This window comes from Silvimonas sp. JCM 19000 (assembly GCF_054652575.1).
In genome coordinates this window covers 57,543-111,670 of sequence record NZ_BAAIHC010000012.1, presented here as the reverse complement: position 1 = coordinate 111,670, position 54,128 = coordinate 57,543, and the positions used below count along the sequence as shown (strand labels likewise).

57 protein-coding genes, 3 pseudogenes and 1 riboswitch (1 of these 61 only partly in view) are annotated in these 54,128 nt (G+C 60.5%); of the genes and pseudogenes, 35 read left to right on the top strand and 25 right to left on the bottom strand.

Features of this window, described 5'->3' with window-relative positions:
• Nucleotides 1–17 precede the first annotated feature (17 nt).
• Nucleotides 18–734 carry an SPOR domain-containing protein gene (locus ACYQ1A_RS12615; protein ID WP_499362478.1) on the bottom strand — a complete coding sequence of 239 codons (717 nt, stop codon included), beginning with the start codon at nucleotides 732–734 and terminating at the stop codon, nucleotides 18–20.
• 236 nt (nucleotides 735–970) lie between these two features.
• On the opposite strand from ACYQ1A_RS12615, the gene argH reads away from it, so the two are divergent.
• The 4 genes from argH (at nucleotide 971) to ACYQ1A_RS12595 (ending at nucleotide 4,939) form a co-directional block, all read left to right on the top strand.
• Nucleotides 971–2,356 (top strand): argininosuccinate lyase, encoded by a 1,386-nt coding sequence (gene argH / locus ACYQ1A_RS12610; protein WP_499362476.1) that lies wholly within the window; start codon nucleotides 971–973, stop codon nucleotides 2,354–2,356.
• Nucleotides 2,357–2,454: 98 nt separating this feature from the next.
• The gene (locus ACYQ1A_RS12605) at nucleotides 2,455–2,913 is read left to right on the top strand and encodes a GNAT family N-acetyltransferase (RefSeq protein ID WP_499362474.1); all 459 of its coding nucleotides are present in this window, start codon (nucleotides 2,455–2,457) and stop codon (nucleotides 2,911–2,913) included.
• Nucleotides 2,914–3,729: 816 nt separating this feature from the next.
• The gene (locus ACYQ1A_RS12600) at nucleotides 3,730–4,464 is read left to right on the top strand and encodes a pyridoxine 5'-phosphate synthase (RefSeq protein WP_499362472.1); all 735 of its coding nucleotides are present in this window, start codon (nucleotides 3,730–3,732) and stop codon (nucleotides 4,462–4,464) included.
• Between the two features lie 10 nt (nucleotides 4,465–4,474).
• Nucleotides 4,475–4,939: a CreA family protein gene (locus ACYQ1A_RS12595; RefSeq protein ID WP_062225738.1), complete on the top strand. Its 465-nt coding sequence runs from the start codon at nucleotides 4,475–4,477 to the stop codon at nucleotides 4,937–4,939.
• A gap of 211 nt (nucleotides 4,940–5,150) precedes the next feature.
• On the opposite strand, the gene ACYQ1A_RS12590 is transcribed toward ACYQ1A_RS12595, so the two are convergent.
• The gene (locus ACYQ1A_RS12590; protein ID WP_499362470.1) at nucleotides 5,151–6,209 is read right to left on the bottom strand and encodes a patatin-like phospholipase family protein; all 1,059 of its coding nucleotides are present in this window, start codon (nucleotides 6,207–6,209) and stop codon (nucleotides 5,151–5,153) included.
• On the bottom strand, nucleotides 6,209–6,937 hold the full coding sequence (locus tag ACYQ1A_RS12585) for a pseudouridine synthase (RefSeq protein WP_499362468.1): 729 nt from the start codon (nucleotides 6,935–6,937) through the stop codon (nucleotides 6,209–6,211). Before ACYQ1A_RS12585 ends, ACYQ1A_RS12590 begins: the two co-directional genes overlap by 1 nt.
• Nucleotides 6,938–7,090: 153 nt before the next feature.
• Between ACYQ1A_RS12585 and ACYQ1A_RS12580 the strand changes: the two genes are divergently transcribed.
• The 7 genes from ACYQ1A_RS12580 to ACYQ1A_RS12550 all read left to right on the top strand — a co-directional run bounded on the left by ACYQ1A_RS12580 (nucleotide 7,091) and on the right by ACYQ1A_RS12550 (nucleotide 14,286).
• The gene (locus ACYQ1A_RS12580; protein ID WP_053938369.1) at nucleotides 7,091–7,612 is read left to right on the top strand and encodes a MarR family winged helix-turn-helix transcriptional regulator; all 522 of its coding nucleotides are present in this window, start codon (nucleotides 7,091–7,093) and stop codon (nucleotides 7,610–7,612) included.
• A gap of 35 nt (nucleotides 7,613–7,647) precedes the next feature.
• Complete coding sequence (locus ACYQ1A_RS12575) at nucleotides 7,648–9,078, top strand: efflux transporter outer membrane subunit (RefSeq protein WP_499362466.1); 1,431 nt, start codon at nucleotides 7,648–7,650, stop codon at nucleotides 9,076–9,078.
• A 67-nt stretch (nucleotides 9,079–9,145) separates the two neighbouring features.
• A complete protein-coding gene (locus ACYQ1A_RS12570) occupies nucleotides 9,146–10,315 on the top strand; it encodes an HlyD family secretion protein (protein WP_499362464.1) in 1,170 nt (389 codons plus the stop codon).
• A gap of 51 nt (nucleotides 10,316–10,366) precedes the next feature.
• Nucleotides 10,367–11,926 carry a DHA2 family efflux MFS transporter permease subunit gene (locus tag ACYQ1A_RS12565; protein ID WP_499362462.1) on the top strand — a complete coding sequence of 520 codons (1,560 nt, stop codon included), beginning with the start codon at nucleotides 10,367–10,369 and terminating at the stop codon, nucleotides 11,924–11,926.
• 165 nt (nucleotides 11,927–12,091) lie between these two features.
• Nucleotides 12,092–12,469, top strand: coding sequence for an antitoxin Xre/MbcA/ParS toxin-binding domain-containing protein (locus ACYQ1A_RS12560; protein ID WP_062225004.1), 378 nt, complete (start codon nucleotides 12,092–12,094; stop codon nucleotides 12,467–12,469).
• Nucleotides 12,444–13,142 (top strand): RES family NAD+ phosphorylase, encoded by a 699-nt coding sequence (locus ACYQ1A_RS12555; protein ID WP_499362459.1) that lies wholly within the window; start codon nucleotides 12,444–12,446, stop codon nucleotides 13,140–13,142. The genes ACYQ1A_RS12560 and ACYQ1A_RS12555 overlap by 26 nt, the downstream gene beginning before the upstream one ends.
• Nucleotides 13,143–13,269: 127 nt before the next feature.
• Nucleotides 13,270–14,286, top strand: coding sequence for a substrate-binding domain-containing protein (locus tag ACYQ1A_RS12550; RefSeq protein ID WP_499362457.1), 1,017 nt, complete (start codon nucleotides 13,270–13,272; stop codon nucleotides 14,284–14,286).
• A gap of 221 nt (nucleotides 14,287–14,507) precedes the next feature.
• Here ACYQ1A_RS12550 and proB read toward each other — a convergent pair whose 3' ends face one another.
• The gene (gene proB, locus ACYQ1A_RS12545) at nucleotides 14,508–15,632 is read right to left on the bottom strand and encodes a glutamate 5-kinase (RefSeq protein WP_062225002.1); all 1,125 of its coding nucleotides are present in this window, start codon (nucleotides 15,630–15,632) and stop codon (nucleotides 14,508–14,510) included.
• Between the two features lie 144 nt (nucleotides 15,633–15,776).
• Here proB and msrQ point away from each other — a divergent pair, with 144 nt between their 5' ends.
• From msrQ to ACYQ1A_RS12530, 3 genes are read left to right on the top strand one after another with little or no spacing between them, the layout of a single operon-like run.
• The gene (gene msrQ, locus ACYQ1A_RS12540; protein ID WP_499362455.1) at nucleotides 15,777–16,397 is read left to right on the top strand and encodes a protein-methionine-sulfoxide reductase heme-binding subunit MsrQ; all 621 of its coding nucleotides are present in this window, start codon (nucleotides 15,777–15,779) and stop codon (nucleotides 16,395–16,397) included.
• Nucleotides 16,394–17,155 carry a threonine/serine exporter family protein gene (locus ACYQ1A_RS12535; protein WP_499362453.1) on the top strand — a complete coding sequence of 254 codons (762 nt, stop codon included), beginning with the start codon at nucleotides 16,394–16,396 and terminating at the stop codon, nucleotides 17,153–17,155. The genes msrQ and ACYQ1A_RS12535 overlap by 4 nt, the downstream gene beginning before the upstream one ends.
• Nucleotides 17,155–17,610: a threonine/serine exporter family protein gene (locus ACYQ1A_RS12530; RefSeq protein ID WP_499362451.1), complete on the top strand. Its 456-nt coding sequence runs from the start codon at nucleotides 17,155–17,157 to the stop codon at nucleotides 17,608–17,610. Before ACYQ1A_RS12535 ends, ACYQ1A_RS12530 begins: the two co-directional genes overlap by 1 nt.
• Nucleotides 17,611–17,775: 165 nt before the next feature.
• Here ACYQ1A_RS12530 and queC read toward each other — a convergent pair whose 3' ends face one another.
• The 10 genes from queC to ruvB all read right to left on the bottom strand — a co-directional run bounded on the left by queC (nucleotide 17,776) and on the right by ruvB (nucleotide 26,719).
• Nucleotides 17,776–18,477 (bottom strand): 7-cyano-7-deazaguanine synthase QueC, encoded by a 702-nt coding sequence (gene queC, locus ACYQ1A_RS12525; RefSeq protein WP_053938378.1) that lies wholly within the window; start codon nucleotides 18,475–18,477, stop codon nucleotides 17,776–17,778.
• Nucleotides 18,461–19,828, bottom strand: coding sequence for a chloride channel protein (locus ACYQ1A_RS12520; protein WP_499362448.1), 1,368 nt, complete (start codon nucleotides 19,826–19,828; stop codon nucleotides 18,461–18,463). The genes queC and ACYQ1A_RS12520 overlap by 17 nt, the downstream gene beginning before the upstream one ends.
• A gap of 45 nt (nucleotides 19,829–19,873) precedes the next feature.
• Nucleotides 19,874–20,545 carry a 7-carboxy-7-deazaguanine synthase QueE gene (gene queE / locus ACYQ1A_RS12515; RefSeq protein ID WP_499362446.1) on the bottom strand — a complete coding sequence of 224 codons (672 nt, stop codon included), beginning with the start codon at nucleotides 20,543–20,545 and terminating at the stop codon, nucleotides 19,874–19,876.
• Nucleotides 20,546–20,693: 148 nt separating this feature from the next.
• The gene (locus tag ACYQ1A_RS12510; protein WP_499362444.1) at nucleotides 20,694–21,416 is read right to left on the bottom strand and encodes a YbgF trimerization domain-containing protein; all 723 of its coding nucleotides are present in this window, start codon (nucleotides 21,414–21,416) and stop codon (nucleotides 20,694–20,696) included.
• A 156-nt stretch (nucleotides 21,417–21,572) separates the two neighbouring features.
• Nucleotides 21,573–22,091: a peptidoglycan-associated lipoprotein Pal gene (pal, locus tag ACYQ1A_RS12505; protein ID WP_499362442.1), complete on the bottom strand. Its 519-nt coding sequence runs from the start codon at nucleotides 22,089–22,091 to the stop codon at nucleotides 21,573–21,575.
• A 125-nt stretch (nucleotides 22,092–22,216) separates the two neighbouring features.
• Nucleotides 22,217–23,488, bottom strand: a complete 1,272-nt coding sequence (gene tolB / locus ACYQ1A_RS12500) for a Tol-Pal system beta propeller repeat protein TolB (RefSeq protein WP_062224240.1) — start codon at nucleotides 23,486–23,488, stop codon at nucleotides 22,217–22,219.
• 100 nt (nucleotides 23,489–23,588) lie between these two features.
• Nucleotides 23,589–24,467 carry a cell envelope integrity protein TolA gene (tolA, locus tag ACYQ1A_RS12495; RefSeq protein WP_499362439.1) on the bottom strand — a complete coding sequence of 293 codons (879 nt, stop codon included), beginning with the start codon at nucleotides 24,465–24,467 and terminating at the stop codon, nucleotides 23,589–23,591.
• Entirely contained in the window at nucleotides 24,467–24,880 is a 414-nt protein-coding gene (gene tolR, locus ACYQ1A_RS12490) for a protein TolR (RefSeq protein ID WP_499362437.1), read from the bottom strand. Before tolR ends, tolA begins: the two co-directional genes overlap by 1 nt.
• 12 nt (nucleotides 24,881–24,892) lie before the next feature.
• A complete protein-coding gene (tolQ, locus tag ACYQ1A_RS12485; protein WP_499362435.1) occupies nucleotides 24,893–25,570 on the bottom strand; it encodes a protein TolQ in 678 nt (225 codons plus the stop codon).
• Nucleotides 25,571–25,672: 102 nt separating this feature from the next.
• Entirely contained in the window at nucleotides 25,673–26,719 is a 1,047-nt protein-coding gene (ruvB, locus tag ACYQ1A_RS12480) for a Holliday junction branch migration DNA helicase RuvB (RefSeq protein WP_499362434.1), read from the bottom strand.
• Between the two features lie 64 nt (nucleotides 26,720–26,783).
• A riboswitch (FMN riboswitch) is annotated at nucleotides 26,784–26,975 on the top strand.
• A gap of 127 nt (nucleotides 26,976–27,102) precedes the next feature.
• On the opposite strand from ruvB, the gene ribB reads away from it, so the two are divergent.
• On the top strand, nucleotides 27,103–27,756 hold the full coding sequence (gene ribB / locus ACYQ1A_RS12475; protein ID WP_499362432.1) for a 3,4-dihydroxy-2-butanone-4-phosphate synthase: 654 nt from the start codon (nucleotides 27,103–27,105) through the stop codon (nucleotides 27,754–27,756).
• A 55-nt stretch (nucleotides 27,757–27,811) separates the two neighbouring features.
• Here ribB and ruvA read toward each other — a convergent pair whose 3' ends face one another.
• The 3 genes from ruvA to ACYQ1A_RS12460 all read right to left on the bottom strand — a co-directional run bounded on the left by ruvA (nucleotide 27,812) and on the right by ACYQ1A_RS12460 (nucleotide 29,864).
• On the bottom strand, nucleotides 27,812–28,405 hold the full coding sequence (gene ruvA / locus ACYQ1A_RS12470) for a Holliday junction branch migration protein RuvA (RefSeq protein ID WP_499362430.1): 594 nt from the start codon (nucleotides 28,403–28,405) through the stop codon (nucleotides 27,812–27,814).
• A 74-nt stretch (nucleotides 28,406–28,479) separates the two neighbouring features.
• A complete protein-coding gene (gene ruvC, locus ACYQ1A_RS12465; protein WP_062221238.1) occupies nucleotides 28,480–29,001 on the bottom strand; it encodes a crossover junction endodeoxyribonuclease RuvC in 522 nt (173 codons plus the stop codon).
• Nucleotides 29,001–29,864 carry an energy transducer TonB gene (locus ACYQ1A_RS12460; protein ID WP_499362428.1) on the bottom strand — a complete coding sequence of 288 codons (864 nt, stop codon included), beginning with the start codon at nucleotides 29,862–29,864 and terminating at the stop codon, nucleotides 29,001–29,003. Before ACYQ1A_RS12460 ends, ruvC begins: the two co-directional genes overlap by 1 nt.
• Nucleotides 29,865–30,043: 179 nt before the next feature.
• Between ACYQ1A_RS12460 and ACYQ1A_RS12455 the strand changes: the two genes are divergently transcribed.
• The 4 genes from ACYQ1A_RS12455 (at nucleotide 30,044) to ACYQ1A_RS12440 (ending at nucleotide 33,533) form a co-directional block, all read left to right on the top strand.
• Nucleotides 30,044–30,346, top strand: a complete 303-nt coding sequence (locus ACYQ1A_RS12455) for a c-type cytochrome (RefSeq protein ID WP_499362426.1) — start codon at nucleotides 30,044–30,046, stop codon at nucleotides 30,344–30,346.
• Between the two features lie 183 nt (nucleotides 30,347–30,529).
• The gene (dksA, locus tag ACYQ1A_RS12450) at nucleotides 30,530–30,946 is read left to right on the top strand and encodes an RNA polymerase-binding protein DksA (RefSeq protein ID WP_053938391.1); all 417 of its coding nucleotides are present in this window, start codon (nucleotides 30,530–30,532) and stop codon (nucleotides 30,944–30,946) included.
• A gap of 262 nt (nucleotides 30,947–31,208) precedes the next feature.
• On the top strand, nucleotides 31,209–32,279 hold the full coding sequence (gene aroG / locus ACYQ1A_RS12445) for a 3-deoxy-7-phosphoheptulonate synthase AroG (RefSeq protein ID WP_499362423.1): 1,071 nt from the start codon (nucleotides 31,209–31,211) through the stop codon (nucleotides 32,277–32,279).
• Nucleotides 32,280–32,441: 162 nt separating this feature from the next.
• Nucleotides 32,442–33,533, top strand: a complete 1,092-nt coding sequence (locus ACYQ1A_RS12440) for an FUSC family protein (protein WP_499362421.1) — start codon at nucleotides 32,442–32,444, stop codon at nucleotides 33,531–33,533.
• Here the strand turns inward: ACYQ1A_RS12440 and ACYQ1A_RS12435 are convergent.
• Entirely contained in the window at nucleotides 33,530–34,018 is a 489-nt protein-coding gene (locus tag ACYQ1A_RS12435) for an E3 binding domain-containing protein (protein WP_062221223.1), read from the bottom strand. The two genes, ACYQ1A_RS12440 and ACYQ1A_RS12435, sit on opposite strands and share 4 nt — an antisense overlap.
• 305 nt (nucleotides 34,019–34,323) lie before the next feature.
• Here ACYQ1A_RS12435 and ACYQ1A_RS12430 point away from each other — a divergent pair, with 305 nt between their 5' ends.
• From ACYQ1A_RS12430 to ACYQ1A_RS12410, 5 genes and pseudogenes are all read left to right on the top strand, one after another.
• Nucleotides 34,324–35,517, top strand: a complete 1,194-nt coding sequence (locus tag ACYQ1A_RS12430) for an acetate/propionate family kinase (protein ID WP_062221219.1) — start codon at nucleotides 34,324–34,326, stop codon at nucleotides 35,515–35,517.
• A 177-nt stretch (nucleotides 35,518–35,694) separates the two neighbouring features.
• Nucleotides 35,695–36,396 carry a hypothetical protein gene (locus tag ACYQ1A_RS12425; protein WP_499362418.1) on the top strand — a complete coding sequence of 234 codons (702 nt, stop codon included), beginning with the start codon at nucleotides 35,695–35,697 and terminating at the stop codon, nucleotides 36,394–36,396.
• Between the two features lie 90 nt (nucleotides 36,397–36,486).
• Nucleotides 36,487–37,305: a BPSS1780 family membrane protein gene (locus tag ACYQ1A_RS12420; protein WP_499362503.1), complete on the top strand. Its 819-nt coding sequence runs from the start codon at nucleotides 36,487–36,489 to the stop codon at nucleotides 37,303–37,305.
• Nucleotides 37,302–37,434 (top strand): annotated as a pseudogene (locus ACYQ1A_RS12415) (diacylglycerol kinase); the annotation flags it as partial. The gene ACYQ1A_RS12420 and the pseudogene ACYQ1A_RS12415, both read left to right, overlap by 4 nt.
• A pseudogene (locus ACYQ1A_RS12410) lies at nucleotides 37,425–37,688 on the top strand (diacylglycerol kinase); the annotation flags it as partial. The pseudogenes ACYQ1A_RS12415 and ACYQ1A_RS12410, both read left to right, overlap by 10 nt.
• Before the next feature lie 100 nt (nucleotides 37,689–37,788).
• Here the strand turns inward: ACYQ1A_RS12410 and ACYQ1A_RS12405 are convergent.
• Together ACYQ1A_RS12405 and ACYQ1A_RS12400 are read right to left on the bottom strand one after the other, a co-directional pair.
• Nucleotides 37,789–38,544 (bottom strand): LytR/AlgR family response regulator transcription factor, encoded by a 756-nt coding sequence (locus ACYQ1A_RS12405; protein ID WP_053938399.1) that lies wholly within the window; start codon nucleotides 38,542–38,544, stop codon nucleotides 37,789–37,791.
• A complete protein-coding gene (locus ACYQ1A_RS12400; RefSeq protein WP_499362415.1) occupies nucleotides 38,510–39,550 on the bottom strand; it encodes a sensor histidine kinase in 1,041 nt (346 codons plus the stop codon). The genes ACYQ1A_RS12405 and ACYQ1A_RS12400 overlap by 35 nt, the downstream gene beginning before the upstream one ends.
• Before the next feature lie 74 nt (nucleotides 39,551–39,624).
• Here ACYQ1A_RS12400 and ACYQ1A_RS12395 point away from each other — a divergent pair, with 74 nt between their 5' ends.
• Entirely contained in the window at nucleotides 39,625–41,118 is a 1,494-nt protein-coding gene (locus tag ACYQ1A_RS12395) for a YifB family Mg chelatase-like AAA ATPase (RefSeq protein ID WP_499362413.1), read from the top strand.
• Between the two features lie 10 nt (nucleotides 41,119–41,128).
• Here the strand turns inward: ACYQ1A_RS12395 and ACYQ1A_RS12390 are convergent, their stop codons facing one another.
• Nucleotides 41,129–41,536, bottom strand: a complete 408-nt coding sequence (locus tag ACYQ1A_RS12390; RefSeq protein WP_062221196.1) for a globin family protein — start codon at nucleotides 41,534–41,536, stop codon at nucleotides 41,129–41,131.
• Between the two features lie 175 nt (nucleotides 41,537–41,711).
• Between ACYQ1A_RS12390 and parE the strand changes: the two genes are divergently transcribed.
• Nucleotides 41,712–43,685 carry a DNA topoisomerase IV subunit B gene (gene parE / locus ACYQ1A_RS12385; RefSeq protein ID WP_499362411.1) on the top strand — a complete coding sequence of 658 codons (1,974 nt, stop codon included), beginning with the start codon at nucleotides 41,712–41,714 and terminating at the stop codon, nucleotides 43,683–43,685.
• A 286-nt stretch (nucleotides 43,686–43,971) separates the two neighbouring features.
• Here parE and ACYQ1A_RS12380 read toward each other — a convergent pair.
• Nucleotides 43,972–44,143: pseudogene (locus ACYQ1A_RS12380) on the bottom strand (methyl-accepting chemotaxis protein); the annotation flags it as partial.
• Between the two features lie 474 nt (nucleotides 44,144–44,617).
• Here ACYQ1A_RS12380 and ACYQ1A_RS12375 point away from each other — a divergent pair.
• Complete coding sequence (locus ACYQ1A_RS12375; protein ID WP_062221189.1) at nucleotides 44,618–45,148, top strand: nucleoside 2-deoxyribosyltransferase; 531 nt, start codon at nucleotides 44,618–44,620, stop codon at nucleotides 45,146–45,148.
• A gap of 112 nt (nucleotides 45,149–45,260) precedes the next feature.
• A complete protein-coding gene (gene parC / locus ACYQ1A_RS12370) occupies nucleotides 45,261–47,627 on the top strand; it encodes a DNA topoisomerase IV subunit A (protein WP_499362409.1) in 2,367 nt (788 codons plus the stop codon).
• 69 nt (nucleotides 47,628–47,696) lie between these two features.
• Here parC and ACYQ1A_RS12365 read toward each other — a convergent pair whose 3' ends face one another.
• The 3 genes from ACYQ1A_RS12365 to thiD form a co-directional block, all read right to left on the bottom strand.
• Nucleotides 47,697–48,275, bottom strand: coding sequence for a chloramphenicol phosphotransferase CPT family protein (locus tag ACYQ1A_RS12365; protein ID WP_499362407.1), 579 nt, complete (start codon nucleotides 48,273–48,275; stop codon nucleotides 47,697–47,699).
• An 11-nt stretch (nucleotides 48,276–48,286) separates the two neighbouring features.
• Entirely contained in the window at nucleotides 48,287–49,168 is an 882-nt protein-coding gene (locus ACYQ1A_RS12360) for an AraC family transcriptional regulator (RefSeq protein WP_499362405.1), read from the bottom strand.
• A gap of 96 nt (nucleotides 49,169–49,264) precedes the next feature.
• Complete coding sequence (thiD, locus tag ACYQ1A_RS12355; RefSeq protein WP_499362403.1) at nucleotides 49,265–50,119, bottom strand: bifunctional hydroxymethylpyrimidine kinase/phosphomethylpyrimidine kinase; 855 nt, start codon at nucleotides 50,117–50,119, stop codon at nucleotides 49,265–49,267.
• Nucleotides 50,120–50,182: 63 nt separating this feature from the next.
• Here thiD and ACYQ1A_RS12350 point away from each other — a divergent pair, with 63 nt between their 5' ends.
• The 7 genes from ACYQ1A_RS12350 to ACYQ1A_RS12320 all read left to right on the top strand — a co-directional run.
• Complete coding sequence (locus tag ACYQ1A_RS12350; RefSeq protein ID WP_062221180.1) at nucleotides 50,183–50,347, top strand: rubredoxin; 165 nt, start codon at nucleotides 50,183–50,185, stop codon at nucleotides 50,345–50,347.
• Between the two features lie 61 nt (nucleotides 50,348–50,408).
• Nucleotides 50,409–50,831, top strand: coding sequence for a CopD family protein (locus ACYQ1A_RS12345; protein ID WP_499362400.1), 423 nt, complete (start codon nucleotides 50,409–50,411; stop codon nucleotides 50,829–50,831).
• A gap of 11 nt (nucleotides 50,832–50,842) precedes the next feature.
• Nucleotides 50,843–51,313: a CYTH domain-containing protein gene (locus ACYQ1A_RS12340; protein WP_499362398.1), complete on the top strand. Its 471-nt coding sequence runs from the start codon at nucleotides 50,843–50,845 to the stop codon at nucleotides 51,311–51,313.
• A gap of 3 nt (nucleotides 51,314–51,316) precedes the next feature.
• A complete protein-coding gene (gene hemL / locus ACYQ1A_RS12335) occupies nucleotides 51,317–52,594 on the top strand; it encodes a glutamate-1-semialdehyde 2,1-aminomutase (protein ID WP_499362396.1) in 1,278 nt (425 codons plus the stop codon).
• A gap of 420 nt (nucleotides 52,595–53,014) precedes the next feature.
• A complete protein-coding gene (locus tag ACYQ1A_RS12330; RefSeq protein WP_499362393.1) occupies nucleotides 53,015–53,488 on the top strand; it encodes a type IV pilin protein in 474 nt (157 codons plus the stop codon).
• Nucleotides 53,482–54,084, top strand: a complete 603-nt coding sequence (locus tag ACYQ1A_RS12325; protein WP_499362391.1) for a pilus assembly FimT family protein — start codon at nucleotides 53,482–53,484, stop codon at nucleotides 54,082–54,084. The genes ACYQ1A_RS12330 and ACYQ1A_RS12325 overlap by 7 nt, the downstream gene beginning before the upstream one ends.
• Nucleotides 54,085–54,086: 2 nt before the next feature.
• Nucleotides 54,087–54,128, top strand: the 5' portion of a protein-coding gene (locus ACYQ1A_RS12320) for a type IV pilus modification PilV family protein (RefSeq protein WP_499362390.1). Its footprint extends 393 nt past the window's final position; the window shows 42 of its 435 coding nt (coding positions 1–42); the start codon lies at nucleotides 54,087–54,089; the stop codon falls past the right edge of the window.

The window sequence follows — 54,128 nt, the reverse complement described above, 5'->3', positions numbered from 1 at the left end:
GATTAAATTCCCGCCGCTTATTGTGCCTTGACGTTGGCGCTCTGCACGCCATTGGCCTGCAGTTCGCTGCGCACTTTGTCCATATCTGACACGCTGGTAAACGGGCCGATGCGTACGCGATGCCAGATGCCTTTGTCTTGCGTTTCGACGGTCTGGATGCGGGCCTCGATGCCTAATAACGCCAGTTTGGCTTTCAGGTTGTCCGCATCCTGCTCATTCTGGAAAGCGCCCGCTTGCAGATACGCCCCCTTGGGCGCTTCCACCGTCGTGGGCGGCGTGGCATCGCCGCTGTCTTTGGCTTTGTTGGCAGCGGCCGCTTTGGCTTCGGCCTTGTCCGACATGGCCGGCAGCATCTTGTAAAAGTCGAAGCGTTCGCCCGCGCTGGCGGTGGCCTTGGGCGGCGTTTGCGCCGCGCTGGCCGTTGCGCTCTGGTTGCTGGACGAACCGGACTGCGGCAAAGGCTGCGCGACATCACGGCCCTGGCCTTCCGGGCGCAGTACTTCAGGCTGGTTGGGAGCAACCACCGGCGCGCTGGTCACCGCATCAGGCGGCGGGGCCGAGGTTTTGTTCATAAAGGGATTGGTGCCGCGATTGATATAAAACGCCACACCCACTGCCACGGCAACCCCGACCAGCGCACCCAGCACCAGCCCGGTCAGCAAGGAACCACCGCCACCGCCGCCGCTACGCGCCGCCGGTCTGCTCGACGCGGAGCGCTTCATATCTCTACTCATAGACCTTTTCTCCGGCGCGGCGAGTACCGCGCCTGGTGCGTTCTGTATATATGGCCTTGCCCCGCAACAGGGCACTGCGGCCAAATGTGGCGAATTCTAGCACCCGCCGTTGCTTTGGCTACACATCGTGCTGACATAAAAGGGAGTTTTGTCACTGAACGGATTTAGCGTGCAGTGCAACAAAGCACAAACGCGGCATATAATCGGCGTTCGTTTGTTTAAGGGTTACCCCCAACATGCAGGATTCCAGGAAAGCCTGGTCTGGTCGGTTCAACGAGCCGGTGTCAGATCTGGTCAAGCGCTACACCGCGTCGGTCGGCTTCGACAAACGCATGGCCGAAGTCGACATTCAGGGTTCCTTAGCCCACGCCACCATGCTGCAACGCGCGGGCGTGCTGACTGAAGAGGACCTGCGTGCCATCCAGAGCGGCATGGCCGATATCCTGGATGAGATCCGCCATGGCACGTTCGAGTGGTCGCTCGATCTTGAAGACGTGCACATGAATATCGAGCGGCGTCTGACGCAAAAAATCGGCGATGCCGGCAAGCGTCTGCATACCGGGCGCAGCCGCAATGACCAGGTCGCCACCGATATCCGTCTGTATCTGCGTGGCGCCATCGATGTGTTGATCGGGCTGGTGCACGAGTTGCAGATTTCGCTGCTCGAACTCGCCGAAAAACACGCCGCCACCGTCATGCCCGGGTTTACCCATCTGCAAGTGGCGCAGCCGGTCACCTTCGGCCACCACATGCTGGCGTATGTAGAAATGCTGGGCCGCGATGCCGAGCGTTTCGCTGATGCGCGCCGCCGGGTTAACCGTCTGCCGCTGGGCTCCGCCGCACTGGCCGGTACCACTTTTCCGGTGGACCGCGCTTATACCGCCGAGCTGCTGAATTTTGAAGGCGTGTGTGAGAACTCGCTGGATGCGGTCTCCGATCGCGACTTTGCGATTGAATTTACCGCTGCCGCCGCGCTGACCATGACGCATCTGTCGCGCCTGTCCGAAGAACTGGTGCTGTGGATGAGCCCGCGCTTCGGCTTTATCGATATTGCCGATCGCTTCTGTACCGGCTCGTCGATCATGCCGCAGAAAAAGAACCCCGACGTGCCGGAACTGGTGCGCGGCAAGACCGGCCGCGTCAACGGCCATCTGGTGGCACTGCTGACGCTGATGAAGGGCCAGCCGCTGGCCTACAACAAAGACAATCAAGAAGACAAAGAGCCGCTGTTCGATACGGTCGATACCCTGACCGACACGTTGCGGATCTATGCCGACATGATGCGTGGCGTTACCGTCAAACCCGACGCCATGGCGCAAGCGGTCAAGCAAGGCTATGCCACCGCCACCGATCTGGCCGATTACCTGGTCAAGAAAGGCCTGCCTTTCCGCGATGCGCATGAAGCCGTGGCACTGGCAGTGCGTTATGCCGAAGAAAAACGCCGTGATCTGTCCGAGCTGCAACTGGTTGAACTGCAGAGCTTTTCACCGCTGATTGAAGCCGATATCGCCGAAGTGCTGACCGCCGAAGGCAGTATTGCCGCACGCGATCACGTTGGCGGCACCGCGCCCGACCAGGTACGGTTGCAGATTTCGCGCTGGCGCCAACGTCTGGGCGTGTAAGCGCTGCAGCGGGCTTAGCCACAACGGGTCGGAGGCATTCCGGCCCGTTGGCTTTTGTACCTTCTCCTTCACCCCCTTTGCTTGCTGAGCCCCGCACCATGCCGTTGACCTGGACCTGGTATCGCTTCTCCGACTTTGATTCCGCTGCCCTCTACGCCTATCTCAAACTGCGCCAGGACGTGTTTGTGGTGGAGCAGAACTGCGTTTATGGCGATCTGGATGATCTGGACCAGCCGTCGTGGCATTTGCTCGGGCGCGACGCGGCCGGGCAGGTCCAAGCGGCACTGCGGCTGGTGCCGCCCGGACTCAAGTACGACACGCCATCGCTCGGCCGAGTGGTGGTGGCTGCGGCGGCGCGTAAAGGGGGCACCGGCTCAGCATTGGTGGCCGAAGGCCTGGCGCAATCGGGGCGTCTGTATCCCGGCCTGGGCAATCGCATCGGCGCGCAAGCGCACCTGCAACGCTTTTATGGCGCACTTGGCTTTGTCACGGTGAGTGCGCAATACGATGAAGACGGCATTCCGCATGTCGATATGGACTGGCTCCCCGCCCCCTGAGTACACCGCACGTCTGCCCTGCGCCCGATCACGGCGCACCAGCATGTTGCTGCGCCGCCGCAATTCGCCCCGTTTGCACGCGCCTGCCTGACAAGAAAATTGCAGATAAATAAAGCAGTTTTACGCCGTTCGTCAGCAGAGGCGCGCTTCTTTGTCGTTGGCATCAGGCTTGGCCATAAACTGGCATGTCGTTGATTTACCAAGATATTTTGCAAAAACGGCGCGCGGTTTCCACGCCCCTTTGGCACGCCTGGCGCGCGGTCATCGCGCCGTCATGCCGCTTTCACACAAATCGGGAACGATGTTTGCTCACAAGTAGATACGTCACAGCAAATACCAGCCGTGCACTGCACACTGTCGCTTGCTGATGCTGACGAAATGCTTTTGCAATACTGACTGTGGCATAATTGGTGCAATGCATCAAAGAGTTGGCTTACTAGCCAGCAGGCAACCAGGCAGCCACGCCACCGAATCTTGATCCGACGCTCCACGCGCGGCGGATCGTGCCCCCAGCAGGGTGGGCACCGCAGCTTTTGTTTTTAACTCGTAAAGGAAATGTGCCATGAGTAGCTTTGCTCGTTCTGTTGTACTGCTCGCCATTTGCGGCGCCATGATCGCGTTTACCACGCCGGTCCACACGATGTTCTAAGCCGGCCCAAGGCTTAACCCCACCCATGCCCGGTACGCCGGGCATTTTTTATGCGTGGACGGCATCGGATGCGTGTTATGGCCGTGTCCATGGCCTTCTGTAGGTGGACATGCGTGCAGCATGCGGCAACAATCCTTGTTTTCTGCCACACCCAGGGCACCCAGCGCATGGCTACCCAACTTAGCGTCAACCTGAACAAGATTGCCCTGATCCGCAATTCGCGCGGCCGGGATTATCCGTCCGTCACTCACTTTGCCCGCCTGGCCCTGCAACACGGCGCCGCAGGGGTCACCATCCACCCGCGGCCCGATCAACGCCATGCGCGCAACGCCGACGCCCTGGCGCTGGCGGCGCTGGTGCAGGAATATCCGGGGACTGAACTGAATATCGAAGGCTATCCGTCGCGTGAATTCCTGGACGTGGTGCTGCAAGCACGCCCCGCGCAATGCACGCTGGTGCCGGACGAACCGGGCCAGCTCACTTCGGACCACGGCTGGAATATTGCCGCGCGCATGGATTTGCTCAAAGCCGTGGTGGCCGAACTCAATGCGGCGGGCATCCGCGTGAGTTTGTTTGTTGACCCCGACCCGGCGCAGATCGCCCTCGCCCCGCAAACGGGTGCCGCGCGCGTTGAGCTATACACCGAAGAATACGCGTTGCATTACGGCCAGCCCGACAGCGCCGCCATCCTTGCGCGTTATGCGGTGGCGGCGCAGTGCGCGCTGGAACATGGCCTGGGGCTGAATGCCGGGCATGATCTGAACCTGCACAACCTCGGCGGTTTTCTCAAGGCGGTGCCGGGTGTCGATGAAGTCTCGATCGGCCACGCGTTAACAGTCGAAGCACTGGAAACCGGTTTTGCTGAAGTCATCCGCCGCTACGTGGCGATCTGTACTCAATAAGGAAGCCGTCATGCTCAAGCACATCGCAATATCCGGACTGGTCGCGATGTGCGGCCTGGCCCACGCGGAAGAAGTCGGCTCGGTGGATACCGCGTTTCAGCTGATCGGGCCGGATCACAAGATTGTGGTCGAGGCGTTTGATGATCCAGCCGTCAGCGGCGTTAGTTGTTATATCTCGCGCGCCAAAACCGGGGGCATTAGCGGCGCGGTCGGCCTGGCCAAAGACCCGTCGCGCTTTTCGGTGGCGTGTCGCCAGGTGGGCGCGATCAAGTTTCTGCACCCCATCCCCAAGCAGGAAGAAGTATTCAAGCAAAGCGCGTCGTTTATCTTCAAACACGTGCGCGTGGTGCGCATCGCCGACGCCAAACGCAGCACGCTGGTGTATCTGACGTACTCGGACAAGGTCATCGACGGCAGCCCGGATAACTCGCTGACGGCGGTACCGGTGACCGGACAAGCCATCCCGGTCAAATAAAAGGCGCGGCATAGGGTGGGTCAAGACCCACCACTCAAAGCCATATGCAGATGCTGCGGCGTGCTGCTCTGCCACTTTGATCGCAGTGCCGCTTGATTCCATGCCGGACGATATCCGATTTACTTTCGAATAACGTACGCCGCAGGGCGCGATGCGCACTCAGGTATCTAAGTTCATCTCTACGACTTTGAATGGTGGGTCTTGACCCACCCTATGGCAGCGGTTCGATCCTGGCAACGGGGTTGGGCTGGTTGATCCAGTCGACAAATTCATCGGCCAGCTGCTGCCCGGCGTTCAAAGCGGTTTTCCACGCGGCGATACGTTCACTGTCGCGGCCGTTAAACCGGGCAAAGTCTTTGCGGCTGGGAATACGCTGGCCCGGCAGTTGCGCCACAAACTCAGCCGTCGGCGCCAGCACCAGCGTGCGCTCCAGCCAGGCGGCTTTGCGCCACGGCAGAAACTGGTCCAGCCAGCCCGTGGTGATGCGCTGGGTAAAGTGCGGCAGCAACATCAAACCTTGCGGCTCGGCCAGTGCCAGATCCATGTGGTAATCGATCAGCCCGCCATCCAGATAAGTGCCGCGCGGCGCACCGGGGATGTCGCGTACGGCTTCCAGCACGCCGGGAATGGCCCCGCTGGCCAGCAAAGCAGCCGGCAAATTAGCGGGCTGCAGCGGCACTGCGGTATTGCCGAAACCATCATCGATAAACTGTGCGGGCTGCGGCCCGGCATGGAAGGTGACGCGCTGCAGCCAGCCGCCCAGATGCCGCCGCGCGCGCGCGTTGGCCAACACCGCCCGCGCCAGCGCCAGCTTGTCGCCGCGGCTACCGCTGCCATCGATGCCACGCACGGCGCGCGCGGTCAGGATGTTCAGATGCAGCCACGGATGCGCCACGATCTGCTGCGCACCCGTCTCGCCCAGCATGCCGTGCATGATCTGCAGCGCCACCTGGCTGACTTCACGCGGGGACGGCCGCTCGGAATAGGCTTGCGCCAGGTAATGCGCTTCAAAGCGGTCCAGCGCCGCCAGCGGATCGTCTTGCGCCAGTGCCGCCAGCCGCCACGCCCCAATCGACGCTCCCACCGCCAGCATGGGCTTGCTGCGGTCTGCCAGCCACTGGCCCATCAGCGCTTTATCCAGCCGCGCCAATACCTGCCATTTGGGGCCGCCAGCGGCCGCGCCCATATGCGAAAACAGATCGGGCTTGAGCCCGTGTTCGCGTAATTGCCGCAGCGCTTCGGGCCCGGCCAGCATGCGCAGCGCGGCCATCAGGCGGCGTCGCCGGTACGGTTGAGCGCAGCCAGTTGCTCGGCATCCAGTTCAATATATTCGCCTTCAGCCAGCTCAAGCGAGGCCAGTGTCAGCCCGCCGATGGCCACGCGCGACAAGGCGGCGCAATGGTTACCCGCCGCCGCCAGCATGCGTTTGACCTGATGGTATTTGCCCTGCTCCAGCACCATCTCGATATGCAGCTCATCCACCAGCACGGCCGACAGCGCGTGCAGCGGCGCTGGTTCGTCGTGCAGTTTGACCCCGTTCAGTAATTGCTCGGCCAGGCTGGAGTCGGCCGCTTGCGCCAGCGTGGCCAGATATTTTTTGGGCTGATGATGTTTGGGGTGTGACTGCGCATGAATAAACGCGCCGTCATCCGACAGCAGCAGCAAACCGGTGGTGTCATGATCCAGCCGTCCCACCGGTTGCACATCGCGCCAGCGATAGGGCTCGGGCAGCAGCGTCAGAATGCCGGGATGGTGGCTCGGCTTGCGCGAGCATTCGTAATTGGTGGGTTTATTCAAGGCGAGATAGAGCTGGGCGCGATAGGGCCAGTCTTCCTCGCCAAACAGGGTAATCATCAGGCCTTCGGTTTCAACATCGGTGCGCCAGTCGGTGACGATCTGGCCGTTGACGGCCACTTCGCCATCGGCGATCAGCTCGCGCACGCCTTTACGCGTGCCGAAACCCTGAGAAGTGAGAATGCGATCAAGTGATTGTTTCATGACCGAACTTTAACCGATGCCCGGTCAAAAACCCAAGATGCCTTGATCTGGCGCAGTTCAAACAGCGGGCTACGGGAAAATCACAACGTCGCGGCAGAGATACAGCCCTAAATTATTCTTGTCAAAAATAATTCAGAAATTTACTATCCCGGCATGAATGATCATGTCCACCCCACCCCAGACGCTTTTCCCACCTTTGCGGATATCGAAAACCGCATCGAGCGGGTTTGTGCGCGCGTGCCCGGCAGCGACCGCCAGCCCGTGCTGCTTAAAATGCTGTTGCAACACATCGCCGGCGGCCTTAACAGCCGCATGAACGAAGTGCTGCGCGAATATAACCTCAACCGCATCAGTTTTCTGGCGCTGGTGATGCTGGTCAGCTCGGGCGGCAAACCGCTCAACCCGTCTGACCTGGCCGAAGCGACCGGCGAGTCGCGCGCCAATGTCACGCGGATTTGCGACGAGCTGGTGGCCAAAAGCCTGCTGCGCCGCGAGCCCAACCCGGAAGACCGGCGTCGCATTGACCTGTATCTGGCCCCGCAAGGCGAAGAGCTGGTGCAACGTACGCTACCCAAAATCCAGAACCATGCCTTCTCACCGTTTAACGATCTGACGGCGGAAGAACGCGACCTGCTCGAAGCCATCCTCAAGAAGCTGCTCGGCGCCTTTGCCTGAGCGCAGGGTCCACTGAACTACTACATAGAAAAGCCATGAAACCTTATCTCGCCTTGGGCTTGCTGGCGCTGGCCGGCTGCGCCCGGATTCCGGAAGACCATCAGTCCGTACAACTGCGCGACGCCGCAGGCGCGCAGCTTTCCAGCCAGATCAAACTGGCCAGCGAAGGCTGGCCCGATGCCCGCTGGTGGTCGCGTTATCACGACAGCCAGCTCGATCAACTGATGGATGCTGCGCTTAAAGGCTCGCCCAACCTGGTGGTGGCGCAAACGCGTGTGCTGGCGGCGCAGGCTGGCGTGCAACAGGCGCATGCCAACGAAGGCGTGAATGTGCGCGCCAGTGTGTCGGTGACGCGCGAGCTGACGTCCGAATACGGTCTGATTCCACCGCCGCTGGCCGGTGAATGGGTGACCGATACCGAGCCGCAAATTTCCGCGTCGTATGAATTTGACTGGTGGGGCAAGCACAAGGCCGAGATCGCTGCGGCCCTGGGCGAAACCGCCGCCAGCCGCGCCGATCTGGCCGCTGCCGAGCAATCGCTGACCACCGCCGTGGCGCAAGCCTACTTTACCTGGCAGACCGACAACGCCCGCATTGCGCTGATCAAGCAGCAACGCGACGTGCAGCAAAATCTGCACCAGATTGCCGCCCGCCGTGTGCAAAGCGGCCTGGAAAACGATACCAGCCAGCGCAGCGCGCGCGGTGATGTCGCCAACCAGGACGCCGTGCTGGCGCAACTGGCCGCAACCGAGCGCCAGGATCGCGAATCCTTGCGCGCGTTGCTGGGCATTACCGGTGACAGCAAAGTGGTGGACCAACTGCAGCCGCAGCCCTTGCCGCAAGCCGTCGGCGCACTGCCCGCTGATCTGGGTCTGAACCTGGTGGCACGTCGCCCCGATCTGCAAGCCGCCCGTTGGCGCGCCGAAGCCGCAACGCAACGCACCGAGTACAACAAGGCGCTGTTCTATCCGGATATCAGCCTGAGCGCGTTTGTCGGCGCTTCCAGCCTGAGCCTGGACGATGTGCTGAAGCAAGGCACGCGCACGCTGGGCATTACCCCAGCGCTGAGCCTGCCGATCTTTGATAGCGGCCGTCTGGCTGCCGGGCTGACTGCCAGCCGGGCGCAACGCGATGTGGCCATTGCCCAGTACAACCAGGCGCTGGTGAATGCGGTGCAGGACGTGGCCAACCAGGGTGTGGCGCTGCAAGGCTTGTCGGCGCAAGAGGCCGCCACTCGCAACTATCTGGTCGCGACCGAGGGCGTGCTGAAAAACCAGCAAACCCGCATGCAGCGTGGCCTGACCGATCAAGGCGTGGTACTGCGGGCGCAACTGCCGGTGCTGATGATTCAGGACCAGTTGCTGCTGCTGCGTAACCGCCAGATCAATACCGAAATTGCGCTGACCCGTGCGCTAGGCGGTGGCTATCAAGCCCCGACCGCCGACGCCGTAGCCGAAACCAAATAACAAACCCGCTACCGCGCCGCTGCTGCGCGCGGTGAGCCAGTCATGCTAAAGAATTCTGGAGAACACCATGAGTACCGATAACAACCAAGCCGTTGCCGCGAATCAGAAAAAGCGCAAACCGGTCATGGCCATCATCACCACCGTGTTTGTGCTGGCCGGCATCGGCTACGCGTTTTATTACGCCACCGTACTGACGCAACGCGAAGAAACCGATAACGCCTATGTGGGCGGCAACCTGGTCACGCTGACCTCGCAAGTGAGCGGCACCGTCACCCAGATCAGCGCGGACGAAACGCAGTTTGTGAAGGCCGGTGACGATGTCGTCAAACTGGACCCGGTCGATGCCAAGGTAGCGCTGGCGCAAGCCGAAGCCGCGCTGGGTGATTCGGTGCGCCAACTGCGCCAGTCCTACGCCAACGCCTCGCAATACGACGCCGCACTGGCGCAAAAACGGATCGATCTGGCCAAGGCGCAGGATGATCTGGCGCGCCGTGCGCCGCTGGCCGCTGACCACACCGTGTCGGCCGAAGAAGTTGCCCACGCCAAAGACGATGTCGCCGTCGCCAAAGCGGCGCTGGATGTAGCCGAAAAGCAAGCCGAAGCCGCCCATGCCAGCATCGATGGCGTCAACATCGCAAATCACCCCAGCGTGCTGCGTGCTCGCGCCAATTACACGCAAGCGTGGCTGACCGTGCAACGCAATGCCATCCCGGCGCCGGTGTCGGGCTATGTGGCCAAGCGTGGCGTGCAAGTGGGCGCGCGCATCACCCCGGGCCAATCCTTGCTGTCGATTGTGCCGCTGGACCAGTTGTGGGTGGACGCCAACTTCAAGGAATCCGAACTGCGCAATATCCGTATCAATCAGCCCGCGAAGATTACGGCCGATGTATACGGTAGCAAGGTGGAATACCACGGCAAAGTGGTTGGCCTGGGCGCCGGTACGGGTAGCGCCTTCAGCCTGTTGCCGGCGCAAAACGCCACCGGTAACTGGATCAAGGTGGTGCAACGTGTGCCGGTGCGTATCCAGCTGGATCAGCAAGAGCTGCGCCAGCATCCGCTGCGCGTAGGCCTGTCGACCACGGTGGAAGTGGACACTCATCAGCGTGACGGTAGCGTGCTGTCGGCCGCCACCGAGAACAAGCCGCTGTTTACCACCACCGTGCTGGACCAGCCGCTGCAACAGGCCGAGACGCAAGCCGACGCCATCGTGGCGCGCAATATGGCCAAGAGCAAGTAATTGACATGCCCTGGCGTTTGACCGCCGGGGCATGCTTCGCGGAGTACTGTCATGACCTCTACAGCCGCTGCTGTAGCCCCGCCTGCGCCCCTGCACGGCGGCAAGCTGGCCTTGGTGACGGTGGCGTTGTCGTTCGCCACCTTCATGGAAATTCTCGATACAACGATTGTTAACGTTTCAGTCCCGCACATTGCCGGCGATCTGGCCGTGGCGGCCAACCAGGGCACATGGGCGATCAGCTCATATGGTCTGGCGGCAGCCATTGCGGTGCCGCTGACCGGTTGGCTGGCTGGCCGCTTTGGCCAGGTCAAATGTTTTTCGCTGTCGGTGCTGTTGTTTACGCTGATGTCCATCCTGTGCGGCATGGCCAACAGCCTGCCGATGCTGGTGGCGTTCCGCTTTCTGCAAGGCCTGGTCTCCGGCCCGATGGTGCCGCTGTCACAAACGCTGCTGCTGAGCACTTATCCACCGGAGAAAAAGGGCCTGGCGCTGGCCTTATGGTCGATGACCGTGATTGTCGCGCCGATTTTCGGGCCCTTGCTCGGCGGCTACATCACCGATCAGCTCAGCTGGCCGTGGATTTTCTACATCAACGTGCCGGTGGGCATCGCCGCGGGCATTGCGTCGTGGAACCTGCTGAAAGACCGTGAAACCCCCACCCGCAAGTTGCCGATCGATGTGGTTGGCCTGATCCTGCTGGTGCTGGGCGTGGGCAGCCTGCAAGTGATGCTGGATAACGGCAACGATCTGGACTGGTTCAACTCGCCAGTGATCGTCACCCTGGGTGCCGTGGCCGTGCTGGCGCTGACCTACTTTGTGGCGTGGGAGCTGACCGAAGAGCATCCGATTGTGGAGCTGACGCTGCTGAAGCGCCGTAACTTCACCATCGGTGTGATTGTGTTGTCGTTGGGCATGTTCTGCTTCTTTGGCAGCACGGTGTTGTTCCCGCTGTGGCTACAAACAGTGATGGGCTACAACTCGACATGGGCCGGTGTGGCCACTGCGCCGGGCGGTGTGCTGGCGCTGTTCTTGTCACCCATCATCGGCAAGAACATCACCAAGCTGAATCTGCGCATGGTGGCGTCGATCGCGTTTGTGGTGTTCGGCGTCACCATGTTCTGGTACGCCAGCTTTACCCTGGACACCGACCTTAACCACATCATGCTGTCGCGCTTTATGCAGGGCATCGGCATTGCGTGTTTCTTTGTGCCACTCAACCAGATCATCCTGTCCGGCCTCGGCCCGGCGCAGATGGCATCGGCATCGGGCTTGTCCAATTTTTTCCGGACCATTTCGGGCAGCTTTGCCACGGCCATCGCGGTGTTCTTGTGGGACCGTCGGCAGAATTTCAGCCACGTGCGTCTGACTGAAAACGTGAACGCCGCCAACCCGGCCAGTGTGGATTATCTGAGCAAGCTGCAAGACCTGGGCATGAGCGCACAAGCGGCATATGCACAGGTGGATCAGGTGATTGCGCAACAAAGCTTCATGATCGCCACCAAAGAAGTGTTCTGGTTGCTGGGCGTGATTTTCTTTGCGCTGATCGTGATTGTCTGGTTTGCCAAGCCACCGTTTGGGTCTACGGGTGGTGGTGGGGGCGGCGGGCATTAGGCATGGGGGGACCGGGTGTGCGGTCTGGTCCACCCATTCGAAGCCGCAGCGCACCAAGCATCATCGTGCGTCTCCATGGCTTTGAATGGTGGGTCATGACCCACCCTATGTTTTCTCCAGAAATTTTTTTGTGCTATATTTCCAGCAGCAAATCGCGGAGGGTTTATGGCGGCGCTTGAGAAACCGGTACTGAAAGACGAAGTCGTGATGACCAAAGCCTTGGTCCGCACGGCGGAGCGGCTGGATTTCCGTCAATCGGACCTGGGCCGCATGCTGGGCTTGTCCGGTGCCAGCGTCAGCCGCATGGTGCACGGCCAGTACGAACTCAATAACCATCGCCCCGAGTGGGATACCGCGCTGACGCTAATCCGCCTGTATCGCTCACTCTCCTCCATCCTCGGCGGGCAAGAAGATCTGATCCGCCGCTGGATGCATACCCCCAATACCGATCTGGGCGGCGTCCCCGCCGACATCATCCGCCGTGGTGCGGCCGGCTTGTTTACTGTGGGTCTCTATCTTGACGGCATCCGCGGTCGTATCTAACAGCAGCGCCGCGTTCAAGGCCTGGCGTTCGGTCGAAACCCAGCGCGAAGTGGCCACGCTGGCACTGGTGGACAATGATCCTGACGAGCAAGCGCTGCTCGAAACTTTGCTGGATGAGCACAAGCCGCCGGTGCCTGCTGGCGCACAAAAACTGCATTATCTGCTGAGTACACCGTTTCGCTATCCGGCCAGCCCGCCCCACGGTACGCGCTTTGTCCGGCCTGGCGCGCTGGGCATGCTGTACGCGGCCGAGAATAAAACCACCGCCATGGCCGAATCGGGCTATTGGCAATTCCGCTTTATCAATGCCTCCGCCGGGTTGCGCGACACGCATATCACCTTGCAACGCACCTTGTTCCAGGTGGATGTGGCGGGCAATGCGGTCGATCTGCGCCTGCCGCCGTTTGCCGCCACGCCGGACCGCTGGAACCGTCCCGATGATTACCGCGCCACCCACGATATCGGCACGGGCGCGCGTGAGAACGGCGACGTTGATCTGATCCTGTATCCGTCGGTACGCGATCCCGAGCATGGTCTGTGCATTGCCGTGGTACAGATGCGCGCTTTCAAACGCAACAAGCCGTTGGCCAGCGAAGAATGGCATCTGACCATCTTGTCAGACCATGTGTTATTCCGGCGCGGGCGCGAAACGCTGTCTTTCCGCTTTAGCTAAAGCCCAGGCGCGGCGCAGTCGGGATGGCCAGGGCTGGTGCCGCCCGGCATATGACCGATTTCGCTTTCGCGGCCGCTACGGCACAATGCCGCTGAAATCGATATCAGAAACCTAACCGACCGGGCCCATGAACCTCCGCCAGCTTGCCGCTCACCTCCAGCTCTCACCCACCACGGTTAGCCGTGCGCTTAATGGTTTTCCTGAGGTTAACGCCGAAACGCGCGAACGCGTGGTCGAAGCCGCGCGTCAACTCGGCTACCGCGCCAACACGGTTGCGCGTCGCCTTGCCACCGGCAAGACCGATAGCATCGGCATCATCTATCCGTTTGAGCCGTCCGATCTGGGCGATCCGGTCTTCCTCGACATCATTGCCGGGATTACCGAGCGGCTGGGCGAAGCCAGCATGGATTTGATGATCGTCTCGGCGGCGCAAGAACATGAACTGGATACCTACAAACGCATGGTGTCGGCGGGCCGAGTGGATGGCCTGATCGTAGCGCGGACGCAAGTGCAGGATCCGCGCCTGGAGTACCTGCAGGAAAAGGGTTTCCCGTTTGTGGCCCACGGGCGCAGTGCGCTGGCAGACCCATACCCCTGGTTCGATTACGACAATGAATATGGCATGCGGCTGGCGGTAGAGCGGCTAACCACGCTGGGCCATCAACGTATTGCCCTGGTCAGCGCGCCGCTCTCGATGAACTTTGCCGCGCAACGGCGCATGGGTTATTTGCTGGGGCTGAACGCCGCTGGCGTGGCGGTCGATCCGGATTATATGGTGCACGGCGGGCTGACGCCGCTCGATGGCGCTGCCGCCACGCGCAAATTGCTGGCCCTGCCACAGCGGCCGACGGCGCTGGTGGTGGATAACAACGTGTCAGCGCTGGGCGTGATGAGCGCGCTGCGCCAGGCCGGCTTGCTGCCGGGGCACGATATTTCGATCATCGTATTTGGCGGCTTGCCCGCGCTGCTGCCGGATAGCGCCACGGTGAGCGCCATCATGCAACCGCAAGCGCGCCAGGCCGGCCGCACACTGGCCGAGCTGATGCTGGCGCGCCTGGCCGGGGAACCGACCCCGTCGCTGAATCGGCTGTGGAAACCGGAACTGGTGCCGGGCGGCACCGATCAGCCTCCGCCGCGCGCTTGAACCCGTAAGGACGATAGGGTGGGTCTGGACCCACCGTCCAATGTGGCATGCCAAGCAAACCGCTCGTGGCATTCGGCTTTGGATGGTGGGTCACGACCCACCCTATTAATCACGAGACATCGGGTGGGTCTGGACCCACCGTCCAATGTGGTATGCCAAGCGCACCGCTCGTGACATCTGGCTTTGGGTGGTGGGTCTAGACCCACCCTATTGGTCGCGGCTTAATCCAGTAGCACCAGATTATCGCGGTGGATCAGTTCGGGTTCTTCCAGATATCCCAGAATTGCTTCGATCTGCCCGGTGGGCTGGCGCTGGATGCGGCGGGTTTCGGCGGCCGCATAGTTGATCAAGCCGCGGGCGATCTCGTGGCCAAGGCTGTCCACGCAGCTGACCATATCGCCGCGGCGGAAATCCCCCACCACATCAACGACGCCAATCGGCAGCAAGCTGGACCCCTTCTCTGCCAGCGCCCGGCGCGCGCCGTCGTCCAGCACCACTTTGCCTTTAACCTGCAGATGCGCCGCAATCCACTGCTTGCGCGCCGCCAGCGGCGAGGTCTCGGGCACCAGTTGCGTGCCGATGCCCTCGCCGCCTGCCAGCCGCGTCAATACATCGGGTTCCCGGCCGCTGGCGATGATGGTGGCGGCGCCACTGCGGGCGGCCCGTTTGGCCGCGAGGATTTTGGTCAGCATGCCGCCAGTCCCCACATTGGAACCCGCCCCACCCGCCATCGCTTCCAGCGCCGGATCGCCCGCTTTGGCTTCTTCCACCAGCGTGGCGGCGGGATCTTTGCGCGGGTCCGCCGTGTACAGCCCGCGTTGGTCCGTCAGGATCACCAACGCATCGCCTTCGACCAGGTTGGTCACCAGCGCACCCAGGGTGTCGTTATCGCCAAGCTTGATTTCGGCGGTCACCACGGTGTCGTTTTCGTTGATGATTGGAATCACGTCCAGCGCCAGCAGCGTCAGCAAGGTAGAACGCGCATTCAGATAACGGGTGCGGTCGGCCATATCCTCATGCGTCAGCAGCACTTGCGCGGTGTTCAGCCCATGTTGCCGAAACGCGCTCTCATACGCCTGGCACAAGCCCATCTGGCCCACTGCGGCGGCGGCTTGTTTTTCATGCACGGCGGTGGGCTTGACGCTCCAGCCCAGCCGCGCCACGCCTTCTGCCACCGCACCGGATGACACCAGCACCACCTGTTTGCCCAGCGATTTAAGCTGGGCAATTTCTGCCGCCCAGCGCGCCAATGCGGCGTGATCGAGGCCGCGGCCATCGTTGGTGACCAGACTGGAACCCACCTTGACCACAATACGCTGGGCCGATTTGACGACGCTGACAGGCATGAACGCGCTTCCGGAAAACGGGAAAAGCGCAATTATACGGGGCATTGCGCTGGCTCGGCATGAGCGTATCGGGCATAAGCCACAGTGACGCCAGCCGCGCCTGCTGCTATAACCGGCGTCATTGCCCACCCGCATAGTGACACCATGGCCGCCACCCGCCCTGTCTCACCCCGAGCCATTAGCTGGCTCAAGTTCGTTTTGTTTATCGTCTGTCTGATCCCGGCCGCGTGGATCGCGCTGCATGTGACCAGTGCGGTCAATCCGGTTGAGTACGTGACGCATCAAACCGGCACCTGGACACTCAATTTTTTGCTGATCACCTTGTGCGTAACACCGCTACGCATCCTTACCGGCCGCAATGAGTTGCTGCGCTTTCGCCGCATGCTGGGGCTGTTTGCTTTCTTTTATGTGTGCTGTCATTTCGCCACCTGGTTCGGGCTGGATCATTTGTTCGACTTTGCCGCAATGTGGCACGACGTGATCAAACGGCGCTTTATCACCGTCGGCTTTATTGCCTTTGTATTGATGGCCGCGCTGGCAGTCACCTCCAACGCCGCCAGCGTGCGCAAGCTCAAACGTAACTGGGCGCGGCTGCATAAGGCCATTTACGCCATCGCCATTCTGGGCGTGGTGCATTACTGGTGGCTGGTCAAACGCGATATCACTGATCCGGCCATATACGCAGTCTTGCTGGCGATCTTGCTGGGCTGGCGCATCTGGCGCGCGCAACAGCAAAAGCGGCTGGCGGCAGTCCGAACACGATGAACAAGGAAACCCCCTTAAGCCTGGCCGAGGTCACCCATCTGGCTTTGCAGATTGGCTTGCTGGCGCATAGTTGCGGCGCCGATACCGCGCGCACCAGCGCCGCCATGCAACGTTGCGCTACGGCATTGGGCGCGCAGCGGGTCGATACGGTGGTGTCATCGCTTAACCTCGGCCTGACGCTGGAAATGAACCTGCAGCGTGAAACCGCGCTGCGCAAAGCGCCGCATATGGGCGTTAATTTTCGCGCGCTCAATGCACTGGAGCGCGCCCTGACCTCGCTCGAAGCCGGCCGCATCGGCACTGAAGCCTTCAAAACGTGGACCGAACAAATCGCGACGCATACCCCGCGCTATCCGGCCGGACTGATTGCGCTGTTTGTCGGGATAGCCTGTGGCGGCTTTGCCGCCCTGTTTGGTGGGGACGCCGCCGCCATCGCGCTCACCACCTTTGCCAGCGGCATCGGCATGGCGTTACGGCAATGGCTGGTCAAACGCGGCTTGCAGCCCTTGATGTTTGCCAGCGCCGCCGCCTTTGTCGCCACGCTGATCACCGGCGCGGCCCATAGCCTGACCAGCACGCCGGATGCGGCCCTCGCGGCCTGCGTGCTGTTTCTGATTCCCGGCGTACCTTTGATCAATGGCACCAGCGATTTGCTGCAGGGCAATTATCTGAATGGCAATGTGCGGCTGACCATGGGGGTGGTGATTATCGTGGGCATCGCCATCGGCATGAGTCTGGCTCTGCGGGTGGTGGGATGATGCCGCACTGGTTAATCAGCATCTGGGCCGCACCGGCGGCATTGGGCTTTGCCTTGCTGTTCAACGTGCCGCCGCGTGCCCTGCCGGGCTGCTGTGCGATGGCAGTGCTGGCCGTAGCGTTGCGCAACGGCATCGTGGCGGCGGGCGGCGATCTGGTGGTGGCCACACTGGCGGCAGCGTGTCTGGTGGGCGTGCTGGCGCAGGCCCTGGCGCGCCGTTTACGCCACGTCAGCGCCATCTACGCCATCAGCGCGGTGATCCCGCTGGTGCCCGGCGTCTTTATGTACCACGCGGTGCAAGCCATGTTGCGTATTGCCATGCTGCCCAGCAAAGCAGCGGGTGGTGCTTTGCTGGAAGAAGCCGGCGTTAACGCCATTCGCGCGGGCATGGTGTTGCTGGCGCTGACCATAGGCATCGCCGCGCCACGGCTGCTGTGGCCGCAGCGCCATGGCTAGATGCGGGTCGCGGGCGGCAGCGGCGTCCCCGTCTGGAGCAACCGTTTAAAGCGTCATGCCAGGAACGACGGCCTTGGCTCTTCGTTGGAACCCACCCTCAAAGCGGCATGCCAGGCGCAGTGCTTTAGGCAGATGGCTTTGAGTGGTGGGTCTAGACCCACTCTATCAGGCGGGTTGGTAGCGGGTGGGGTCGGGCACGCCAGCATCGGCAAAGCCGGCGGCGCGCAAGCGGCAGGCATCGCACACACCGCAGGCGCGGCCTTCGTCGTCGGCCTTGTAGCACGTCACCGTCAGGCTGTAATCCACGCCCAGCGCCAGCCCGGTCTTGATGATGTCGGCCTTGCTCAGGCTGATCAGCGGGGTGTGGATGGTGAGCGGGCTGCCTTCCACACCGGTGCGCGTGGCCAGCCGCGCCATCGCCTGGTAGGCGGCGATATAGTCCGGGCGGCAATCGGGGTAGCCCGAATAATCGACCGCGTTAACGCCAATAAAGATGTCGTCGCCCTTCAGTACTTCGGCCCAGGCCAGTGCATAAGACAGCAGGATGGTGTTGCGCGCGGGCACATAGGTCACCGGAATGCCGCCGTCCGTGGCGCCATCGGTCGGCACTTCTATGCTGGCGTCGGTCAGCGCCGAGCCGCCAAAGGTGGCCAGATCGATGCGGACTACGCGATGCTCGACCGCGCCCAAAGCTTTGGCCACGCGGGCAGCGGCTTTCAGTTCCGCGTTATGGCGCTGGCCATAATCAAACGACAGGCAATACGGTGCAAAGCCCTGGCTTTTGGCAATCGCCAGGCAAGTTGCGGAATCCAGCCCGCCGGAGAGCAGGATCACGGCCGGACGTGCGGCCTCAGTGGTTTGAGTCATCAGAGTGAGTCCCTTTTGCAGTGGCTGCAGGTGCATGCGGCTTGGACCCGTGTCCATATTGCAGCAGCACTCTTGCAGCCAGATCGTGATAAAGATTGACGCGAAACAAGCGCGCCACATTTGAAGCAATCATGGCCGACGCCAGCGTGGAGATCACCATCGCGTGGCCGTCGGTCATTTCAATCATGATGATGGCGCTGGTGACCGGGGCGCGCGTTACCGCGGCCAGTGCAGCCACCATGCCGATGGCGACGATCTTGATCTGCACATCGGCCCCGAACAGCGGCGCAAACCAGCTGCCCACCCCCGCGCCCAGTGACAAAGCGGGGGCGAAGACGCCGCCGGGCAAGCCGGTGATAAACGTCGCCAGCAAGCTCAACAGCTTGAGCGGCAGGTAATACCACGCCATCAGGCCTTCCCCGCTAATCACATGGCTGGTTTCATCGGCACCACTGCCAAACACCGGCACCAACAGGCCACAGGCCGCAATCACCAGACCGCACGCCGCGATAAACGCGTATGGCCGTTGCCGCCGCATTTCCGCCAGCGGGCGCGGCATCCAGCGCGCTTGATGCACGCACAGCCACGAAAACAAGCCCCCGACCAGTCCCGCCGTGACCGCCACCGGAATCAAAGGCAGCAGAATCGCGTAATTAAAGTCCGGCACATGGATGCGACCGAAATAGGTGTAATCGCCCTGCAGCGCCAACGCCACCACGCCCGCCAGAATCACCGCGCCGATCAAGCGGCCGCTGGTTTCGGTTTCGACCGAGCGCGCCAGTTCTTCAAACGCAAACACAATGCCGGCCAGCGGCGTATTAAAGGCGGCGGCGATGCCGGCCGCGCCACCGGCCAGAATCAGCTGGCGTTGCACTTGTTCGTTGGGCAATGCCATCAATTTGCGGCAGGCATACATCAGGCTGGCGCCGATCTGCACGGTGGGGCCTTCGCGCCCCAGCACAAAGCCACTGCCCAGGCCCATCACGATGCCGACAAATTTGACTGCGCCTATGCGCAAAGACAGCACTTTGCTGGCGATTTCGGGTTTACCGGCCACTTCGATGGCGGCCATGGTCTGCGGGATGCCGCTGCCTTCTGCGCCCTTGCCCATGCGATCCATCAACCAGCGGATGGCCATGCCCCCCAGCGGCAGCGACACAAACGGCCACCACAGCCAGCGCTCATGCAGGGCACTAAAGCCCAGAAACGCCCATTCCGCCGCCTTGGCCAACAAGACGGCCACCAGCCCTACCACCGCCGCACCCAGCCATAAGGCCAGCGTGCTGCGCGTGCGCTGCGGTAGCTTTTTTAATCGGACGATTTCGCGCCTGGCAATCTGCAACAGCGGCATCAGCAACAACCTGGTTGGTGGATGATGCGGCCAGCCCTCAGCGCCTTAAACGCCGGGTCGGTCGCCCCAGAGAATCTTGTGCAACTGTACTTGCATGCGTACCGGCAGATTGTCTTTGATTACCCAGTCGGCCAGGTCGGTCGGCTTGAGGGTTTCCCAGACCGGGCTGAACAGCACCGGTGCTTTGGCGGCCAGCTGACGGGTTTGCAGCAACTCACGCGCCCACTCGTAATCGGCGCGATCGACCAGTACAAACTTGATTTCGTCGCCCGGCTTGATGGCGTCGAGGTTTTCCCAGCGCATCTTGTCCAGTTCACCCGAGCCTGGCGTCTTGATATCGACGATACGCGACACGCGCGCGTCGACGTCATCAATGGCTAACGCGCCACTGGTTTCCAGGCTGACGTCGTAACCGGCGTCGCACAAGGCGCGCAGCAGCGCCAGGCTGTGCTTTTGCGCCAGCGGCTCGCCGCCGGTGACACACACGGTGCACGCGCCAAAACTGGCTACTTTTTCAAGGATGGCGTCAAAGCTCATGGTCTGGCCGCCATGAAAGGCGTACGCGCTGTCGCAATAGCCACAGCGCAGCGGACAGCCCGTCAGGCGCACAAACACCGTGGGCAAGCCCATGCGGCTGGTCTCGCCCTGCAATGAGAAGAAAATTTCAGTGATCCGTACCGAGGGCGGCAACGGGGTATTGGTCATGATCGTTGTCATGAGTAAAGGCTCCTTGCTGGAAACACAGTCCAGCGGATGGCAGCCTGCAGACCAGGCGGCTGCAGACGGGGTTTTCCAGTCGGTGATACCCGACGGAAATAAAAAACGGCGCCGGCCAGCGGCGCCGTGGGCATTGCGTTTTACCCGATCAGTTGGTGCTCAGCAACGCTTTCTTGGCGATGGCGGCTTTATCCGACTGCGGATATTTCTCTACCAGCTGCAACAAATAGGCGCGCGCGCCTTTTTTGTCGCCGGTGGCGTTGGCAGCGACGGCACTGCCATACAGCGCGTCAGCGGCAACCGGGTCATTCGGTGCCTTGGCCTGAACCGCGCTATAGGCGGCCAGCGCGCCTTTGTAATTTTTCAGCCCGGTCTGGCTCACGCCCAACCAGTAATAGGCCGTCGCCGTTTGCGGCGCATCGGGGTTGGCATTGATAAATTGCGTCAGCGCGGCCACGGCATCTTTGTGCTTGCCGTTTTTGCTGAGCGCAATCGCGCTATCCAGCGACTGCTGCGCGCTGGCCTGCTCTGCATTGTGCGCATCTACCTTGGCTTGTTCCATTGCACGCAGGCGGTTATCCAGATCGACATACAGGTCTTTCTGCCGCTTGGTGGCTTCGTCCAGGTTGTATTGCAGCGTTTCGTTCTGACCGCGCAGCGTGGCGATGTCCTGCTTGAGCTGTTCAATCTGGTTAACCAGGTTGAGGATGCGCGCATTGCCGGCTTCGAGCGTGTCGATGCGTTGGCCTTGCGCCTGAATCTGGGCGCCTTGATCAGCAATCTGTTTGCGGGCGTCATCGTCAGAGAACAGCCCGGCGTGGGCGGCCTGAGTGGCGAAGGCGAGCGCCAGGAGAGCAACTATTCGTTTCATTTCTCACCGGTCTGCAGTTAAAAACAGCGTTGTAGCTGGCCAGCCGCCAGCCCAACGCTGCACGATAGGCACTTTTGCGATACCGGGCAAGCGGCGCGGCCACCGGGAAGACGGTGACCGCGGCGCGCTGCCAGCCAGAAGCCCGAAGGCCCGGGCTTATTCGCCTTGATAGACGATTTCGGTACGACGGTTACGCGACCATGCTTCTTCGGTATCACCCGGTTCAGCCGGCTTTTCTTTACCAAAGCTCACGGTTTCGATCTGGCTGTCCGGCACGCCCAGCGCGCTCATCAGTTTCTTGACGGCTTCGGCACGCTTCTGGCCCAGCGAGATATTGTATTCAGCGGTACCGCGCGAATCGGTATTGCCTTGCAGGATGACCTTGGCATCCTTGTGCGCCAGCAGGTATTTGGCGTGGGCTTGTACCAGCTCGTTGTACTTGTCGTTGACCACATACGAGTCAAAGTCGAAGTACACGCGACGTTGCGACAGGATGTTGTTCGGGTCAGTCAGTTCGCTATAGCCCGGCTTGTTCTGGCCTTGGGTCAGATCCACCGTAGCGGGTGCGGTATTGGTGTTGTCAGTTGCAGCAGCCGGAGCCGGTGCAGTGGTGACCGGAGCCGGTTTCGGGTTGCTGGCACACGCAGCCAGCAGGGCAGCGAGCAGAGCGCTCATGGCAATTTTTTTCATCTTGATTCTCCAAAGGTGCAATAGCAGTTGGCGGCAGTGACGTCGCCCTCAACAACAGCCGGAACCATCGCCGGCCGCGTCACCGCGAGCCCGCGACAACCAACATCCGGTTACTTCAGCAGCGGCCCCCATGCCGGCTGCCGGACATCACCCGTTTGCGCCTTCAGGCGCACTTTGACCCGACCATCGCTGGATACAGCGGCCAGAGCGCCGCGGCCACCGGCTTGTGTTTCGTACAGCACCATGCGGCCGTTGGGTGCAAACGTGGGTGAATCGTCGCGGTTGCTGTCGGTCAGAACCTGGACCTGGCGGCTGGCCATATCCATGACAGCAACGTGGTAACCGCTGGTCTGGGTAATAAAGACCAGGGTTTTACCGTCGGGGCTGAGCTTGCCGGAAGCGTTATAGCTACCCTGGAAAGTCAGGCGTTCTGCATTGCCGCCGCTGGCGGACATGCGATAGATCTGCGGGCTACCGCCGCGATCCGAAGTAAAGATGATGCTGCCATCAGGCGCATAGAACGGCTCGGTATTGATATCGCCACTGCTGCTGATGCGTTGCGAACCGCCACCACCGCCGGACGGCACGAGGAATATTTGCGAACCGCTTTCCCGCGTCAGCGTCACCGCCAGCTTGCTGCCGTCGGTGGACCAGGCGGGTGCCGAATTGCTGCCCTTGAAGCTGGCGGCTTCCCAACGGCGACCACCGCTCAGATCCTGCACATAGACGATGGGCTTTTGTTTTTCGAACGACACATAGGCCAGCTTGCTGCCATCGGGCGACCACTTGGGCGACATGATGGGCTGATTGGAGACCAGGATGGCCTGCGCGCCATACCCATCGGCATCGGCCACTTGCAGTTCATAGCGCTTGCCGGTCTTGATGACATAAGCAATGCGCGAATTGAACATGCCCGAAATCCCCGCCACCTTTTGCAGAATCATGTCGGCAATCTTGTGCGCGACACGACGGGTGCTGGTGGCCGGTACGGTTTCTTCATAGGAGATCAGCGAGGAACGGCTGGCCGCGTCCTGCAGCCAGACGCGTATGGTGACCTGATTGCCGTTGGGCGTGACCTTGCCGATAAGAATGGTCTGTGCGCCTTTGGCAGTGACGGCGGGATAGCTCACTTGCTCGGGCTGGTACGGCACCGGCGACAAGTCGCCGCCATTGATCACCTTGAACAAACCGCTGCGCGCCAGATCGTCGTGAATGACAGGCGTGACGGGTTGGGCTTGCTGCACTTCGTTCTGGAATGGCGCGATGGCAATCGGGTACTGATTGGCACCGACACCGACCACATCAAACGAAATATCAGCATGCGCCGCCGCGCTGGCGACCAGCAGGGCGGATGCGAGTAAACGGGTAAAGCGTGACAACACAGGCCGTTCTCCTTGTTATGGTTGGTATTCCCCGGCGAGCTGGAGCCCGCTCTCGTCGTGCATGTCTTTACTGATCGCCTGCACCGGCAAGCCTTGCGGCTTACTGGTCCTTCAGGCGGAACGTCGGTGTCAGCGTGCGCCATTCGCCGGTAAACGCTGCGTTACCCGGACGCGGCGGCAACCGGTCCAGCCCTACAATCGCGCGTTTGACGGCGTCGGCATACGCGGCATCGCCGCTGGATTTGATGACTTCTACATTCTGGATGCTGCCATCCGGCAACACCGTAATCCGGACCTGCACCGACGGGTTGCCTGCGTCATCCGAATACACCAGGCGCGAGCGCAACAACGAACGCAATCCATCGATATAGCCACCGGAACCACCTGCGCCGCCCTTACCCGGGCCTACGCCATTGTTGGTCACTGCATCCGGATTAACACCCTTGCCACCGGCTTTGCCATTGGGCTTGCTGTCGGTGGTCAACGAATTGGTCGACAGCAAAGAATCAAACTCGCTGGTTTTTTTAACCGGCGTCGGCTTCGGTGCCTTGGTTGGTTCTACCTTGGGCGCTTTGGTCGGCTCCGGTTTCGGCGCGGGCGTGGGCCTGGGCGTCGGTGCCGGAGTCGGCTTGGGCGTTGGGGTCGGCTTGGGCGTCGGCGTTGGTTTCGGGGTGGGGCGGGGCGTGGGCACCACCTTCACTTTTTCCGTCTGGATATCCGGTTTGGGCTCGACTTTGGCCTGCACCTCGGGCGCGACCTTCTCCTTGACCACTTTGGGCGGTTCTGGTTCCACGGCTTTTTCGGCCGGCGGCGGGCCACCCCACAATTCCACCTGCACCGGCTCGGACTTATGCGTTTGCCACTGCACCGAAATCAACAAAAACACCACGAACAAAACATGGACGCCCAGCGCCAGCGATAGCGACACCAGCGGGTGTTCTTCTTGCGGACGGGCGGGACGTTGGTCGGCAGCCACCATCAGTGCGTATTCACCTTCAGACCGACGCGGGCAATGCCTGCCTGCTTGAGCACGTCCATGGCGTTGACCACGGCCTCATAGCGCACAGCCTTGTCAGCAGCGATTACCACCGGGCGATCAGCCGCCGCGCCCAGATGGCTTTTAACCAGCTCGGCCAGGCCTTTGACGTCGGGCGTCGATTCGGTCACGCCCTTGTCATTGATCTTGATTGCGCCATCAGCAGCAATCTCGACAAACACCGGTTGGGCATCGACCTGTTTATCGGCTTTGCCCACCGAGGGCAGATTAACCACGCCGGTTTGCATCATCGGAGTGGTCACCATAAAAATCACCAGCAGCACCAGCATCACGTCGATATACGGTACGACGTTAATGGCATTCATGGCGCGACGGGGACGGCGGCTTCTAGCCATGCTCGCTTCCTTTTACCGTGCTGCCTGGCGCTGCAGAATGTTGGAGAACTCTTCAATAAAGCTCTCGTAACGATTGGCCAACTGGTCCACATCGTGCGCAAAACTGTTGTAGGCCACCACAGCCGGAATCGCCGCAAACAGGCCGATGGCCGTTGCCACCAGCGCCTCGGCAATGCCGGGCGCCACGTTGGCCAGCGTTGCCTGGCCCACATTGGCCAGCCCGCTGAAGGCATGCATGATGCCCCACACCGTGCCGAACAGACCCACATACGGGCTGACCGAACCGGCAGAAGCCAGAAACGAATTGTGCTTGTCCAGATAATCGAGTTCGCGCTGCAGGCTGGCGCGCATGGCACGGCGGGTGCCTTCCATCACGTCGGATAATTCCATGCCGCCTTTCTGGCGCAGCTTGAGGAATTCCGAGAAACCGGCGACGAAAATGCGTTCCTGACCGTTAGGCGTGCCGCGGCGTACTTGCTCGTACAGCGCGTTCAGATCAGAGCCACTCCAGAAGCGGTCTTCAAATTCATTGGTGTGCTTGCGCGTGCTGCTGATAACAAAAAACTTGCTGAAAATCCGCCACCAGCTCAGCAATGACACCACCACCAGGATCGCCATCACGCCCTGTACCACGGGGCTGGCGTGCGAAATCAAAGACAGAATCGATAGATCTTCTGAACCCACTTCCACGGTTGAATCCCTTCCTGATCAACAAGATCAATATTTTATGCGTTTGCTTACAAGATTAGTATGTCGCGCGGCCATCATTATTTAAAATTTACGGCCGCGGCGTCAGTCATTGGCGCTATTTGTCGGCGGGTTTAGTCCGAAATGCTGATATGCCGACAAGGTGGCCATGCGCCCGCGCGGCGTGCGTTGCAGTAGACCCTGCTGGATCAGATACGGTTCCAATACATCTTCAATCGTGTCCGAAGCCTCACCGATCGCCGCAGCCACGTTATCCAGCCCGACCGGGCCGCCCCCAAATTTGGTGATCACGGCTTCCAGCAGTTTACGGTCCATCACGTCGAGGCCGATATGATCGACATCCAGCATCAACAGCGCGGCATCCGCCACTTCTGCCGTCACGCGGCCGTCGGCTTTGACCTCGGCGTAATCGCGCACCCGGCGCAGCAAGCGGTTGGCAATGCGGGGCGTACCACGGGAACGCCGTGCAATCTCAAACGCACCAGCGGCGTCCATGTTGACTTCCATCAGCCCCGCCGAGCGCTCCACGATGCGGGTCAGCTCTTCCGGCGTGTAAAACTCCAGGCGCGCCACAATGCCAAAGCGGTCGCGCAACGGGTTGGTGAGCATGCCCGCACGCGTGGTGGCACCCACCAGGGTAAACGGGGGTAAATCGAGTTTGACCGACCGCGCGGCCGGGCCTTCACCGATCATGATGTCGAGCTGAAAATCTTCGAGTGCGGGATAGAGGATTTCTTCCACCACCGGCGATAAACGATGAATTTCATCAATAAACAACACGTCATGCGGCTCAAGATTGGTGAGCAAAGCGGCCAGATCGCCCGCGCGTTCCAGCACCGGGCCACTGGTCTGGCGCAAGTTGACGCCCAGTTCACGCGAGATGATGTGCGCCAGCGTGGTCTTGCCCAAGCCGGGGGGGCCGAACAGCAAAACATGGTCCAGCGCCTCGCCGCGCTTCTTGGCTGCTTCGATAAAAATCTCGAGCTGGCCACGCGCTTTTTTCTGGCCGACGTATTCATCCAGCAGCTTGGGGCGCAGCGCACGTTCGAGCTGTTCTTCTTGCTGCGACAAGGCCTTGGCGGTAATCAAGCGCTCAGGCGGGGCGGCAGAAAGGGCGTCTGTTTCGATCATAAGAGTGTTCCGGTAACGGCGCAGTCGCGTGTAGACTGGCGAGCCCGGCTATTGTAGCCGGATGGTACGTCTTCAGGGCGGGGTGGAATTCCCCACCGGCGGTAGGGTTGCAGCATGCAACCAAGCCCGCGAGCGCTTGCTGTTACGGATATCACCGATATCTCCACGGCAAGGTCAGCAGATCCGGTGACCCGGATGCGCAATGCATCTGTCATTCCGGAGCCGACGGTTAGAGTCCGGATGAAAGAAGATCAGTACGCAGGCCAGCCGCACGCGCTACAGCATGGACCATTGCGTCCGCACGTTGTGCGCGTGCGCGGCCTGCTTGGTATTCAGCCCTGAAACGTTTGTCGCGTTATTTGTTATTGCGAGGACGTTTCTTTATGTCTGTTGTAACCCCCGTTGTTTCTGCACAAGACCGCCAGCAGATGGCTGCAGCCATCGCTGCCCTGGCCGCTGGCCGCCCCGTGTTGTTGCTGGATGATGATGATCGCGAAAATGAAGCCGATCTGATTATCGCGGCCGAGCACATCAATACCGAAACCATGGCCCTGATGATCCGTGAAGGCAGCGGCATCGTCTGCCTGTGCCTGACCGACGCCGCTGCCGATCGTCTGGCGTTGCCGCCGATGGTAAGCAGCAACGGCAGCCGCTATCAGACTGCCTTCACCGTCAGCATCGAAGCAGCCCACGGCACCACCACGGGCGTAAGCGCCAGCGACCGCGTGACCACCATCCGCGCTGCAATCAAGGACGGCGCCCGGCCCGAAGACCTGATCCGGCCCGGGCATGTGTTTCCGTTGCGCGCCCGCGCGGGCGGGGTGCTGGAACGGCGGGGCCATACCGAAGGTTCGATTGATCTGGCGGTGCTGGCCGGGCTGCAGCCGGCAGCGGTGCTGTGTGAGGTGATGAATCCGGACGGGACCATGACGCGCGGCACCCAGATTGATCTGTTTGCGGCTGAGCACAATCTGCCGATCGTGACGATTGCCGCGCTGGCGCGCTATCGCATGGCGATGGAAACCGCCGTGGCGTGATGCGGCCAGGGGTGGGGGGCTGGCGTGCCGCACGCCGACCCACCCCCGAATAGTGCTAAGCGCGGGCGAGTTGTTTCAGCGCCAGCTTGATGCCCTGCGACACATCGATATCCGCCGCCATGTCTTTCATTGCATGCGCGGCTTCTTTTTCGTTGTAACCCAGCGCCAGCAAGGCGTGCAGCACATCGCCACGGCCGCCGGTGACTTCGGGCGCGGCCAGCTTCAGCCCACCGGTCGCAGCGGGCATGCTGCCGATTTTGCCTTTGAGCTCCAGCACCAGACGCTCCGCGGTTTTCTTGCCGATGCCGGGCACGCGCGACAAGCGCACGGTGTCTTCGGTCGCAATTGCCACCGCCAGCTCATCCGCCTGCAGGCCGGACAGGATCGCCAACGCAATCTTGGCGCCGATACCGGTAATCTTGATCAGTGCCCGGAACAGATCGCGTTCCGCCCGGGTGGCAAAGCCATACAGCAACTGCGCGTCTTCGCGCACCACCAGATGAGTAAACAGGCTGACCGCCTCGCCCACATGCGGCAACACGTAGATGGTACTCATCGGCGCGTCGACTTCGTAGCCCACACCGCCAACATCGATCACCAGTTGCGGCGGTTGTTTTTCCAGCAGTTTGCCGGTGAGGTGTCCAATCATGAGGGTGTCCGCAAGGGAAGTCGGAAAAAGAGCGCCCGATTATACCGGGCAACCGGGTCTGATCAGCGCCTGGTTCAGGTCAGGCGGCCACGGCGGATTTTGAGCCCACCGCCCAGTTGCTTGAGCGCGCTGCCCGCGTGGTTGGCATGAGTTAACGCCACCGCCAGCGCATCGGCGGCGTCGGCTTGTGGCAAGCCGTTGAGCCGCAACAAACGCTGCACCATATGCTGCACTTGTTCTTTATCGGCATGCCCATTGCCCACCACCGCCTGTTTGACCTGCAAGGCGGTGTATTCAGAAATCGGCAGTTGCGCCAGCACCAGCGCAGCAATCACGGCGCCACGCGCCTGGCCCAGCAACAGCGTGGATTGGGGATTGACGTTGACAAAGACCAACTCCACCGCGGCCACCTTGGGCTGGTAGGCCGCGACCACCTCGGCGATGCCTTTTAGCAGACTGTCGATACGTTCGGGCAAAGTGCCGCCGACCGGGGTGCGAATACAGCCCGAGGCCACGTAATGGCGATGCTGGCCGTCGATATCAAGCACACCAAAGCCGGTCACACGTGAGCCCGGATCGATGCCAAGCACGCGCATTATTGTGGTCCCGACGGCACGACCAGCTCGCTGTTGCGGGTAAACGTCCACACCCGCGGCACGATCAGCACGGTTACCGGATTACCTGCCGCATCAACCAGATTTTTAGGCAGCGGCGCAAATGGCGCGCTGCGGTACACCAGCGCAACGGCGGCCTGGTCCAGCGCCCGATTGCCCGAGCTGCGATCAACCGTCACGGTGCGCAAAGAGCCATCGCGATTTACTTCAACGGTGAGGGTGAGCGAGCCATACAACTTGTTGCCGCGCGCATCAACCGGGTAGAGCGCAGTGCCCAGCCGTTCCACTTTATGGCGCCACTGGTCTTCCCAGCCTGCCGTCTGGCTTTTGATTGCCGGCACGCCGATCGACGCTTTACGCGGACGTTGCTGATATTCGTTGACCTCGCGCTCGATCTTGCCAGCCTGGCCGCTCATGTCTTTAAGCTGCGGCGTCTGTTTTTGCGCATCCTGGCCATGGGCCTGTTGCGTTTGCTGCTGCGCTGCCGGATTATCCAGCGCGCTGACCTGATTACGGGTTTGTTTGATTTGCGACATCAACTGCTGCTGGCTTTGTTCAAGCTCGCGCGTTTCTTTAAGCAGTTGTTGCAGTTCGGTATCGGTCTTGTCGTCCTTGACCGGCAGCGGGCTGGCCGCTTGTTGGTTGGCATCGGTATTGCCGCCCGCATCCAGATTGACCTGAGCGCGCACCTTGGCTTTGGTGGGCGCCGTGGCGGTGGCCTTGTTAACCAGCTCAACCTGTAGGAATTGACTGGACAGCGCCGGGTCTGGCTGCGGACTTACAATGCGGATGCCCAGGATGGTGGCGGCATGGAGCAGCGCAGACACGACAAGAGCTGTCGTCATGAAACGTTGCGCGCGATCCATTCCCTGCATATCCGTGAGTGTGAGCATCGGCGGAGTGTAGCATAGCGATTACGCAATTCTGCGCGGGCCGCCCGGCGCTGCGTTTTGCAAGCCTGACCGGCATTGTTAATATGCGCGACGGCCTTATATTGAGGAAGACCAAAAAAATGCGAGCCTGTGTGTTGTTGATCGCGACCGTACTGCTTGGCACCGGGGCAAGCGCCCAGGCGGCTGAGGACGGCGCCAAAGTCGCGGCCAAATACAATTGCCTGGCGTGCCACGCGGTGGACCACAAGATTGTGGGCCCCGCCTATCGGGATGTGGCCAACAAATATCGTGGCCAGCCGGGCATCGAAGCAAAGTTGATGAAGAAAGTAAAAGAAGGCGGTGGCGGTACCTGGGGCACCATCTCCATGCCCGCGCAAGTCATCGGCGACGATGATCTGCGCACCATCGTCAAATGGGTGCTGGCACAGAAATAAGTGCTGGCGGTTGGGGTAGCTGGTTTTGATGTCTTTTTGATGAAGACCACGCGCCCGAAGAACTGGAATTGGCTGTTATTGCATTGGGCAGGGGACTTGATTAAGCTCCATGCCCATTTGGCGACCCACTGCGGCGTGTAAGCCCTGCTGCGGTACCGCCCGGTTCTGAGAAGCGAGACGACAATGGCCAAACTGACGGAACAAGACATCCTCGCCTGGCACGGGCCGGAAGAGGATTACATGAATGCCGATCATCTGCAGTTCTTCCGTGAACTGTTGCTGAAAATGAAGACCGAGCTGCTGGCTAACGCCAACCAGACCAGTCAGCATTTGCAGGAACAGGAAGCCACACCGGATCCTGCTGATCGCGCAACGCTGGAAGAAGAATACGCGCTGGAACTGCGCACCCGCGATCGCGAACGCAAACTGCTGCTCAAGATCGATTCGACCTTGCGCAAGCTGGACGACGGCTCTTACGGTTACTGCGAAGACACCGGCGAACCGATCGGCCTGGCACGCCTGATGGCGCGTCCGACTGCATCGCTGTCGCTCGAGGCGCAAGAACGCCGCGAACGGCTCAAACGCCAGTACGCGGACTGAACGCGTGCTTTGCAACGCCTGCCGCCCGGTTGCGGCAGGCGTTTTGCGCCTTGTCGTTCGGCAAGCGCGCTCTCCGGCCCTATGCCGCCTGCTGATTTCCCGCCGCGTTTAAAACATTCCGCTGTCATGCACCGCAACGGGGCCTTGCGCACCGCATGCGTACGCACTCTTGTCCGCACACGACGCGCACGTTACTCTAGCGCTTCCCCCTTACTCATTTTGCGGTGCAACATCTGCGCCGCGGCTGCCGCCCAGGACCGTTATGCAATACCAGACCGACGACGTGCGTATTCGTGAAATCAAGGAATTACTGCCTCCAGTAGCCATTCTGGAAAAGTATCCCGTCACCGAAACGGCATCGGCCACCACGTTTGCTTCGCGCCAGGCCATCCACAACATGCTGCGCGACGAAGATGATCGCCTGCTGGTGATCATCGGGCCCTGTTCCATCCATGATCCCAAAGCAGCGCTGGAATACGGCCAGAAGATCAAGGTATTGCGCGAACAATACAAAGACACGCTCGAAATCGTAATGCGCGTGTATTTTGAAAAGCCGCGTACCACCGTGGGCTGGAAAGGTCTGATCAACGATCCGTTTTTGAACGGCAGTTTCAATATCAACGAAGGCCTGCGCATTGCGCGCAAGCTGCTGCTCGATCTGAACGACAGCGGCATGCCCACCGCAGGCGAGTTCCTCGACATGATCACGCCGCAATACGTGGCTGATTTGATGAGCTGGGGCGCCATTGGCGCGCGTACCACCGAATCGCAAGTGCACCGCGAACTGGCTTCGGGTATTTCTTGTCCGGTCGGTTTCAAGAATGGCACGGACGGCAATTTAAAGATCGCCATCGACGCGATACGTGCAGCTTCGGTGCCGCATCACTTTTTGTCGGTGACCAAGATGGGCCATTCCGCCATTGTCTCCACCGGCGGCAATCCGGACTGTCACATCATTCTGCGTGGCGGCAAAGAACCCAACTACGACGCGCTGCATGTGCAGGCGGCCATGAAAGACCTGAGCGATGCTGGCCTCGAGCCCAAGCTGATGGTCGATTTCAGCCATGCCAACAGCCGCAAAGACTATCGCCGGCAGATTGAAGTGTCGGGCGAAGTCAGCGCGCAGATCGCCGAAGGCAACAAGGCCATCTTTGGGGTGATGATCGAAAGCCATCTGGTGGCCGGCCGCCAGGATCACGTGGAAGGCCAGCCGCTGTGCTACGGTCAGTCGATTACCGACGGATGCATTGGTTGGGATGATTCCGAGAACGTACTCAAGCAATTGTCCGAAGCCGTGGCGCAACGCCGCGCGCTGGGGCAGGTCGGGCGCTAGGCCCTGACCTCTACGCTGCACAAAACCAAACGCCCTTCGGGGCGTTTTTTGTTGCCCGGCACCAAGCACCGGCATATACAAACCATCCGCATGAACTGCCCGACCTGGACGCGGACCAAGCATGGTGTAAGCTTCAGACACTCTTCGTTTGCCGGTAACCCGATGCCTTTACTCCCGATGCATTTGTTGGCGCTCAACCGTGACCCCACGCTGCCGTGGCGGCAAGGCGTTTCTTCGGGGATATCGGTTGCCGTGCCCGCGCTGATCGGGCTGGCGCAGAACGAGCCGGTCGGCGCGCTACTCGGTGCCATCGGCGGCCTGTACGCCAGTTTGCTCGACTATGGCGGCACCGCGCGCCACCGCCTGGCCACGCAGTCGTTCGGGCTGTGTGTGATTGTTGGCAGCGGCGCGCTTGGCTTATGGCTGGGTCCGCATCACATCATGATGTTTCTGCTGCTCGGCCTGCTCACCTTCTGCATCGGCTGGATTGATGGGCTTGGCGTAGCGATGGAAAACATCTTCCGCTTTGCCGCCCTCGCCCTGGTCCTGTACGCCTATATCCCGGCGCCACCGGGCGCGGCTTTTCTGTATCTGGTGATCGGCATCTGCATCGGCGTGGCCACCATCCTGATCGACGACAAGCTGTACCCACGTGCCGCCATGCCCCGCCAACACAACGGGCTGCGCAATGGCTTTCGGCGCGTGCTGGATGGCCATAGCGCCGGGGTCTGGCATGCGGTTGGCTTTTGCTTTACCTCATGCGTGGCGCTGTGGCTGGCGCAGCATCTGCATTACGCGCGCCCGGCCTGGGTGATTGCGGTGGTGTTGTTTGTAACGCGGCCCGATGGCATCGATAGCCTGACCCGTTTGTTCCGCAGCGTATTTGGCGCCTTGGTCGGCGTGGCGCTGGCGTGGGCGGTAACGCGTTTAACGCCGCATAGCTGGGCTTTGTACGTGTGGGCGGTGCTGTTCGCCACATTGCGGCCCATGGCGATGGTGCGCAATTTCTGGATACATTACGCGCTGATGACGGCGATGCTGATGGTGCTGTTCGATATCTTGTTGCTACCGGAAGGTCGCGGCGCCGAGGTGTCGCTGTTGCTGGTGCGCCTGCATGGTGTGCTGCTGGGCTCGGGCATTGCGCTGATCGGCATGGTTATCTTTAACCCGCAGGCACGCGGCTATTTTATTGATGAGATGCGCCAGTCGCCGATGCACCGCTGGCTGTCACGTTCACGCATCCGGCAGGATTAACGCCGCGCGTGCAGCAGTTCACGAACATGGCGTTCGACGTCGGCGGCTTCAATTTCTCCGCGCGTGCCGTGGCCAGCAACGGCGCTCAAATCCACCCCCAAGCGCGCCGCCAGCTGCGCCGCCGCCAGGCTGACCACCAGATAGCCTGCACGGGCCACTTGGGGGTCCGATAATGCCGGTGGCTCGTCGTCGCCTTCTTGTACCGGCGGCGGCAAAATTTCCAGCCATTCGCCGTCTTCTTCTTCCACTTCCATCATCAGCAACAAGGCGGCGGATTCCACCTGATCACCCGCTGCCACCACAAACTGCTCGATCACGCCCGCCCCGGGCGCGCGGATTTCAGTACGCTGCCCATCCAGCGACAAAGTCAGCAGCAAGGCTTCCGCCAGCACCGGGCTGCCCGGCGCGGCGTGCAATTGCTGCACCACAGCTTGGCCAACAAATTCGGGGGCGCAGATCAGGTGGGTGGTGGTTTCCAGAGTCATGAACGGGATAGCGGCTGGCAGGTGAGCGATTAATATCAAACACAGTGCTTTGATATGTACCAATATTCGCAATAGCTGGCGCCTTTAAAATAGCGCCGTTTTTTTGCGAAGCGCGGCGGGCTTGCAACACCACGCGAATGTCCGCCAGCATACTGATCCATGGCGCAGCATGCACGCTTCTTCAGTCTGGCCGGTGCTTGCAGCCTGCTCCACGTGGAACAGTCGGCCTCCGGCCATGCCATGTCGCCACAAGCGGCTTAACAACAGCAGTGCGAAGACCCGGTCTGCGCGCGGAGAACTCTGTCATGAACGAATTGATTCTGATCATTAACGCTGGCTCTTCCAGCATCAAGTTTTCCTTGTTCGAACAAACCGCAGCCGACCCCGTGCTGCAGTTCAATGGCCAGGTCGATGGCATCTTTACCCAGCCACAGTTCAGCGCCAAAGATGCCGGCGGCCAGAAGATTGCCAACGAGCCGCTGCCTGCCGACTCCCCCAAAAGCCATGACACCGCGCTGCGCTACGTGCTGGACTGGCTGAAAGGCCATACCGAGGGCCGCAAGCTGGCGGTGATTGGGCATCGTGTGGTGCACGGTGGCACCGGCTTTTCGCAACCGGTGCGGGTCACGCCCGAAGTCATCGCGCAGCTGGAACTAACCATCCCGCTGGCGCCACTGCATGCGCCGCACAATATCGGCCCGATGAAAATCCTGGCCGGCCTGTTGCCTGATGTGCCGCAAGTGGCTTGTTTTGACACGGCGTTCCACCGTACCCAGCCCGAGCTGAACCAGTTGTACGCGCTGCCACTGGAACTGGCCGAGCGTGAAGGACTGCGCCGCTGGGGCTTTCATGGCCTGTCGTATGAATACATCGCCAGTGTGCTGCCGCAGATCGATGCCAAGGCGGCGGCGGGTCGTACGGTGGTGTGTCACCTTGGCAATGGCGCGTCGATGGCAGCACTGCTCGGCGGCGTCTGCCAGCTCACCACCATGGGCTTTACCGCGCTCGAAGGCCTGCCTATGGGCACGCGGACTGGCACGCTTGACCCGGCCATTGTGCTGTTCTTGATGTCGCACCTGAAAATGAATACCGCCGAAATCGAAACCCTGTTGTACAAGGAATCGGGTCTGCTCGGCTTGTCGGGCATTTCCAGCGATATGCGCGAGCTGCACGCCAGCAGCGATGCGCGCGCCAGGCTCGCGGTCGATTACTTTGTAAATCGCATCGTGCAGCAAGTAGGCAGCCTGACCGCCGCGCTGCAGGGCTTTGATGCGCTGGTCTTCACCGCAGGCATCGGCGAAAACGACGAGCACGTGCGCGCGGACGTGTGCAAGGCGCTGAGCTGGATGGGTGTCGAAGTCGATGCCGAGGTCAACAACACGCGTAGCAGCAAAGCGCGGCGTATTTCAACCGAGGCCAGCAAAGTGGCGGTGTATGTCATTCCCACCAACGAAGAACTGATGATTGCGCGTCATGCGCGCCGCGTGGTCGGTGTCTGAGCAATATTGTTTAATTTTGCGTAGTTTTACGGCGTAAGTTTATGTCCGGTTCTTGTAGGTAAGAAACTGACAAGCGCCGCGTCTATCCGTCAAAACCGCCGCTCACCCGCCTTTGGGTAGACGCGGCGGCGACGGCCTCCTTATCCTGAATTTCTGCTGGGAGGCCGTGATTTACCTATGAATTTGCTGATTCAACACCCCGTCGGTACTACCCATTCCAAATGGCTGCGCGCCGGTTATCGCACCCTGCGCGAGGAACCCATTCTTGCACTGAGCGTAACTTTATTGATTAGCGCCGCGCTCTGTTTGCAGTCGCTTATCCCGATCGACGACAGCGCCAACCACTGGCTGGTGCCGATGCTGGTATCGCTATTGGGCTGGAGCGTGGTAATGCCACTGGCCTGGCGTCATCAACCTGCACTGGCGGGCCGTCCGGGCTGGTTGCGCTGGTGCGCGGCGCTGCCGTGGCTGCTGGCCATGGCCGTGCTGACCCAGGGCCTCAGCCGCTATATGAATACCCTGCCCGCCAGCACGCCCCTGCTGCCCGGCAAAATGCTGCTGGCCATTATGCTGTTCTTGCCGTGCTGGTTATTTGCGCCAGTATTGATTGTGATGGACCAAGCCGGCGTGCTGGATGCCTGCCTGACGGCCTACCGCTTGTTCTGGCGCAATCTGGGCAGCGTCATCTGTAACCAGGGCGCATTGCTGCTGGCGTGGCTGTGCGTGCCCTTGCTGCTCGATAATTCGCTCGCCAGCGGTGGCAATCCTGCCCTGAGCGCACTGGCGCCCTATCTGACGGCCATGGCGCATGCGCTGTTCTTTGTGCTGCTACAGGCCAGTAACTACGAAGCCTGGCGCGATCGCTGCGGCGCGCCCTGATTGCCGCATTGGCCGAACGCTGCACCGGCGCTGTAGACAACCCTCCTGCTTATCACCAACATGTCGGCGATACGACATAAGGAAAGCAGGATGGAAGATTCAGGTTTGATTATCGATACCACGCCAGAGCCACGTCGCGTGCCGCTGGGACACAGCTGGACGTGGATACGCGATGCACTCCGCTTGTACCGGCAACATGCCGGGCGCTGGATCTTGATCAGCGTGAGCGTAATGGCTGTATTGCTCACGCTTGCCGCCATCCCCTACCTGGGCATCGTCAGCCCCATCATCATGCCTTTGCTGCTGGGCGGCGCCGTCTGGTGTGCGCATCTGCAAGTCACTGAGGGCCTGCCGCCCGATTTCAGCACCTTGATGATAGGCCTGCGCAAGCACACGCGCAGTCTGCTGGGCGTGGGTCTGCTCTACGCCATCGGCGCCATGCTGATCATGATGGCCATCATGGCCGTGGTAGTAGCGCTGCTACCCGGCCACAATCCGGATGCTCTGCAAACCATGCAAAAGGCTGGCGAGCTGCCTGATCTGGGCGGTAATGGCTTCTGGATTGCCCTGCTGTTTGTGCTGGGGCTGATGTTGATCAACAGCATTTATTTCTTTGCACCGCCGCTGGTCATCATGCGTGATATCGGCGCGATGGCGGCGATGAAAACCAGCTACCTGGCATTCTGGCGTAACTGGCTGGCCTTATTGTTGTCGGGTTTGATCCTGGTCGTGCTGATTTTTGTGGCAAGCATGATCATGACCATCCCCGCGCATCTGCTGGCCAGTATCAACCCCAACCTGGGCATGTTGCCCAGCTTGCTGTTGCTGCTTGCGGTCATGCCGTTGACGTTTTTGCTCAACTACACGTGCTATGCCGATGTGTTTAGCTCGATAACCGCAGAAGGTTGATCGTGAAGGAAAGTCCGTTCAAAGGTAAGACCGGCGCACAGCGAGTGCTGAATGCGCTGGGTTATTCACTTGATGGTCTGGGCGCGGGCTGGCGCAATGAGGCAGCCTTCCGCCAGGTTGCCTTGCTGGCGGTACTGGGGATAGCGATTTCACTGTTTATCCCCTTGCAACCGTGGGCGCACGCTGCGGTCATTGGCAGTCATTTTCTGACCGTGATTGTGGAATTGCTTAATTCTGCGGTCGAAGCGGCGGTCGACCATACCTCGCTGGAGCGGCACGAACTAGCCAAGCGGGCCAAGGATCTGGGCAGTGCCGCGCAACTGATATGCCTGATCAATCTGGCGGCCATGTGGGTGATGGCCTTGGCGCATCTGCACACCTAGACGACTCTTCCGGCGCTGCGCCGTGCAATAAAAAAGCGCTCGATGTAAAGATCGAGCGCTTTTTTTATTGCGGCTAATTTCGAGAAAATCTCGTCAGCAATTAACCGTTTTTCTTGAATTCCTTGATCACGTGCTGCTGCCGGCGGCTGACGGCCAGACGTTCTGGCACATCTTTAAGCACCGCCACCCAATGCGTTTCGCCGCCATTGGAAGGCATCTTTTCAAAGCCAACCAAAGAATCACGCGCCACCAGGCAATTGCGGTGGATACGCACAAACCGGCTGCCGAATTCTTCTTCCAGCCGGGTTAGCGAGTCTTCCAGCAAATACTCGCGTTCACGGGTACGCAAGGTGATGTATTTCTGCTCGGCCTTCAGATAGCGCGCCTCAGCCACCGGAATCAGATGCAGGCGGCCGCGTTCGGTCACGCTGAAATGGCTACGGGCATGCGATGCCGGTTCAGCTTGCGCCTGCGCAGCGCGCATCTCGGCCACGCGGTTGAGCGCGTCCAGCAAGCGCTCGCGGCGGATGGGCTTGAGCAAATAATCCACTGCGCGCACTTCAAAGGCGGCCACGCCATATTCTTCAAAGGCTGTGGCAAAGATCACAGCGGGCGGTTGCGACAGGCTTTGTAGTTCGCGCGCCAGTTCAATGCCACTCATTTGCGGCATCTGGATATCGATAATCGCTGCGTCGGCGTCCGCTTCGGCCAGTTGGGCCAGCGCGGAAACACCATTGGTGGCGGTACCCAGGATTTCAATCGGGCATTCGCTGGCGCAGTCATGCAATACGTCTTCAAGCCTGCGCAGTGCAGGCATCTCGTCATCCACCAGAAAAAGGCGAAGCGGCGTCGTCATGGGTGATCTCTCTGTATGGCACCACAATATGCACTTGATAATAGTCGCTCGCTGCCTGTGTTGTCAGCGTAGCTTCAGCATCAAAATGCAATAGTAAACGCTCTCTGATATTTTCGAGAGCCATTCCGTTACCGCCATGTTCACGCACCGCGTCAGGTGGTGGCAGCGGGTTTTTGACATCCAGGTGTATCTGATCGCGAAAACGAAAAATATTCACCTGTATGGGTGCCGGATTCAGTGCAGGTTCCACCCCATGATAGACCGCGTTTTCTACCAGCGGCTGCAGCATCAAAGGGGGTACCGCGGCATCGCCCGGCATGTTCTCAGTATTCCATTGCACTTTTAACCGCCCGCCCAGCCGCACCATCTCGATATTGAGATAGCGTTTGGCCAGTTCCACTTCGCGATCCAGCCGCGACAGTTGCCGGTTATCTTTCATGACCACGCGAAACAGATCCGCCAGGTCTTCCAGCACTTGCTCTGCCTTGACCGGCTCATAACGGATCAGCGACAGCACCGCATTCAGACTGTTAAACAGAAAATGCGGCCGGATTCGCGCCTGTAGCGCCTGCAAACGCGCCTCTGATAACCTGGGCGATAAGGCGCGCTGGCGCAAATGAAAATAGCTGAGCAAGGTTGACGCCGCCACGATCATCACGATGGCGTCGGCCAGCAGCAAATCCCAGTCCGGCGCTTGCGGCGTGATCAGCAAACGGCCAAACGTGCCGCCCAACGCCGCCAGCGCACAGGTGGCGACCACACCGCGGGTATAGCTCAGGCGGGTGAGCAGCGGGTTGGCAAGGCCCAACAGCAGCATAGCTGGCAGCAGTGAAAATTCCAGCCAAAGTACTGAATCAACAAAATGCTGCGGCCATGCCAGCCAGTTCTGCAGGCCGATCAGGGTGTAGATAAACAGCGCCAGGTGCATGACCACCAGGATGCGCAGGACGACTCCCATATTGCGGAAATCAGGCAATACATCAGTTTCGGCAGCGTTGGGATTCACGACGGGATCAATGTTTGAAGAATCAGGAGTCCATACACTATAGCGAACCGTTTACCTGGATTCGAACCATAGTCATGTCTTTGGCACTCATCTACAGCCGCGCCCTCGAAGGGCTGACCGCACAAGCCGTATCAGTGGAGGTTCATCTAGCCAATGGCTTACCTGCTTTTAATCTGGTTGGACTGCCCGAAGCCGAGGTCAAGGAAAGCCGCGAACGGGTACGCGCGGCGATGGCCGTGGCGGGGTTTGAGTTTCCCGCTCGTCGGATCACCGTTAATTTAGCACCTGCAGACCTCCCTAAATCGTCCAGCCACTTCGACTTGCCGATTGCCGTCGGCATTCTGGCGGCAAGCGGTCAGTTAGCGGGGGCCGATCTGACACATTTCGAGTTTGCTGGCGAGCTTGGGCTGACCGCCGGACTGCGCCCGGTGCGTGGCGCTATTGCGTTGGCCCGTGCCGCCACCGAGGCCGGACGCATTCTGATCCTGCCGGCGCAAAGCGCATCCGAAGCCGCGCTTTACCCCGGCGCCGACGTGCGCGCCGCGACCTCATTGCAAGAAATCTGCCGCTTTTTTACCCACAAACAACCACTGCCTGCGGCCGCAGCGCCCAGTTGGTTTGCGCCAAGCGACTACGCCGATCTGCGTGATGTGCGCGGCCAGCAACAGGCCAAGCGCGCGCTGGAAATCGCCGCCGCCGGGCAACACAGCTTGTTGATGGTGGGCACGCCGGGCACCGGCAAATCCATGCTGGCACAGCGTTTGCCCGGACTGATGCCAGCGATGGGAATAGAACAGGCATTGGAGACCGCAGCGGTGCGTTCGCTCACCCGCAAGGGCCTGGATATCAGCCAGTTTGGTTTGCGCCCGTATCGCGCGCCGCACCATACGGCTTCGGCGGCGGCGCTGGTGGGCGGTGGCTCGGTGCCGCAGCCCGGAGAAATCTCGCTGGCGCACAACGGCATCCTGTTTCTGGACGAATTGCCGGAATTTGATCGTAAGGTACTGGAAGTGCTGCGCGAGCCGCTGGAGCGCGGCGAAGTGAACATCAGTCGCGCGGCGCACGCGGTGACTTTCCCGGCGCGTTTTCAGCTGATTGCGGCGATGAACCCCTGCCCCTGCGGCTATCTGGGCCATGCCACCCGCGCCTGCCGTTGTACGCCTGAACAGATCAATCGCTACAAAGCCAGGCTATCCGGGCCGTTTCTGGATCGGCTGGACATGGCGGTCGATGTGCCTGCGGTCAGCGATATCACCTTGATGGGCGCGCCCGATGGCGAGACCAGCGCCACCATTGCAAAACGCGCCGCTGCCGCGCATGCCCGCGCCCTGGCACGTCAGGGCAAGCCCAATGCCGCACTCAGCACGGCGGAGGTTGATCTGCACTGCCAGGCCGAAGAAGCCGCCCGCGAGCTACTGCATGCCGCGCTACAACGGCTTAATTTGTCGGCGCGCAGCTTTCATCGCGTACTCAAGCTGGCGCGTACGATTGCTGATCTGGCGGAGAGTGACGTTATCAGCGCCGGCCATGTGGCCGAAGCCATCCAGTACCGGCGCGGTTTGAGCTAAAGCTAGCGCCTTACCAGGCCCGGCGCAGCGACAAAGTGCTGGCCGGGGCCAACGCAATGGGTTCGGCGGGCGTAAACGACTGTTGCAGGATATCGACGCGGCGATGCCAGGCCTGGGCCAGATCGGCGGCCACCAGGCTATCGATGGCCTCGCGAAATACGCCCAGCACCACGCCGTGGCCTTCGCCCAGCAAACTGGGCAAGCGCCCCGGATTGCTGCGATTGCTGGCCAGCGGCAGGCTCCAGCTTTCGCCATTGAGCACCGCGCCCCAGAAATTAACCAGGCGCAAGCGCAGCGGTTTGAGATCGCCTTCCGGCAAGATGCTGCTGAATACCGCGTGCTGACGCAGGCGGCGCAGGAATTCGTCGACCACGGCATTGATGGTCGGAAACCCGATAAGTGTGGCTAGCGCGTACATAAGACGCTCCGTGTGTTGGCCCATTGTGCAGTTGTGACGGGCGCGACGCGGCAACGTTCCGCTTGCAACACAAGCTTAATGTACAGAAACCCGACCGCGTACCGACGGCGTTTGGCCCGGCGTGCGCGCTTTGTTAGACTGCGGCGCTTGAACCGCACTACCACCACAGGCTGTCATGAGCACTCCACGTTACGATGAATCCGCCGTCAAGGTGCTGAAGGGTCTCGATCCGGTTCGGCATCGCCCGGGCATGTATACGCGCACCGATAACCCGCTGCATATCTGTCAGGAAGTCATCGATAACGCCGCCGATGAGGCGCTGGCTGGCTTTGCCACGCGCATCGACGTGGTGTTGTATCGCAACCAGACCATGCGAGTGGCCGATAACGGCCGCGGCATTCCGGTGGGCATTCATCCGGAAGAAGGCGTGCCCACGGTGCAGGTGGTGTTTACCCAGTTGCATGCCGGCGGCAAGTTCGACAAAAAAGACGGCGGCGCCTATGCCTTCTCCGGCGGCCTGCACGGCGTGGGCGTGTCGGTGACCAATGCGCTGTCAACGCGGCTGGAAGTGGAAGTCAAACGCGACGGCCAGCAACATCGCATCGTGTTTGCCGGAGGCGAGGTCGCGGAGCCACTGGCACAGATCGGTACCTGCGCCAAAAAAGACACCGGCACGGCCGTGTTTGTGGCGCCGGACACCTCGTATTTTGATGCACCCAATATTCCGCAGGGCGAGCTGGAGCATCTGCTCAAATCCAAAGCCGTGCTGTTGCCGGGCCTGATCGTTACACTCAAGGTGGAGCAGGCAAACGGTGAATTTACTGAAAAAACATGGACTTACCCGGATGGCCTGACCGGTTATCTGGGCGAGCAGCTCACCGGTTACAGCCTGATTGTGCCGATCTTGCAGGGCGAAAAGTACATCGAGGGCATCGATGAAACGTTCGCGCCCGGCGAAGGCTGCGCCTGGGCGCTAACCTGGAGCGAAGACGGCCCCACCTCGCGTGAATCCTACGTCAATCTGATCCCGACCCCGGTGGGTGGCACGCACGAATCGGGCCTGCGCGATGGCGTCTTCCAGGCCGTCAAAAGCTTTATCGAATTCCATTCGCTGACACCCAAAGGGGTGAAATTGCTGCCGGAAGATTTATTCGGCCGCGCCTCCTTTGTGCTGTCCGCCAAGATTCTCGACCCGCAGTTCCAGGGCCAGACCAAAGACAAGCTCACCAGCCGCGATGGCCTGAAGCTGGTTTCGGCCATGGTCAAGCCACCGTTCGAGCTGTATCTGAACGAACACGTGGAACAAGGCAAAAAGCTGGCCGACCTGTGCATACGCGCCGCCCAGGCGCGGCAAAAGAATGCGCAAAAAGTGGAGAAGAAAAAATCCAGCGGCGTGGCCGTATTGCCGGGCAAGCTCACCGATTGCGCCAGTGACGAAACCGCGCGCTGCGAGTTGTTCCTGGTGGAAGGGGACTCTGCGGGCGGCTCCGCCAAGCTGGGGCGGGACAAGGACTTCCAGGCCATTCTGCCCCTGCGCGGCAAGGTGCTGAACACCTGGGAAGTCGACCGGGACCAGATTTTTGCCAATAACGAAGTACACGATATCGCAGTCGCCATCGGCGTAGATGCGCACACCGCCGACGAAGCGCCCGATCTGAGCGGTCTGCGCTACGGCAAGATCGTGATCATGTCGGATGCCGACGTGGATGGTTCGCACATTCAGGTGTTGCTGTTGACGCTGTTCTACCGGCATTTCCCGGCCCTGATCCGGCATGGCCATGTCTATGTGGCGCAACCGCCGCTGTTCCGGGTGGATGTGGCCGGCAGCGGTAAAAGCAAGCCGCCGCGCAAATTCTATGCGCTGGATGAAGGCGAACTGACCGCGGTGCTGGACAAACTGCGCGCCGAGAAAATCCGCGAGAACGCGTGGAGCATTTCACGCTTTAAAGGCCTTGGTGAAATGAATGCCGAGCAGCTGTTTGATACCACCATGAACCCGGACACGCGCCGCATGTTGCGCGTAGGCGTGGGCACCGATGTCGCCAGCAATACGCGCGAACTGATGCATATGCTGATGGGCAAGACCGAAGCATCCAGCCGCCGCGCGTGGCTGGAAGCGCGCGGCAACCAGGTGGAAGCCGATATCTGAGCGCTGGTCGTTCGCAGCAAAAAGAGCCGGATCGTAACGATTCCGGCTCTTTTTTTGTGCCGCATTTATCGCGCCGCCGCCAACTCCTCGATGCAGGCGCGCAACTGCTCGTGCCAGCGATAAAGCTCGGCCGGATCAAGCAGCACGGCGTGTACCTCGGCGGTGGCGGCGTCGTTCTGTTGCTGCGCTTCGATGCGCTGATGCAACTCGGTGATTGCCGCACCCAGGGTATCAATGCCGCCACGCGTGGCGCTGGTTTCGCCATGAATCTGTTCGACCAGCTGCGCGATTTCTTTGGCAGCATGGGCGGTGCGTTCTGCCAGCTTGCGCACTTCGTCCGCCACCACCGCAAAGCCGCGCCCGGCCTCACCCGCGCGTGCCGCTTCAATCGCGGCGTTCAACGCCAGCAGATTGGTCTGCCCTGCCACACCGGTAATGACTTCAACAAACTGGCCGATGCGGCTGGATTCGCTTTCGAGCGCGCCCACCGTGGCGCCGGTACTTTCCAGCAATTGATCGATGCGGCGATATTCCGCAGCAAAATCCGGCGCGCTGTGTTTGCCGCCGTCTGCCTTGGCCGGTGCTTGTGCCGCGCGTTGCACCGACTGCGCCAATTGGGCCAATTGCGGCGCAACGTCGGGCAAGCTGGGTGCGGCAACTGGCGCTGGCGCCGCGGCTTGCATATTCAGCGAACGCAAAAATGCTTCGTCGCGCTCATGTTTTTCGATCTGTGCGCGCAACTGCCGGTTTTCTGCCAGTGCCTGGTCTAGCGCCTTTTGCACGCTTTGATCTTTCGGTTTATCGAACCACATCAAAAACTCCCCTTCCCTGATATTTTTTATGTATGCCGAGCTGCCCCCATCTTTGCATGCAAGCGGCATAATCGGGCACTAGTATAGTGAAGCCCGTCACTCACGTATAAACCATCCAGCATGCCCGCCATTACACGTATCTATCTCGCCGGCCCCGGCGTGTTTCGCCCCGACGCGGTGGTCTGGGGCGCTCGTCTCAAAGCGGCGTGCGAATGGCATGGCCTGCAAGGTTTATACCCGCTGGATCAGGCGGTGCCTGCTTTCGAGAGCGAAGCGGAAAAGCGGCGTTGGATCTTTCGGCAGAACTGCGGACTGATCGCACGCGCCGACGCGGTATTGGCCGACGTGCGGGCATTCAGGAGCGAATCAGAACCCGACTCCGGCACCGCATTCGAAATCGGCGCCGCCTTTGCGCTGGGCAAGCCCGTGTGGCTATGGCTGCCAGGCATCGCGCGGCAGACGCCGATGCACCGCCGAATCAAGAATGCACAGCACTTCGGGCATTGGGCCGATCCGCAGGGCCACGCCATCGAAGACTTTGGCGCTCCGCTCAATCTGATGCTGTGGGAAGCCGCCGAGAGCGTGATTACCGACCTCGAACCAGAAAACGCCATCCAGACTCTGGCCCGCGAGGCGCGCCTGCACCGTTGAACCTGGCGCGACGTTTCACGTGAAACATAGGCACCACCGGGTTACACATGGCTGCCCATGCCACGCGCGGGGCGGCTACAATGCCGGCTGACTTGTATCCGGCCGCACTGCCATGTCCGATCTCCCCCCTGTAGAACACGAAGAAGAACTCGTCCCCGAGCAAGGTGGCGGCAATCGCCGCTACGTGACGGCTGATGTTTCCACCAGCACGCCCGATGATGGCGAATCGGTGCAACTAGGCTGGTATGCCGAGAAAAGTTATCTCGAATACGCCATGAGCGTGGTCAAGAGCCGTGCCCTACCCCAAGTCGAAGACGGCCAGAAACCGGTACAGCGCCGCATTCTTTATACGATGCATCAGCTGGGTCTGGTTGCGAGCGCCAAGCCGGTCAAATCCGCGCGTATCGTCGGTGAGGTACTGGGCAAATTCCACCCTCACAGCGACCAGGCCGCGTATGACGCGTTGGTGCGGATTGCCCAGGACTTTTCGATGCGCTATCCGCTCATCGATGGCCAAGGCAACTTTGGCTCACGCGATGGCGATGGCGCTGCAGCCATGCGCTACACCGAGGCGCGTTTGACGCCGATGGCCGAGCTGCTGCTGAGCGAACTGGACGCCGGCACCACAGATTTCATCCCCAACTACGACGGTGCCTTTGAAGAACCGCTGCTGTTACCGGCACGCTTGCCCATGCTGCTGTTGAATGGCGCTTCCGGCATTGCAGTGGGGATGGCCACCGAGGTGCCGTCGCATAACCTCGGCGAAGTGGCCGAAGCCGCAGTCTCGCTGATCCGTAATCCGCAAGCCACGGTCAGCGATCTGATGCACATGGTCAAAGGCCCGGATCTGCCTGGCGGCGGCCAGATTATTTCGGGTTACAAAGATATCCTCAGCGCCTATGAAACCGGCCGTGGTTCGCTCAAATTGCGCGCCCGCTGGGAGAAAGAAGAAATGGCGCGCGGCCAGTGGCAGATGGTGGTCACCGAGCTGCCGCACGGCACCTCTACCCAGAAAGTGTTGGAAGAGATTGAGGAACTGACCAATCCCAAGGTCAAGAAAGGCAAGAAGGCACTGACGCAAGAGCAGATGCAGACCAAGCAACTGATCTTGTCGCTGCTGGATCGCGTGCGCGACGAATCGGGCAAAGACCAACCGGTGCGACTGGTGCTGGAGCCGAAGTCATCGCGGCAGAGCCCGGAAGAGCTGATGAATGTGCTGCTGGCACATACCTCGCTGGAAAGCTCGCTGTCGATTAACCTGGTATCGATCGGCCGCGACGGCCGGCCGCAGCAAAAATCGCTGAAGCAAATGCTGCAGGAATGGATCGATTTCCGTTTCGTCACCGTGCGCCGCCGCACCGAGCACAGGCTGCAGAAGGTCAACGACCGTATTCATATCCTGGAAGGTCGCTTGATTGTCTTCCTGAATATCGATGAAGTGATCCGCATCATTCGCGAGAGCGACGAGCCCAAGCCTGCCCTGATCGCCCGCTTTAATTTGAGCGACCGTCAGGCCGAAGACATACTTGAAATCCGCTTGCGCCAATTGGCACGACTGGAAGGCATCAAGATCGAGCAGGAACTGGCCGAGCTGCAAAGCGAACGCGCAGAGCTGGAATACCTGTTGGCCAATGCCGCCGCCATGCAAAAGCTGGTGATCAAGGAAATCGAAGCGGATCGCAAAAAGTACGCCGACCCGCGCCGCACCCTGATTGAGCAAGCCGAACGCGCCACCCTCGAAGTGGCGGTGGTGGATGAACCGACCACGCTGATCTTGTCGGAGAAAGGCTGGATGCGCGCGCGCCAGGGCCACGGCATTGATCTGCAAAACCTGGCGTTCAAAGATGGCGATGCCTTGCTGGCGTCGATTGAGTGCCGCACCGTCGACCAGGTGGCGCTGTTTGGTACGGATGGCCGGGTCTATACCGTGGCAGCGGCTAGCATCCCTGGCGGTCGCGGCGATGGCGTGCCCGTCACCACGCTGGTGGAGCTGGCGCCCAAATCTCGTATCACTCAGATGCTGACCACGCAGCCGCACGATCACTTGCTGATCGCCAATTCGGCTGGTTATGGCTTTAGTTGCCTGTTTGAAAACCTGATGTCACGGCAAAAAGCGGGCAAGAGCTTTATCACCCTGGAAGAAGGTGAAACCTTGCTCAAGGTGGTGCCGTTTGTTCCACGTGAAACGTCGCTGGTGGCGTGTTTGACCAAGGCGGGCAAACTGCATCTGTTTGCGTTGAGCGAATTCAAGCAACTGTCTGGCGGTGGCCGTGGCGTGATTACGGTGGCATTGGACGATAAAGATAATCTGGCTGCGGTGACCGTTTCTGATGGCGAGACTCTGCGCCTGACCGGCACCGGCCGCGGCGGCAAAGCCGTGGAGCTGGTGCTTGATCAGAACGAGATGGCGCCCTATATCGGCAAACGCGCGCGCAAGGGCAAGCCCATCAACGCCGGTTTGAAGTTTCCTGGGTTTTGATCTCGCACTAAACAAAAAAATAGCGACCGCACCAGGTCGCTGTTTTTTTGCCCGCCCTCTCCTGCCCGCTCAGGCCAACAGCAATGCTTGCAGCGTCTCGGCGGCGCCAGCCGCACTGATGCTGTCCGCCTCCAGTGCCGCGATGATCTTTGCCGTAATCTCTGCCGTCGACAGCGCGCCGCTATCAAAGCGCAAGTCATACCGCATCAAACTGTGTACGCGCCCAAACTCCCATTCCGCCAAGCCGGGCGCACGATCGCCTCGGGCGGACTCGCGCTGTTGCAACACGGCCAGTGGACATTCCAGGCCTATCAAAACGCAATGATAGCCAGCCAGTTCGGTCAGCAATTCACGCGTCTCATCGGCCTCACACCACGCGTTATCGATGATCAGATGCAAACCCGCCTGCAGCAAACCGGGGATCGCATAATGAAATCCGCGCACCAGCGCCAGCCAGTCATAGCCGGCGCGGTGGATGATTTCGCCGTGCTGCAAGGCGTGTAGATCGGCCGGCGGTAAGCCATCCAGCACGCTATCAATGGAGAAGTTGAGATATTGGTAGGGCAAGGCTTGCTGCAATGCCCGCGCCAGTTGCGTCTTGCCCGCAGACGAGCAGCCGTTCAATACAAAAACCTGAGGGCGTTGCATAAACTTCCGTTTTAATCAGCGGGCAGCAAGGGCAAACACAGTTCGTAATGGTGATCAAAATAGCGCTCGACCCGTGGACGCGAGGGATCAAGCATCACACGCGATTGGGCCAGCCAGGTCAGCATCAGATCACGCCAGCGCGGGCCAATATCCGCGCTGGGGCCGCTGTGGCGAAACACCGCCCATTGCCCGCCACGCAAGGTGTATTCACCCAGCCCGCGCGGAATGCGAACTTGCGGGCCGATGATCTGCGCCGCGTCATAGCGGCGTCTGCCAGCTGGGGTAGTCGCAGGATCGCTCCAGATCAAACCATAGCGGCGTTGCGGCGCAATGCCATACGCGGTGCAGGTTTTGCGGAAACGCGTCCACAGCAGATCGAGATGGTGGCCGTAGTCACCGACCTCGCGGATATAGACCAGGCGCTCGGCGGACCAGCTTTCCACGGTAATGCGCGCATCCACCTCGGCAAACGTCCAATGGTAATCCGCTGCAGTACCGGCAATTTCCTGGCCCGGTTTGTAGGAGGTGGGGCCGAGGGTCTGCGTGCGCCACTCGCTCGCAGGCGGCGCGCCCTTGCGCCATTGGCTGGGGGTAAAGCCAAATTCGCGATGAAATGCGCGGCTAAAAGTGGCCGCAGAAGAAAATCCCACCGTCAGCGCGACTTTGCCTATCGGCATGCTGGGCACCCATTGCAGCAAAGAGGCTGCAGTCTCCAGCCGCAAACGCCACAAAAACGCCTGGGGCGTGGTGGCGTAGCGCGACTGGAACCGCCGCACCAGATACCACGGCGAATAATGTGCGGCGTCGGCGAGGTCGGCCAGGCTGAGTGGTGCCGACAAATCGCGCACCATCCGGTTGATGGCGCGCTCAAGGCGCAGACAGGGCGTGGGCATGGTGAATCCTGTAACCAGGTAATGCGCGCTATCTTACCGCGCCGTCCCCTGCCCTTGCAGTCATGGCTGACGAGCCGTGTTCCACGTGGAACAGCATCAGCCTTTGACAGCGCTCGCTGCGGACGGCGCCGTCTCTTCTTCTTCGGCCGGCCGTGCCCAGAACATACGATCCGGCATGAACTGGCCCATGCCCGGGCGGAACGCGCTGCTCAGCGTCTGCCATGTGTATTCCTGCGCATCACGTACGCCCGCGCCGATCTCGGCACCGCTGGCCAAGGCGCCCGCGATGGCGGCTGCCAAGGTCACGCCCGAGCCATGAAAGCTGCCCGGCAGACGATCCCAGTTATCGGCACGAACCCGGCCATTGCGCGAAAACAGCGTGTTGACCACTTTGGGCGTGTTCTCGTGCGTGCCCGTGATCAACACATATTCGGTACCACACTCCAGCAACCGGCTGGCAGCGGCGTCCAGCGGCAGATCTTCTTGCTCATCCGGATCATCCGACGCCAGCCGGCGCGCCTCGATACTGTTGGGCGTAAGGATCAATGTATGCGGAAGCAACAATTCACGCATGGCGCTAATCAGCTCTTCGGTGGAAAATTCGTCCCCACCGCCTGCACTCAGCACGGGGTCGAGCACCAAAGGGATGTCCGGATAGTCAGCCGCGATTTCTGCGATAACGGCGAGATTTTCTACACTACCCAGCAGGCCTACCTTGATCGCATCGATCTGCATGTCTTCAAGAATGTGACGCGCCTGGTCATGTAACCAGTCGGGTTCAACCGCTTGAATGTCCTGCAGGCCTGCGGAGTCTTGCACGGTCAGCGCAGTAATGATGGGCAAGGCATGACAGCCGAGCGAAGCCAGCGTGAGAATGTCTGCAGAGATGCCGGCACCGCCCGAAGGGTCATTTCCGTTGAATACAAGCACGAGTGGCGGGGTGGCGATCATGGGTGGCAACAATTATTTATCAGGTAGAATTCCGATTCTAAACCAAGCCAGAAAGTGGACCGCATGAAAAAATATATGTGCCTGATTTGTGGATTTATTTATGACGAAAACGAAGGCCGCCCTGAAGACGGCATTGCGCCCGGCACATTGTGGGATGACGTACCGCCCAACTGGACCTGTCCCGATTGCGGCGCACGGAAAGATGATTTCGAAATGATCGAAATCTGATGCATTGCTTTGACGCCACTTGTGTGGCGTTTTCCATTTATAAACTGTCTTGCGAGTTGCCATGCTCTGGGTAAAGGCGTTCCACGTTATTTTTGTGATCAGCTGGTTTGCTGGCTTGTTCTACCTGCCGCGCATTTTTGTTAACCTGGCCATGGAACAGGACGGCGCGGCCTATCAGCGTCTGCTGCAAATGTCCGGCAAGTTGCTGCGCTTTATGTCGCCTTTGTCCATCCTGGCGGTGCTGTTCGGGGTCTGGACGTGGTGGTTCTACAGCTTTGCCTCGGGCCCGGGCTGGCACTGGATCCACGCCAAACTGCTGCTGGTGGCATTTCTGGTTGGCTATCACCACGTGTGCATGCGTTTGCATAAAAACTTTGTGGCTGGCCGCAACACCCGCAGCCATACCTGGTATCGCTGGTTTAACGAGATTCCGGTGCTGCTGTTGGCCGGTATCGTCATCCTTGTCATCGTTAAACCGTTTTAAGGAGCGCCGCGATGGGTCAGGAAATCGAACGCAAATTTCTGCTGCAGGCAGACGACTGGCGCCAGGAGGTCAGCCGCAGCCAACAGATCGCGCAGGGCTACCTGAATGCAGACCCGGCTCGCACCGTGCGCGCCCGCATCAAGGGCGATGCGGCCTTTATTACCATCAAAGGTAAAAACGAAGGCATCGCGCGGGCGGAATTTGAATATGCCATCCCGCTGGAAGACGCCCGGGATCTGCTCAAGCTGTGCCCCAACGTGCTGGATAAAACCCGGCACGAAGTCCATCGCGATGGCTTTGTTTGGGAAATTGATGAATTCCATGGCGATAACGCTGGCCTTATCGTTGCTGAAATTGAATTACCCGCAGTAGATACCCCTTTTGCCAAACCCGACTGGCTGGGTGCAGAAGTGTCGGGCGATCCGCGTTATTACAATAGTGCGTTGTCCACCCTGCCCTACTGCCGTTGGCCCCGGAGCTGATTTATGTCCCGTAATAACGATTTATTCGACGCCGCTTTTAAACATATTCCCGGTGGCGTTAATTCGCCGGTGCGCGCTTTTGGTTCGGTGGGCGGTACCCCGCCGTTTATCCAGCGTGGCCATGGCGCATATATCTGGGACGCTGACGACAAACGCTATATCGATTACGTGGGATCGTGGGGCCCGCTGATCCTTGGCCATACGCATCCCGAAGTGATCGCCGCGGTCGAAAAAGCAGCGCGTAACGGCCTGAGCTTTGGCGCACCGACCGCCGCCGAAGTCGAACTTGCTGATCTACTGTGCCAATTGCTGCCTGCACTCGACCAAGTGCGCCTGGTGTCCAGCGGCACTGAAGCCACCATGAGTGCCATTCGCCTGGCGCGCGGTTTTACCGGTCGCGACAAGCTGATCAAATTTGAAGGCTGCTACCACGGCCACGCAGATAGCTTGCTGGTTAAAGCCGGCTCGGGCTTGCTGACTTTCGGCAATCCGTCCTCCGCGGGCGTGCCCGCAGCGGTAGCGGCCGATACCATCGTATTGCCTTATAACGATGTCGCCGCGTTGGAAGCCTGCTTTGCCGAAAACGTGGGCAAGATTGCCGCCATCATCGTTGAACCGGTGGCGGGCAATATGAACCTGGTTCCGGCCACGCCCGCCTTTGTCACTGCGATGCGTGAACTGACACAAGCTAATGACGCTGTGCTGATCTACGACGAAGTCATGACCGGCTTCCGCGTCGATCTGACCTGCGCCCAGGGCTTGCATCGGGTGAAGCCGGATCTGGTCACGCTGGGCAAAGTAGTTGGCGGTGGCATGCCGTTGGCGGCATTTGGCGGCCGCGCCGACATCATGGCCAAGCTGGCGCCGCTGGGGCCGGTGTATCAAGCAGGCACTTTGTCGGGCAATCCGGTGGCCGTCGCGGCTGGCCTGGCCACGCTCAAACTGATTTGCCAACCCGGCTTCTTTACTGCGCTGACCGCCCGAACCCGTAAGCTGGTCGATGGCCTTAACCAGGGGGCGGCAGCAGCCAATGTGCCTTTCAGCGCGCAAAACGTCGGCGGCATGTTTGGCGTGTATTTCAGCGCCAGCACGCCCAATTCGTTTGCCGAAGTCATGGCGGGCGATCGGGTGCGCTTTAACGCCTTCTTCCACACCATGCTGGAACACGGCGTTTATCTGGCGCCGTCGGCGTACGAAGCGGGCTTTGTTTCAGCTGCGCACACCGATGCGGATATCGAAGACACCATTGCCATCGCAGCACGCGCATTTCGTCAGTTTTAACAAGCGCTTAGCGGCAAACGCTGCAGCACTGAAAGCCAGCGCCACGGCCCAACGCCGTAGCGCTGGCCGGTTGTCTCTTTTCTGACGCCTTTCGTCCCATGCCCTTGTCATTCGTTGAGCAGCAATCTCTAATACTCTCAAATAGCGACACTCCCCGCTTCGCGTGCGATGAAGCCTGATTCATCGCCCGGACGGCATCCAGCCACCGCTTGCGCACAAATTCCGCGCACTCATCCTGGCCGCATGCCGTTGTAAGCCGGGCTGTAATACGATGCGTACGCGTAGAACCGGTCGGACCCCGGTCAGGATCGCCATTCCCGGATGCCAGGGCATTGCGCCTGACGAACACCGCTGCTTGTAGCAAGCCGGAACCACCGTCGCGCATGACTTGATAATTGCACTGCATCCAGGTGATACGCCATGCCCAAGCACGACCGCTCCGTCCGCCCGCAAGGTGGCTTTACGTTGATCGAGGTGATGATCACGGTAGCCATTGTTGCCATACTCGCCGCGATCGCGATTCCCAAATACAGCGACTACGTCATCAAAGGCAAGCTGGCCAATGCCATCAATGGCATCGGCGCCGTGCAAGCCCAGATGGAACAGTACTATCAGGACAACCGCACCTATGCCAACGTCGGCACCGGGTCTACCGCGCTGCTGTCGCCATGCAACCGCACTAATACTTATGGCGATTTTACCGTCAGCTGCAGCGGCACCCCGACGGCCAGCGCTTATACGCTGACTGTTTCGTCCACCAAAGCGCAGTTGGCCGGCTTTATCTACACCGTCACCCAGGCCGATGTCCGCACCACCAAATTCGGCACCGCGTGGGGTAGCCCGGCGCAATTCAGCGGTTGCTGGTCCGTGACCAAGGGCGCCACGTCATGTTGATGCCGCGGCCGCGTCAGGCGGGTTTTTCGCTGATCGAGTTGATGGTGGCGATGTCGGTATTTGCCATCATGCTGGTCATCGCCATTCCCGCATTCGGCACGTGGATTACCAATACCCGCATGCGTTCTGCGGCAGAAGAGCTGCAGAACGGTTTGAATGGCGCCCGCAGCAGCGCGCTGCAGCTCAACCGCACGGTGCAGTTTTCGCTGGCGCAGACGCCAGTGACCGCCAGTGCCACCCCGGCGGCCAGTAACAGCAATGCGCGCTACTGGTACGCCCTCACCATCCCGGTGATGTCGAGTGATTCTGCCGCCGTGGTCAAGAGCGGCAACTTCGGCAACGATCGCGTTACCGTGAGTGGCCCCACTACCCTTTCGTTTTCGCCGGTGGGCCGCATGGTCATCACCACCGATAACACCAGCGGACTGAACAAATGCACGGCGCCCAGCAACGGAACCGTTTATGAGTTGGGCAATGCCGATGGCAGCACCAACCAGGACATCCGGCATTTGTGCGTCACCGTCAACAACGGCGGCAAAGTGCGCATGTGCGACCCGAACAAGACCCTGTCGACCACCAACCCGGACGGATGCTGATCATGAAGGGCCACCCCCAGATTCAGGGCCAACAAGCGGGCGCA

What these genes read in the sequence shown, in the direction of transcription:
- ACYQ1A_RS12350 (WP_062221180.1), top strand. Translation starts at nt 50,183, where the DNA reads ATGAAAAAATATATGTGCCTGATTTGTGGATTTATTTATGACGAAAAC.
- ACYQ1A_RS12600 (WP_499362472.1), top strand. Translation starts at nt 3,730, where the DNA reads ATGGCTACCCAACTTAGCGTCAACCTGAACAAGATTGCCCTGATCCGC.
- ACYQ1A_RS12560 (WP_062225004.1), top strand. Translation starts at nt 12,092, where the DNA reads ATGGCGGCGCTTGAGAAACCGGTACTGAAAGACGAAGTCGTGATGACC.
- ACYQ1A_RS12345 (WP_499362400.1), top strand. Translation starts at nt 50,409, where the DNA reads ATGCTCTGGGTAAAGGCGTTCCACGTTATTTTTGTGATCAGCTGGTTT.
- argH (WP_499362476.1), top strand. Translation starts at nt 971, where the DNA reads ATGCAGGATTCCAGGAAAGCCTGGTCTGGTCGGTTCAACGAGCCGGTG.
- ACYQ1A_RS12420 (WP_499362503.1), top strand. Translation starts at nt 36,487, where the DNA reads ATGGAAGATTCAGGTTTGATTATCGATACCACGCCAGAGCCACGTCGC.
- ACYQ1A_RS12520 (WP_499362448.1), bottom strand. Translation starts at nt 19,828, where the DNA reads ATGCCGCTGTTGCAGATTGCCAGGCGCGAAATCGTCCGATTAAAAAAG.
- ACYQ1A_RS12330 (WP_499362393.1), top strand. Translation starts at nt 53,015, where the DNA reads ATGCCCAAGCACGACCGCTCCGTCCGCCCGCAAGGTGGCTTTACGTTG.
- ACYQ1A_RS12430 (WP_062221219.1), top strand. Translation starts at nt 34,324, where the DNA reads ATGAACGAATTGATTCTGATCATTAACGCTGGCTCTTCCAGCATCAAG.
- queC (WP_053938378.1), bottom strand. Translation starts at nt 18,477, where the DNA reads ATGACTCAAACCACTGAGGCCGCACGTCCGGCCGTGATCCTGCTCTCC.
- ACYQ1A_RS12510 (WP_499362444.1), bottom strand. Translation starts at nt 21,416, where the DNA reads ATGAAACGAATAGTTGCTCTCCTGGCGCTCGCCTTCGCCACTCAGGCC.
- ACYQ1A_RS12395 (WP_499362413.1), top strand. Translation starts at nt 39,625, where the DNA reads ATGTCTTTGGCACTCATCTACAGCCGCGCCCTCGAAGGGCTGACCGCA.
- queE (WP_499362446.1), bottom strand. Translation starts at nt 20,545, where the DNA reads ATGACAACGATCATGACCAATACCCCGTTGCCGCCCTCGGTACGGATC.
- parC (WP_499362409.1), top strand. Translation starts at nt 45,261, where the DNA reads ATGTCCGATCTCCCCCCTGTAGAACACGAAGAAGAACTCGTCCCCGAG.
- ACYQ1A_RS12580 (WP_053938369.1), top strand. Translation starts at nt 7,091, where the DNA reads ATGAATGATCATGTCCACCCCACCCCAGACGCTTTTCCCACCTTTGCG.
- ACYQ1A_RS12375 (WP_062221189.1), top strand. Translation starts at nt 44,618, where the DNA reads ATGCCCGCCATTACACGTATCTATCTCGCCGGCCCCGGCGTGTTTCGC.
- ACYQ1A_RS12550 (WP_499362457.1), top strand. Translation starts at nt 13,270, where the DNA reads ATGAACCTCCGCCAGCTTGCCGCTCACCTCCAGCTCTCACCCACCACG.
- tolA (WP_499362439.1), bottom strand. Translation starts at nt 24,467, where the DNA reads ATGGTGGCTGCCGACCAACGTCCCGCCCGTCCGCAAGAAGAACACCCG.
- ACYQ1A_RS12405 (WP_053938399.1), bottom strand. Translation starts at nt 38,544, where the DNA reads ATGACGACGCCGCTTCGCCTTTTTCTGGTGGATGACGAGATGCCTGCA.
- ACYQ1A_RS12565 (WP_499362462.1), top strand. Translation starts at nt 10,367, where the DNA reads ATGACCTCTACAGCCGCTGCTGTAGCCCCGCCTGCGCCCCTGCACGGC.
- ACYQ1A_RS12590 (WP_499362470.1), bottom strand. Translation starts at nt 6,209, where the DNA reads ATGGCCGCGCTGCGCATGCTGGCCGGGCCCGAAGCGCTGCGGCAATTA.
- ACYQ1A_RS12575 (WP_499362466.1), top strand. Translation starts at nt 7,648, where the DNA reads ATGAAACCTTATCTCGCCTTGGGCTTGCTGGCGCTGGCCGGCTGCGCC.
- ACYQ1A_RS12340 (WP_499362398.1), top strand. Translation starts at nt 50,843, where the DNA reads ATGGGTCAGGAAATCGAACGCAAATTTCTGCTGCAGGCAGACGACTGG.
- ACYQ1A_RS12615 (WP_499362478.1), bottom strand. Translation starts at nt 734, where the DNA reads ATGAGTAGAGATATGAAGCGCTCCGCGTCGAGCAGACCGGCGGCGCGT.
- ribB (WP_499362432.1), top strand. Translation starts at nt 27,103, where the DNA reads ATGTCTGTTGTAACCCCCGTTGTTTCTGCACAAGACCGCCAGCAGATG.
- ruvB (WP_499362434.1), bottom strand. Translation starts at nt 26,719, where the DNA reads ATGATCGAAACAGACGCCCTTTCTGCCGCCCCGCCTGAGCGCTTGATT.
- ACYQ1A_RS12585 (WP_499362468.1), bottom strand. Translation starts at nt 6,937, where the DNA reads ATGAAACAATCACTTGATCGCATTCTCACTTCTCAGGGTTTCGGCACG.
- ACYQ1A_RS12605 (WP_499362474.1), top strand. Translation starts at nt 2,455, where the DNA reads ATGCCGTTGACCTGGACCTGGTATCGCTTCTCCGACTTTGATTCCGCT.
- pal (WP_499362442.1), bottom strand. Translation starts at nt 22,091, where the DNA reads ATGAGCGCTCTGCTCGCTGCCCTGCTGGCTGCGTGTGCCAGCAACCCG.
- dksA (WP_053938391.1), top strand. Translation starts at nt 30,530, where the DNA reads ATGGCCAAACTGACGGAACAAGACATCCTCGCCTGGCACGGGCCGGAA.
- thiD (WP_499362403.1), bottom strand. Translation starts at nt 50,119, where the DNA reads ATGATCGCCACCCCGCCACTCGTGCTTGTATTCAACGGAAATGACCCT.
- ruvC (WP_062221238.1), bottom strand. Translation starts at nt 29,001, where the DNA reads ATGCGCGTGCTTGGCATCGATCCGGGCTCACGTGTGACCGGCTTTGGT.
- hemL (WP_499362396.1), top strand. Translation starts at nt 51,317, where the DNA reads ATGTCCCGTAATAACGATTTATTCGACGCCGCTTTTAAACATATTCCC.
- parE (WP_499362411.1), top strand. Translation starts at nt 41,712, where the DNA reads ATGAGCACTCCACGTTACGATGAATCCGCCGTCAAGGTGCTGAAGGGT.
- ACYQ1A_RS12390 (WP_062221196.1), bottom strand. Translation starts at nt 41,536, where the DNA reads ATGTACGCGCTAGCCACACTTATCGGGTTTCCGACCATCAATGCCGTG.
- ACYQ1A_RS12530 (WP_499362451.1), top strand. Translation starts at nt 17,155, where the DNA reads ATGCCGCACTGGTTAATCAGCATCTGGGCCGCACCGGCGGCATTGGGC.
- ACYQ1A_RS12360 (WP_499362405.1), bottom strand. Translation starts at nt 49,168, where the DNA reads ATGCCCACGCCCTGTCTGCGCCTTGAGCGCGCCATCAACCGGATGGTG.
- ACYQ1A_RS12365 (WP_499362407.1), bottom strand. Translation starts at nt 48,275, where the DNA reads ATGCAACGCCCTCAGGTTTTTGTATTGAACGGCTGCTCGTCTGCGGGC.
- ACYQ1A_RS12440 (WP_499362421.1), top strand. Translation starts at nt 32,442, where the DNA reads ATGCCTTTACTCCCGATGCATTTGTTGGCGCTCAACCGTGACCCCACG.
- ACYQ1A_RS12425 (WP_499362418.1), top strand. Translation starts at nt 35,695, where the DNA reads ATGAATTTGCTGATTCAACACCCCGTCGGTACTACCCATTCCAAATGG.
- ACYQ1A_RS12435 (WP_062221223.1), bottom strand. Translation starts at nt 34,018, where the DNA reads ATGACTCTGGAAACCACCACCCACCTGATCTGCGCCCCCGAATTTGTT.
- ACYQ1A_RS12325 (WP_499362391.1), top strand. Translation starts at nt 53,482, where the DNA reads ATGTTGATGCCGCGGCCGCGTCAGGCGGGTTTTTCGCTGATCGAGTTG.
- tolR (WP_499362437.1), bottom strand. Translation starts at nt 24,880, where the DNA reads ATGGCTAGAAGCCGCCGTCCCCGTCGCGCCATGAATGCCATTAACGTC.
- proB (WP_062225002.1), bottom strand. Translation starts at nt 15,632, where the DNA reads ATGCCTGTCAGCGTCGTCAAATCGGCCCAGCGTATTGTGGTCAAGGTG.
- aroG (WP_499362423.1), top strand. Translation starts at nt 31,209, where the DNA reads ATGCAATACCAGACCGACGACGTGCGTATTCGTGAAATCAAGGAATTA.
- ACYQ1A_RS12460 (WP_499362428.1), bottom strand. Translation starts at nt 29,864, where the DNA reads ATGACGACAGCTCTTGTCGTGTCTGCGCTGCTCCATGCCGCCACCATC.
- ruvA (WP_499362430.1), bottom strand. Translation starts at nt 28,405, where the DNA reads ATGATTGGACACCTCACCGGCAAACTGCTGGAAAAACAACCGCCGCAA.
- ACYQ1A_RS12570 (WP_499362464.1), top strand. Translation starts at nt 9,146, where the DNA reads ATGAGTACCGATAACAACCAAGCCGTTGCCGCGAATCAGAAAAAGCGC.
- ACYQ1A_RS12595 (WP_062225738.1), top strand. Translation starts at nt 4,475, where the DNA reads ATGCTCAAGCACATCGCAATATCCGGACTGGTCGCGATGTGCGGCCTG.
- ACYQ1A_RS12535 (WP_499362453.1), top strand. Translation starts at nt 16,394, where the DNA reads ATGAACAAGGAAACCCCCTTAAGCCTGGCCGAGGTCACCCATCTGGCT.
- msrQ (WP_499362455.1), top strand. Translation starts at nt 15,777, where the DNA reads ATGGCCGCCACCCGCCCTGTCTCACCCCGAGCCATTAGCTGGCTCAAG.